At 66.8% G+C, this 42,614-nt stretch carries 26 protein-coding genes and 2 pseudogenes; 16 read left to right on the top strand and 12 right to left on the bottom strand.

The window, feature by feature from the left end:
* From LL972_RS16575 to LL972_RS16555, 5 genes and pseudogenes are all read right to left on the bottom strand, one after another.
* A pseudogene (locus LL972_RS16575) lies at positions 1-181 on the bottom strand (hypothetical protein); the annotation flags it as partial.
* A gap of 129 nt (positions 182-310) precedes the next feature.
* The gene (locus tag LL972_RS16570) at positions 311-589 is read right to left on the bottom strand and encodes a hypothetical protein (RefSeq protein ID WP_228328527.1); all 279 of its coding nucleotides are present in this window, start codon (positions 587-589) and stop codon (positions 311-313) included.
* Positions 579-2,927: an FdhF/YdeP family oxidoreductase gene (locus LL972_RS16565; protein WP_228328526.1), complete on the bottom strand. Its 2,349-nt coding sequence runs from the start codon at positions 2,925-2,927 to the stop codon at positions 579-581. Before LL972_RS16565 ends, LL972_RS16570 begins: the two co-directional genes overlap by 11 nt.
* Complete coding sequence (gene fdhD / locus LL972_RS16560; protein ID WP_228328525.1) at positions 2,924-3,769, bottom strand: formate dehydrogenase accessory sulfurtransferase FdhD; 846 nt, start codon at positions 3,767-3,769, stop codon at positions 2,924-2,926. Before fdhD ends, LL972_RS16565 begins: the two co-directional genes overlap by 4 nt.
* Positions 3,770-3,775: 6 nt before the next feature.
* Positions 3,776-5,455: an OFA family MFS transporter gene (locus tag LL972_RS16555; protein ID WP_228328524.1), complete on the bottom strand. Its 1,680-nt coding sequence runs from the start codon at positions 5,453-5,455 to the stop codon at positions 3,776-3,778.
* Between the two features lie 408 nt (positions 5,456-5,863).
* Here LL972_RS16555 and LL972_RS16550 point away from each other — a divergent pair.
* From LL972_RS16550 to LL972_RS16525, 6 genes and pseudogenes are all read left to right on the top strand, one after another.
* A pseudogene (locus LL972_RS16550) lies at positions 5,864-7,215 on the top strand (aspartate aminotransferase family protein).
* Positions 7,216-7,326: 111 nt separating this feature from the next.
* Positions 7,327-8,184, top strand: coding sequence for a plasmid replication/partition related protein (locus tag LL972_RS16545; RefSeq protein WP_228328523.1), 858 nt, complete (start codon positions 7,327-7,329; stop codon positions 8,182-8,184).
* Between the two features lie 381 nt (positions 8,185-8,565).
* On the top strand, positions 8,566-9,870 hold the full coding sequence (locus LL972_RS16540) for a DUF445 domain-containing protein (RefSeq protein ID WP_228328522.1): 1,305 nt from the start codon (positions 8,566-8,568) through the stop codon (positions 9,868-9,870).
* A gap of 152 nt (positions 9,871-10,022) precedes the next feature.
* Positions 10,023-14,117 (top strand): CHASE domain-containing hybrid sensor histidine kinase/response regulator, encoded by a 4,095-nt coding sequence (locus LL972_RS16535; protein ID WP_228328521.1) that lies wholly within the window; start codon positions 10,023-10,025, stop codon positions 14,115-14,117.
* Positions 14,118-14,149: 32 nt separating this feature from the next.
* The gene (locus LL972_RS16530; protein WP_228328520.1) at positions 14,150-15,142 is read left to right on the top strand and encodes an HD-GYP domain-containing protein; all 993 of its coding nucleotides are present in this window, start codon (positions 14,150-14,152) and stop codon (positions 15,140-15,142) included.
* 312 nt (positions 15,143-15,454) lie between these two features.
* The gene (locus LL972_RS16525; protein ID WP_228328519.1) at positions 15,455-16,894 is read left to right on the top strand and encodes a DHA2 family efflux MFS transporter permease subunit; all 1,440 of its coding nucleotides are present in this window, start codon (positions 15,455-15,457) and stop codon (positions 16,892-16,894) included.
* 194 nt (positions 16,895-17,088) lie between these two features.
* On the opposite strand, the gene LL972_RS16520 is transcribed toward LL972_RS16525, so the two are convergent.
* From LL972_RS16520 to LL972_RS16505, 4 genes are all read right to left on the bottom strand, one after another.
* On the bottom strand, positions 17,089-17,511 hold the full coding sequence (locus LL972_RS16520; protein ID WP_228328518.1) for a hypothetical protein: 423 nt from the start codon (positions 17,509-17,511) through the stop codon (positions 17,089-17,091).
* A complete protein-coding gene (locus LL972_RS16515) occupies positions 17,508-17,852 on the bottom strand; it encodes a hypothetical protein (protein WP_228328517.1) in 345 nt (114 codons plus the stop codon). Before LL972_RS16515 ends, LL972_RS16520 begins: the two co-directional genes overlap by 4 nt.
* A gap of 186 nt (positions 17,853-18,038) precedes the next feature.
* A complete protein-coding gene (locus LL972_RS16510; RefSeq protein ID WP_228328516.1) occupies positions 18,039-18,893 on the bottom strand; it encodes an oxidoreductase in 855 nt (284 codons plus the stop codon).
* Positions 18,894-19,051: 158 nt separating this feature from the next.
* Positions 19,052-19,609, bottom strand: a complete 558-nt coding sequence (locus LL972_RS16505; RefSeq protein WP_228328515.1) for a TetR/AcrR family transcriptional regulator — start codon at positions 19,607-19,609, stop codon at positions 19,052-19,054.
* A 131-nt stretch (positions 19,610-19,740) separates the two neighbouring features.
* Between LL972_RS16505 and LL972_RS16500 the strand changes: the two genes are divergently transcribed.
* From LL972_RS16500 to LL972_RS16490, 3 genes are all read left to right on the top strand, one after another.
* A complete protein-coding gene (locus tag LL972_RS16500; RefSeq protein WP_228328514.1) occupies positions 19,741-20,823 on the top strand; it encodes an alkene reductase in 1,083 nt (360 codons plus the stop codon).
* 48 nt (positions 20,824-20,871) lie between these two features.
* Positions 20,872-21,660: an SDR family NAD(P)-dependent oxidoreductase gene (locus LL972_RS16495; protein WP_228328513.1), complete on the top strand. Its 789-nt coding sequence runs from the start codon at positions 20,872-20,874 to the stop codon at positions 21,658-21,660.
* Between the two features lie 105 nt (positions 21,661-21,765).
* Positions 21,766-22,887 carry an NADP-dependent oxidoreductase gene (locus LL972_RS16490; protein ID WP_323134223.1) on the top strand — a complete coding sequence of 374 codons (1,122 nt, stop codon included), beginning with the start codon at positions 21,766-21,768 and terminating at the stop codon, positions 22,885-22,887.
* Positions 22,888-23,157: 270 nt separating this feature from the next.
* Here LL972_RS16490 and LL972_RS16485 read toward each other — a convergent pair whose 3' ends face one another.
* Positions 23,158-23,454 carry a hypothetical protein gene (locus LL972_RS16485; RefSeq protein WP_033481698.1) on the bottom strand — a complete coding sequence of 99 codons (297 nt, stop codon included), beginning with the start codon at positions 23,452-23,454 and terminating at the stop codon, positions 23,158-23,160.
* 516 nt (positions 23,455-23,970) lie between these two features.
* Positions 23,971-28,980, bottom strand: a complete 5,010-nt coding sequence (locus LL972_RS16480; protein WP_228328512.1) for an NAD-glutamate dehydrogenase — start codon at positions 28,978-28,980, stop codon at positions 23,971-23,973.
* A gap of 288 nt (positions 28,981-29,268) precedes the next feature.
* Between LL972_RS16480 and LL972_RS16475 the strand changes: the two genes are divergently transcribed.
* The 3 genes from LL972_RS16475 to LL972_RS16465 are packed head-to-tail and all read left to right on the top strand — an operon-like array spanning position 29,269 to position 34,433.
* A complete protein-coding gene (locus LL972_RS16475) occupies positions 29,269-29,928 on the top strand; it encodes a TetR/AcrR family transcriptional regulator (protein WP_228328511.1) in 660 nt (219 codons plus the stop codon).
* Positions 29,929-29,942: 14 nt separating this feature from the next.
* The gene (locus LL972_RS16470; protein ID WP_228328510.1) at positions 29,943-31,250 is read left to right on the top strand and encodes an efflux RND transporter periplasmic adaptor subunit; all 1,308 of its coding nucleotides are present in this window, start codon (positions 29,943-29,945) and stop codon (positions 31,248-31,250) included.
* Between the two features lie 12 nt (positions 31,251-31,262).
* Positions 31,263-34,433 (top strand): multidrug efflux RND transporter permease subunit, encoded by a 3,171-nt coding sequence (locus LL972_RS16465; protein ID WP_228328509.1) that lies wholly within the window; start codon positions 31,263-31,265, stop codon positions 34,431-34,433.
* A gap of 136 nt (positions 34,434-34,569) precedes the next feature.
* On the opposite strand, the gene LL972_RS16460 is transcribed toward LL972_RS16465, so the two are convergent.
* Positions 34,570-35,559, bottom strand: a complete 990-nt coding sequence (locus LL972_RS16460) for a LacI family DNA-binding transcriptional regulator (protein WP_228328508.1) — start codon at positions 35,557-35,559, stop codon at positions 34,570-34,572.
* 161 nt (positions 35,560-35,720) lie between these two features.
* Between LL972_RS16460 and ptsP the strand changes: the two genes are divergently transcribed.
* From ptsP to LL972_RS16440, 4 genes are all read left to right on the top strand, one after another.
* Positions 35,721-38,240, top strand: a complete 2,520-nt coding sequence (ptsP, locus tag LL972_RS16455; protein ID WP_228328507.1) for a phosphoenolpyruvate--protein phosphotransferase — start codon at positions 35,721-35,723, stop codon at positions 38,238-38,240.
* Positions 38,237-39,193, top strand: a complete 957-nt coding sequence (gene pfkB / locus LL972_RS16450; protein WP_228328506.1) for a 1-phosphofructokinase — start codon at positions 38,237-38,239, stop codon at positions 39,191-39,193. The genes ptsP and pfkB overlap by 4 nt, the downstream gene beginning before the upstream one ends.
* Before the next feature lie 113 nt (positions 39,194-39,306).
* Positions 39,307-41,043 (top strand): PTS fructose transporter subunit IIC, encoded by a 1,737-nt coding sequence (locus LL972_RS16445; protein WP_228328505.1) that lies wholly within the window; start codon positions 39,307-39,309, stop codon positions 41,041-41,043.
* Between the two features lie 185 nt (positions 41,044-41,228).
* Positions 41,229-42,506 carry a carbohydrate porin gene (locus LL972_RS16440; protein ID WP_228328504.1) on the top strand — a complete coding sequence of 426 codons (1,278 nt, stop codon included), beginning with the start codon at positions 41,229-41,231 and terminating at the stop codon, positions 42,504-42,506.
* The last annotated feature ends 108 nt before the right edge of the window (positions 42,507-42,614 follow it).

The raw sequence follows: 42,614 nt of genomic DNA, 5'->3' as shown, positions 1-42,614 counted from the left end.
GCCCAAACTGCCAGAATCCGAACAGATAAGGCTCTGGCGCGGCATCCATGCCGCTCAAGGTCCCGCGACGGTGGGCGAGCAAGGACCTGTCGAGAGGGTCGGTGTGCATGGTCTTTTGTAAAGCAACCAGCAAACTATCTGGTGCGGTGTCCTCGCCGGTTGCGGGACCGTGTGGCGGCATGGATGCCGCCACCGAGCCCCCAGGGACGGATTCACGGCGTGTCCCGCGAGCGGTGAGGACACCGCGCCCTCGACGCTGTCAGTTTGCTGCAGGACCCTTCATGGCCGGAAAGGAGAGTCCTGGCGATGCTCAGTCGCCGTGCGGCGCTTGCGCCATTGTGCGCTGCGCATGCGCTGCCAGCCCCACATCCGTCAGCACCGCGAATTGGCGCTCGCCGCGCGCTTCCACCTGGATCCAGCCCGGACCGGGGTGACCGTCCAGGCTGGCGCTGCCCAACCACGCCAGAGTGCGCAACAGGACGCTCATGCGCACGCCCAGCTGCTTGCACAACCGGGCCAGCGACACGCCCTCCGGCGTGTCGGCCAACGCAACAAGCAACTGCGCGGTGAGCTGTGGATCAGCGGACAAGCACCGCTCCGATGTCGCGCGGCGCCGCATCGGCGGTTTCGGCGCGGTGCGGCAGCACGATGACCGGAATCGACTTGGAGGTGGGCGTACGCGCTTCGTCGGCGAAGCTGGACAGCGGCACCAATGCGTTGGTTTCCGGGTAGTACGCCGCCAGACAGCCGCGCGGGATGTTGTAGTCCACCAGCAGGAAGCGGCGCGCCTCGCGATGCACACCGTCCTCGCACAGGCTCTCCAGATCCACCCAATCGCCGGCCTTCATGTTCAATGCCGCGATGTCCGCGCCATTGATGAAAAGCACGCGGCGCTCCCCGAACACGCCGCGGTAGCGGTCGTCCAGCCCATAGATGGTGGTGTTGTATTGATCGTGCGAGCGCGTGGTGGCCAGCGTAAACACCATCTGCCCGGTGTGGCTGCGGCGTGCGCGATGGATCGGGTTGTCGGTCGGCACCGCGTGCGGCTTGAACACCGCGCGCTTTTCGGGTGTCACCCACTGGCGATCGCGCGCGGTATTGGACAGGCGGAAGCCGCCCGGCACACGTACGCGCTGATTGAAGTCGGCAAAATCGGGGAACACCTGGGCAATCAGGTCGCGAATGCGGTCGTAGTCGCCCACCAGCCAACGCCAGCGGATCGCACTGCGCGCACCCAGTGTCGCCTCGGCCAGGCGCGCGACGATCGCCGGCTCGGACAACAGCTCTGGCGAGGCCGGCGGATTGATGCCGGCCGACAGGTGCACCATGCTCATCGAGTCTTCCACCGTCACGCCTTGCGAGCCGGCGTCCTGGATGTCGATTTCGGTACGGCCCAGGCACGGCAGGATCAGCGCATCGCGGCCATGCACCAGATGGCTGCGATTGAGCTTGGTGGTGACATGCACGGTGAGTTCGCAATTGCGCAGCGCGCGATGCGTGGCGTCGGTATCCGGCGTGGCAGCGGCAAAATTGCCGCCCATTGCGAAGAACACCTTGCCGCGCCCGTCCAGCATCGCCTCGATCGCACCGACGGTGTCGAAACCGTCTTCGCGCGGCGGCGCAAAACCGAACACCGTCTGCAACTTGTCGAGAAACGCGGCCGGCGGCTTTTCGTAGATCATCATCGTGCGGTCGCCCTGCACGTTGCTATGCCCGCGCACCGGGCACACGCCCGCGCCCGGCCGGCCCAGATGGCCGCGCAGCAACAGCAGGTTGGTGATCATGTGGATGGTGGCCACCGAATGCTTGTGCTGGGTGATGCCCATGCCCCAGCAGGCGATCACGCGCTCGGCGTTGAGATAGAGTTCGCCGGCCTTGCGCAACGCCGCTTCGTCCAGTCCGGACTCTTCGACGATGGTGTCCCAGGATTCGCCATGCACCTCGGCAGCGAAGGCCTCGAAGTTGGCGGTGTGGGCGTCGATGAATTCCAGATCCAGCAGGCGCGGCGTGCCGTCGCGCTGGGCCTGGGCGTCGCGCTCCAGCACGTGCTTGATGATGCCCTTGACCGCGGCCAGGTCGCCGCCGATCTTGAGCTGGAAATAATCCGAGGCGATGCGGGTGGAGCCGCTGTGCAGCATCTCCAGCTTGTCCTGCGGGTCGGCGAACTTTTCCAGCCCGCGCTCGCGCAATGGATTGAACGCCGCAATCGCCGCACCGCGCTTGGAGGCCTGACGCAACTCGCCGAGCATGCGCGGGTGATTGGTGCCCGGGTTCTGACCGAAGATGAAGATCGCATCGGCCAGTTCGAAGTCGTGCAGCGACACCGTGCCCTTGCCCACGCCGATCTGCGAACGCAGCGCAGTTCCGGACGGCTCGTGGCACATATTGGAGCAGTCGGGGAAGTTGTTGGTGCCGAATTCGCGCACGAACAACTGATACAGGAAGGCCGCTTCGTTGCTGGTGCGCCCGGAGGTGTAGAAGATCGCCTCGTCCGGCGATGCCAGCCCGTTGAGGTGCCCGGCGATCTGCGCAAACGCCTCGTCCCAGCTCACCGGTACGTAGTGATCGGTGGCCGCGTCGTAACGCATCGGCTGGGTCAGCCGGCCCTGCCCTTCCAGCCAGTAGTCGCTGTACTGCGACAACAGGCTGACGCTGTGCGAGGCAAACAGCTCCGGCCCGGCGCGGCGCGCAGTGGACTCGGCGGCGACGGCCTTGGCGCCGTTCTCGCAGAACTCGAAGGTGGAGGTGTGGTCGCGGTCGGGCCAGGCGCAGCCGGGGCAGTCGAAACCGTCCGGCTGGTTGGCATGCAGCAGCGTCTTGGCGCCCTGCACCGCGATATCCTGTTCCATCAAGTGCTTGGCCACCGAGCGCAGTGCGCCCCAGCCGCCAGCGGGATTGTCGTATTGCTGGATGGTCTTCTTGCTCATGCGGGCTCTCCCACGGCGACGCCCAATTCCAGGCGCTGCGGATGGCTGTAAACGACACAATCGTGATCGCGGGCAAACCCGATCAGGGTCAGTCCCGCACTGTCGGCCAGGCTGATCGCCAGCGCAGTCGGTGCAGAAATCGCTGCGAGCAGCGGGATCCGGGCCTGCGCGGCTTTCATGGCCATCTCGTAACTGGCGCGGCTGGTCACCACCGCAAACCCGTGCGATGCATCGACGCGCGCACGCGCCAAGGCACCGATCAACTTGTCGAGCGCGTTATGCCGGCCGACATCCTCGCGCACGTAACGCACCACACCCTGTGCATCGGCCCAGCCGGCGGCATGCACCGCGCCGGTCTGCGCCGCGATCGGCTGCTGCGCATGCAGCGCATCCAGTGCACGCGCCAGGGCATCCACATCGATCTGCAACGCCGACTGCAGCACCGGCGGCACGCGCAGTACCGCCTCGATCGATTCGTTGCCGCATACCCCGCAACCGCTGCGTCCATCCAGATTGCGCCGCCGCTGGTCCAGCGCGGCGGCACGCTCGGGCGGAATCTCGATCTGCAGCGAGGCGCCTTCCAGAAAGGTCTCCACCGCCACCACGCGCAGATCCTGCGGATGATCGACGATGCCCTCGCTCAACGAAAACCCGAGTGCAAAATCCTCCAGGTCCTCCGGCGTGGCCATCATCACCGCGAACGGCACACCGTTGTAGTGGAAGGCGACCGGCATCTCGGCCGCCACCATGTCCTGCACCGTGGCGTTGCGACCGCCGCGGTGACGGACAACCGTGCGCACCACACTGCCGGCGCGCACGGAACGGGAAGACGGAAGTGTCATCTCATCTCAATGAAACAGCACGAAGGCTTTCTGCAGCGTGACCCAGATGCCGAACAGCATTGGGATACCGACCGCCAGCCAGGCAAACGCCACCAGTGCAGGATTACCACCATGCCCAATGCGCGCCATTTGCTCGGGCGGCAACATGCCATGCCCGCTGCGGTCCACTTTCTCGTGCGCCAGCTGCTTCTCGCGCGCCAGTTCGTCGGGCGTCATGAAGTGACGCGCGGCCACCGGACGCACCAACAGGTTGCAGATCAGACCGAGCACCAACATGCCGGCGAGGATGTACATGGTGGTGTTGTAGACCTGTGACGGCGGGCTGCCGTGGGCCAGCTGGTACTCACGCATGTAGCCGACGACCACCGGGCCGAGAATGCCGGCGGTGGCCCAGGCGGTCAGCAGACGGCCGTGGATGGCGCCCACCATCTGGGTGCCGAACAGGTCGGCCAGATACGCCGGGATGGTGGCAAACCCGCCGCCGTACATCGACAGGATGATGCAGAAGATGCCCACGAACAGCGCGATGCCGCCCACGCTGCCGGCCGACGGCGCCGCCGCATACAGGCAGATGCCCAGCACGAAGAACAGCGTGTAGGTGTTCTTGCGGCCGAGCTTGTCGGACATGCTGGCCCAGAAAAAGCGACCGCCGATGTTGAACAGGCTGAGCAGGCCAGTGAAGCCGGCCGCGATGGCCGCGATGCTGGCCAGCTGCGCCGTATCCAGGCTGCCGAAGCCGGCATCCACCCCGATCAGGCGGCCGCCGAACACTTCCTGCAGCATCGGCGAGGACATGCCGATCACGCCGATACCGGCTGACACGTTCAGGCACAGCACGCCCCACAGCAACCAGAACTGCGGGATGCCCCAGACCTTGCTCACGTGCACGTGGTTGGCCGTGATCATGGCGTTGTTGCTGGCCACCGGCGCGGTCCATCCGGCGGGGGTCCAGCCACTCGGCGGCACGCGGTAGCCGAACGCGCCGGCCATCATGAAGACGAAGTACAGCGCCGCCATCACCAGGAAGGTCTCCATCACGCCCACCGAGGTCGGCGTGGCGAAGTGGCGCATCAGCGCATCGGCCAGGGGGCTGCCGATCATCGCGCCGCCACCGAAGCCCATGATCGCCATGCCGGTCGCCATGCCGCGACGGTCCGGGAACCACTTGATCAATGTCGACACCGGCGAGATGTAGCCCAGGCCCAGACCGATACCGCCGATCACGCCCGAACCCAGCCACAGCATCCAGATCTGGTGGAAGTGGATGCCGGCCGCCGATATCACCAGCCCGCCGCACCAGCACAGCGCCGAGACCACACCGGCCTTGCGCGGGCCGGCACGTTCCAGCCAGCCGCCCCAGACCGCCGCCGAGCAGCCCAGCAGCACGAAGAACAACGTGTACATCCACTGCAGTTCGCTGATCTTCCAGTCACAGGTGGTGGCGACCATGCGCGCGAACAGGCCCATGTCGGCCGGGCATGCGATCGCTTCGGTGATGCCCAGCGCCTTGGACAGCGGCAGCCAGAACACGCTGAAGCCGTAGGCCATGCCGATACACAGATGGATCGCCAATGCCGCCGGCGGTACCAACCAACGATTGAACCCCGGACGCGCGACGATGCGCTCCTTGGACAGCAGGCCGGCGTCTGCGCCGTTGGCGCTCGCCACGGTGGACCCTTGTGTCATTCCCGTTCCCCTAAAAAGTACGATGAAGTGTGTCCGGAGCGCCTGACAGGACGCCTGCGCGCAGGTGGTGTCAGTGGTCCCGAAAACGATTGATGGCTGCGATCGATTGACGTGTTGCGATAAGGGCAGCGACGACTACCAGGCCCAACTGGCACTCGTCTGGCGCATCATCGGCGATCGTTGAATCTTTGCAATGCTTCGCCGCGCCCCGCAGCCGGTCAAACACCCGTCATGGCCCACGCCACAAGGCGTTCCCAGAGCTTAGCGGCAGACGCTGCGACTAATTGACTAGTCCGTGCGGATCGGCCTGTGCAGCTCCGGGAATCGTGCTCGCCGTCGCGCTCCGCCGGGTGACGGCCGACGCGCGGTGGCCGTGGAGTCGGACGCTCCCCAGCGACGGAGTCCGCCATGCACGACCACCCTCCGCGCGATGGCGCGCACGCGCTGCAGGCACCGGCGCACCTGGACGCGTTCTGGATGCCGTTCACCGCCAACCGCCAGTTCAAGGCGCGCCCGCGCCTGCTGGCCTCCGCTGCCGGCATGTACTACCGCGATGTCGACGGCCGCCAGATCCTGGACGGCACCGCCGGGCTGTGGTGCTGCAATGCCGGCCACGCACGCGAACGCATCGTGGCGGCGATCCGTGAGCAGGCCGGCACGCTGGATTTCGCCCCGACCTTTCAGATGGGTTCACCGCTGCCGTTCGTGCTGGCGCAGCGGCTGGCCGCGATCGCACCGCCGGGCCTGGGCCATGTGTTCTTCACCAACTCCGGCTCGGAGGCGGTCGATAGCGCGATGAAGATCGTCCTGGCCTACCACCGCCTGCGCGGCGAGGGCCAGCGCACCCGCTTCATCGGGCGCGAGAAGGCCTATCACGGGGTCGGCTTCGGCGGCATGTCGATCGGCGGACTGCCCAACAACCGCAAATGGTTCGGCCCCCTGCTGGCCGGCACCGACCATCTTCGTCATACGCTGGATCTGCAACGCAATGCCTACACGCGCGGGCTGCCGGCGCACGGCGCCGAGCTGGCCGACGATCTGGAACGCCTGATCACCCTGCACGATGCCTCGACCATTGCGGCGGTCTTCGTCGAGCCGGTATCCGGCTCGGCCGGGGTGATCCTGCCGCCGGAAGGCTATCTGCAGCGGCTGCGCGCCATCTGCGACCGCCACGGCATCGTGCTGGTGTTCGACGAGGTCATCACCGGCTTCGGCCGGGTCGGCGAGGCGTTCGCAGCGCAACGCTTCGGCGTCACGCCGGACCTGATCACCGCCGCCAAGGGGCTGACCAGCGGCAGCGTGCCGATGGGCGCGGTACTGGTGGCCGATGCGATCTTTGATGCCTTCATGCACGGCCCGCAGAACGCGATCGAGCTCTTCCACGGCTACACCTATTCCGGTCATCCGCTGGCCTGCGCCGCGGCGATCGCCACGCTGGACACCTACGCCGAGGAGAACCTGTTCGAGCGCGCGATCACGCTGGGCCAGCAATGGGAAGACGCGCTGCACAGCCTGCGCGGCTGCCGCACGTCATCGACATCCGCAACATCGGCCTGATCGGCGCGATCGAGCTGGCCCCGCGCGACGGCGCGCCGGGCGCACGCGGCTACGAAGTCTTCGAGCGCTGCTTCCACGACGGTGGCCTGCTGGTGCGCGTCACCGGCGATGTCATCGCGCTGTCGCCGCCGCTGATCGTCACCCCCGAGCAGATCGGGCAGATGGTCGAAACGCTGGGGAAGATCCTGCGCAGCACTGCCTGACGGCGACGGCACAGGCGCCCGCGTGTACCGTCCGCGCGCAGCCCGGTCAAGCGCGCAAAGCCGGAGCAGGCTCACTACAATGCCGGCCCCGCACTTCCCCGCAGTTGCCGCATGAACATCGTTGTCAAAGAAGAACTCAAGGCCTACATCGACCCGCTGACGCCCGACGAGCACGAGGCGCTGGAACGCAGCCTGCTGGCCGAGGGCTGCCGCGATGCGCTGGTGCTGTGGGGCGATGTGCTGGTGGATGGCCACAACCGCTACGGCATCTGCCAGAAGCACGGCCTGCCGTTCCAGACCGTGCAGAACCCGCGCTTCCAGTCGATGCAGGACGTGCACCTGTGGATGATCGAGCAGCACCTGGGCCGGCGCAGCGTGTCGGACTTCCAGCGTGGCGTGCTGGCGCTGCGCAAGCGCGAGATCCTGGCCGCGCGCCAGCGCAGCCAGCGCGATGCCGACGCCGCTGCGGAAGCGCCGGCGGTGGCCGACCCTGAGCAGCCGGCCACCGGCATCGACCACGACGCCACGCCGGCGGCCGCGGACAGCGACAGCCCGCCGTGGGAAGAAACCTCCACCCCGGTCAGCCGCGCCGAGCTGGCGCGCGAGGCCCGCCTGAGCAACAACCAGGTGGTGATGATCGAGCGCATCCACAAGCAGGCCGCCCCGGAAGTGGTGCAGGCGGTCAAGGCCGGCGAGATTTCGATCAGCGCCGCCGCTGCCGTGGCCACCCTGTCCGAGGACGAGCAACGCGCCGCTGCGCAGGCCGGCAAGGCCGAGCTCAAGCAGGCTGCCAAGCGCGTACGCGACGCCAAGCGCAAACCCAAGCCCGACGAGGCCGAAGGCGGCGAAGCCGAACGCCGCGACATGAAAGCTCTGCAACGCCGCGTCACCGAACTGGAAAACGAAAACGCCGCGCTGCAGGCCAAGGTGACCGCGCTGCAAGCGCAGCTGGAGCGCCTGCGCGGTTGAGTACCGGACGGTGCATCACCGTAGGAGCGCACCCGAGCGCGACCTGGCGTTCCCGGTAACCCCATCGCGCTCAGGCGCGCTCCTACAGAACCGATCGGCCCCCACCTCGAACGGCAACCGCGATCGCTGCAACCACCCGTAGGAGCGCACCCGGGCGCGACGTGGCCGTCCCGGTAACGCCGTCGCGCTCGGGCGCGCTCCTACAGAACCGATCAGCCGCTGCGCGAATGGCGACCGCGATCGCTGCAACCACCCCGTAGGAGCGTACCCGGGCGCGACGCGGCTGTCCCGGTAACGCCATCACGCTCAGGCGCGCTCCAACGGGACCATCACGCCCGGCCGTGGACATGCCCTGCTCCGGCGACTGGGTACACTTCGGACATGGAACCCAGCCTCAGCACTCCCCGTCCCGTCGATCCCCGTCGTGCCCAGCTGCAGCGCATGAAGCTGTTGGCAGTGGCCCTGTTGCTGGCCATGTTCGCCGGCTTCGTCGTCAGCCACCTGATGGGCGAGCAAGGCGTCTGGGCCTGGGTCTCGGCCTTCTGCGAAGCGGCCACGGTCGGCGCATTGGCCGACTGGTTCGCGGTGGTGGCCTTGTTCCGCCGCCCGATGGGCCTGCCGATCCCGCATACCGCCATCCTGCCGCGCGGCAAGGACCGTCTGGCCGATGGCCTGGCGGTGTTCGTGCGCGACCAGTTCCTCGCCCCGGATGCGTTGATGGACAAACTGCGCGTGTTCGACCCGGCCAGCCGCCTCGGCGAATGGCTGGCCAAACCCGAGCAGGCGCGCATGCTCGCGCAGATGGCGCGCAGCTGGATGCTGCAGGCACTGGAGCTGCTGGACGAGGCTGCGGTGCGCCGCGCGATCCAGCGCTTTGTGGTCGACCGTCTGCGCAAGTGGAATGCCGCCGCCACCGTCGGCGATATCATGGCCCTGCTCACCACCGATGGCCGGCACCAGAAATTGCTGGACGAGGTGCTGCTGCGCCTGGGCGAGTGGCTGGACCAGGAGCAGGTCAAGACGCGCGCCTCGGCGTTGATCGTGCGCTACGCGCGGCGCGAGTGGCCCAAGCTGGTCGGCACGGTGAACTGGGTCAAGCCGATCGAAGAGATCGGCGACAGCCTGGCCGACCGCATGGCGCGTGCGGCGATCGAGGAGTTGCAGGACATCCTCAAGACGCCCGAGCATCCAATCAGGCTCGACTATGAAGCGTGGCTGCAACGCTACATCGCGCGCCTGCGCGACGAGCCGGCCATGGCCGAGCGCGTGGAAGAACTCAAGCAACGCGCGATCGAACATCCGGCCCTGCAGGACTACGTGCAAGGTCTGTGGGGCGAGATCCGCGATGCGCTGCGCACCGACCTGGCACGTGAGGAATCGTCGATGGCCGCGCACATGGAGCGTTCCATGCAATCGCTCGGCCAGGCGTTGGCGCAGGATCCCTCGCTGCGTGAAGCGCTCAACCAGCACATGTTGCAGGCCGCCGACAAACTCACCACGCGCCTGCGCGCATCGGTGACCGAGCATATTGCGTCGACGATGAAAAGTTGGGACGAACGTCACCTCGTCGAACAATTGGAATTGGGTGTGGGCCGCGATCTGCAATACATTCGGTTCAATGGAACGTTGGTGGGGGGACTGATCGGTCTTGCCCTTCACGCATTGTCGATCTGGCTGGCGTTCTGATGCATTGGCAATGACGTTGATCGCCCACCGGAAACACGTGCAGTCACCGGGGAGACTGCACGCATTCTGATGATCGTCAGGCGCCACCACGAGGCCGACCTTGCCGTCGGCCAGCACACTGGGCACGCAACAGGCAAGGCAAAGGGACACAAATGCCGAATGGCCGCTGGGATCTGCGCAGAAAATACGGGCGCCGTGCGTCGATCGGGGCCCTGCTGATTCTCGCCGCAGGTTTGGTTGCCGCCATTTTCGCCGGCCTGTCGCTGCAGCGGCATAACGAGCTCGAGCGCGAGCAGCGTTTCGACTATGTCGTGCGCACGCTGACCCGCAATATCAGCGAGCGCATGTATACCTTCGAACACGGGCTGCGCGGCGCGCGCGGCGCGGTGATCGGCGCCGGCAAGGAGATCATCAGTCGCGACCGCTTCACCCTGTACAGCCGCTCGCGCGATTACGCGCGCGAGTTTCCCGGCGTACTGGGCTATGGCTACATCCATCGCGTGGCCCCCGCCGACGAAGAGGCATTCCTGCAGGCCGCCCGTGCCGACGGCGCACCGGACATCAAGCGGCGGCCGCTGGAGCCCTGGGACGGTGAGCGTTACATCGTGCTGTATTTCGAACCGGAGTCCTCGGGCAACCGTCCGATCGGCCTGGACATCGCCTCCGAGCCGCGTCGCCGCGCAGCCGCACTGCAGGCCGCACGCAGCGGCGTGCCGATCATGACCTCGCCGATCTCGCTGTCCGGTTATCGCATTCCCAGCGAGAGCGGATTTCTGGTGTTGCTGGCGGTCTATCGCGAAGGCATGCCGCTGCAGACGCCGCAACAACGCATGGCCGCCACCAGCGGCTGGGTGTATGCGCCCTTCAGCGTCGAACAGATGGTGCAAAGCACCTTGGGCGAGCGCGACGACGTGGCGCTGGACCTGTCCGACAGGAACGAGCCGACCCACAACTTCTACCGCAGCGGCACGCCATCCAGCGACAGCGCGCGTCGCCCGCCGGTGGTGCAGCAGCTGCAGATCTACGGCCGCACCTGGATCATCACCGCCCATCCCACCGCCGGCTTCCTGGCCTCGCTCAACCAGACCTCGCCATGGCTGATGGGCGGCCTGGTGCTGGGCGTGTCGGTGCTGCTTGCGGCATTGCTGGTGCTGTATTTCAGCAACGGACTCCGGCGCGAGGAAGTGCTGCGCAAGCAGATGGAGCTGGCGGCGCTGGTCAGCCATTCCAGCGAAGCCATCGTCGCCGAAACCCCGGACGGAAACATCACCCACTGGAATCCCGCTGCCGAGGCGATGTTCGGCTACAGCGCGGACGAGGCGATCGGCCAGAACCTGACGATGCTGCTGTCGCCGCAGCCGTATGCGATTGCCGACATCGAGCACGCCGACGAACACCATTCGGTCGACACCTCTGCGGCGCAAAGCATGCGCCATCGCGACGGGCATCTGGTGCATGTGCTGGCCAGCAAGGCCCCGATCATCGAACGCGACGACACCCTGAGCGGGCATTCGCATTTCTTCCGCGACATCTCCGAGCGGGTGCGTTCGCACCAGCGCACCGTCGCGCTCAATGCATCGCTCGAACATCAGGTCGCCGAACGCACCAGCGAACTGATGAAGTTCTCCGCGCTGCATCGGGCGATCCTGGCGCATGCCGGCTTTGCCATCATCGCCACCGACTCCGCTGGATTCGTCACGCTGTTCAATCGCGCCGCGGAGAAACTGCTCGGCTACAACGCCGACGAGGTAATCGGCCGCCGCAAGGCCGGCCAGTTCATCGAGCCGGAGGAACTGCAGGAGCGCGCGCACCTGCTCTCCGAGCAGACCGGCTCACCGGTGGCGCACACCCTGGAGGCGATCGCCGCGCTGACCAGCCTGGGCCGCAGCGATACCAGCGAATGGACCTATGTCAGCCACGAAGGCCGCCGCCTGCCGGTGCTGCTGACCCTGAGCACCCTGCGCGACGATAACGACCAGGTGATCGGTTATCTGGGCATGGCGGTGGATCTGACCGAGCAGAAACTGCACGAGAAACAACTGCGCCTGGCGATGGACGCGGCCAAGAGCGCCAACCAGTCCAAGTCCGACTTCCTGGCCAACATGAGCCATGAGATCCGCACGCCGATGAACGCGATCCTGGGCATGCTGTACCTGCTTCAGCGCAGCGAACTGCCCGCTGCGGCGCAGGATATGGTGACCAAGATCGATCGCTCCGCGCGCTCGCTGCTGGAAATCATCAACGACATCCTGGACTTTTCCAAGATCGAGGCCGGGCGCATCGATCTGGAACGCGCACCGTTCGACCTCAATCAACTGTTCGACAACATCGCCGACCTGATGCGGTCCTCGCTCAGCACCAAACCGGTGGAAATGATCGTCGAACCGCTGCCACGCGACTGCCGCTGGTTGCTCGGCGATGCGCTGCGCATCAACCAGGTGCTGGTCAACCTGGTCGGCAACGCGATCAAGTTCACCGAGCAAGGCGAAGTGGTGCTGTCGGTACGGCGCTTCCCCAGCGGCGATCCGAACAAGCTCAAGCTGCTGTTCTCGGTGCGCGACACCGGCATCGGCATCTCCAAGGAAAAGCAGAGCCTGATCTTCTCGCCCTTCCTGCAGGCCGACACCTCCACCAGCCGGCGTTACGGCGGCAGCGGCCTGGGCCTGACCATCAGCCGGCGCCTGATCGAATTGATGGGGGGCGAGCTGGAAGTGGAAAGCGTACCCGGCCGCGGCAGCGAGTTCTATTTCGTGGTGACGCTGGAAAAATCCGCCCCGCCGCTGGCCCAGCGCGACCTGCCCGCGCTACCGCCCGAAGCGATGCCGCGGGTGTTGATCGCCGACGACCACGATGCGGCGCTCAACAACCTGGTGCGCATCGCCACCGAACTCGGCTGGCGCGTGGATGCGGTCGCCAGCGGCCAGGCTGCCCTGCAGGCGATCGAACAGGCCAGCGAGCCATACGACATCTTCCTGCTCGACTGGCGCATGCCCGACATCGACGGCGTGGCGATCGCGCGGCAGATCCGCGCGCGCGCCGTGCCCGGCCCGCACCCGGTAATCGTCATGGTCACCGCGTACGAGCGCCGGCTGCTTGAACAACATCCCGAGCAACAGGATCTGGATGCAGTCATGACCAAGCCGGTGACCACTGCGGCGCTGCACCGGCTGGTGGAGCAACTGGTCGACGCCCGCCCCGGCGCGCGGCCGGTGGCGCCCACCTTCGTGGCGCGTCGCCTCGAAGGCGCGCATCTGCTGCTGGTGGACGACAGCGAGATCAACTGCGAAGTGGCCCAACGCATTCTCGAAGGCGAAGGCGCCATGGTCACGGTCGCCCACGATGGCGAGCAGGCCATCAATACGCTCAAGCGCGCGCCGGAGCTGTTCCAGCTGGTGTTGATGGACGTGCAGATGCCGGTGGTCGATGGCTATGAAGCCACCCGGCGGCTGCGGCAGATCCCGGCGTTGGCCAGCCTGCCGGTGATCGCGCTGACCGCCGGTGCCTTTCGCCCGCAACAGGAGAAAGCGCTGGAAGCCGGCATGAACGGTTTCATCGCCAAGCCGTTCAATGTGGAGGAACTGGTCACTGCCATCCGCCACTTCCTGCAGCCCGGCGTGCGGCGCATCCCCTCGCTACCGCATGAGACCGAGGTCCATGGCGGCCCCGAGTGGGAACACGCCGACCCGGAGGTCCTGGATGCGGCGCGTGCACGCAGCCTGTGGCGCGAGCGCGAACCGTACCAGCGCTATCTGCTCAAACTGCTGCGCGACAATCCCGACCCGGCCGAGACCGCAGCCGAGCACCTGCGCCGCAACGAGCTGCCGGCGATCGGCGCGCTGGCGCACAAGCTGCGTGGCGCGGCCGGGTCGCTGGCCTTGCCGGCCCTGGCCGGTGCCGCCAGCGATCTGGAAACCCGCATCGAGGAAGGCCACGACATCACCTCGGCGCTGCTCGCACTCAAGGACACCATGCAACGCACCGCCACCGCGATCCACGCCTTCCTGCAACACAGCGACAGCGACGCGGCAGCAAGCGATGACGGTGTCGTGCTGGACGCGGACAGCGTGCAGATCCTGGAAGCGGCCCTGGACAGCGACGACGCAGACAGGATCGACCACGCGCTGCTGATCTGCGCCCCGCGTCTGCCGCGCACTCTGCAGGAGGAACTGCAGCGTGCGGTGGACGATTTCGACTTCCGTCGCGCCGAGGCCACGTTGCGCGACTGGCAAGCCACTCACCTGCACTGACCGGTCACCACGCTAGTTGGCAAGGAGCCTCCATGCCGCATCGTCCCCTGCTGTGTGTCGACGACGAATCCAGCAACCTGGCCACCCTGCGCCAGTTGCTGCGCGACGATTTCCCGCTGGTGTTCGCCAAATCCGGCAGCGAAGCGCTGGAGGCGGTGCTCCGCCACACGCCGGCCTTGATCCTACTGGATGTCCAGCTGCCTGACATGGACGGCTACGCGGTGGCGCGCACGCTCAAGCAGCAGCCGGCCAGCGCTGCCATCCCGATCCTGTTCGTGACCTCGCGCAGCAGCGAGCACGACGAACGCACGGGCCTGGAAGCGGGCGCGGCCGATTACGTCAGCAAGCCCTACTCGCCCGCCCTGCTCAAGGCCCGCATCGCCACCCAACTGAAGCTGGCCGAAAACGCGCGTCTGGCCCAGCAATACCGCGATGCGATCCATCTGCTCGGGACCGCCGGGCAAGGCCAGGACGCCGACACCGGTGCGCATATCTGGCGCATGGCGGCCTATGCGCGGGTGCTGGCCGAGACGGTCGGCTGGTCGGCGCAACAGGCGCAGCTGCTGCAGGATGCCGCGCCCCTGCACGACGCCGGCAAGATTGCGGTGCCCGGCAATCTCCTGCACCAGCCCGATGCGCTGGACGCACACGAACGCTCGGTGGTGCGGCAGCACCCGCAGGTCGGCCACGACCTGCTGCGGCACGGTCGTGGGCCGGTGTTTCAGCTGGCTGCGGAAATCGCGCTGCATCACCACGAATGCTGGGACGGCAGTGGCTATCCCAACGGCCTGGTCGGCGATGCCATTCCCGAATCGGCGCGCATCGTGGCGGTGGCCGACGTGTTCGATGCGCTATGCGGGCGGCGCGCCTACAAGGCGCCATGGACGGTGGACGATGCCATGCGCAAGCTCGACAGCATGGCCGGCAAGCAACTGGAACCACGCCTGGTGCAGCATTTCCGCGAGGCGTTGCCGCAGATCCTGCAGATCATGGATGCCTGGGATAGCGCGGCGCCGGGGCCCTGAAGAGCGGGGATTGGGGAGTCGGGAATCGGGAATCGAAGAGCGAGGAGCGGGGGACGGGCTGATCAGTTTGTGGGCCGATCGGGCGAGGTTGGCACGAGGCATTCGCGCCCGTCTTGCGGGGCGTACGGCTCTCTCAGGTGGGCTGGTGGTGTATCGGCCCTGTGATGCGTACGCAGTGTTGCCTGGCGCGTGCTTGAACACCGCTTCGCACGGGCGGACAATAGCCATGTTGCGCCGCACAACACCGTGCGACGCGGGCCGATCCGACCGCCATCTGCGCGCCACCGAGGCGGCCCCGCAACCGAGAGTCCGATGTCCTCCAGCGTGTCCGAGGCCGGCGTCACGCCGCCGCCGCGTTATCCCGATTACCGCATCATCTCGCTGATCCTGGCCTGCGCCATCTTCATGGAGCAGATGGATGCCACCGTGCTGGCGACCGCGCTGCCGACCCTGGCGCGCGACTTCGGCGTTGCCGCGCCGGCGATGAGCATCGCCATGACCAGCTACCTGCTGGCGCTGGCGGTACTGATCCCGGCCAGCGGCGCGATCGCCGACCGCTTCGGCCTGCGCCGCGTGTTCGGCGCGTCGATCTGGGTGTTCGTCGGCGGCTCGATCCTGTGTTCGCTGGCCGACAGCCTGCCCACCATGGTCGCCGCGCGCGTGCTGCAGGGCGCCGGCGGCGCGATGATGGCCCCGCTCGGCCGGCTGATCCTGCTGCGCACCGTCGAGCGCCGCCATCTGGTGTCGGCCATGGCCTGGACGCTGGTGCCCGCCTTCATCGGCCCGATGCTGGGCCCGCCGCTGGGCGGATTGTTCGTCTCGTACCTGGATTGGCGCTGGATCTTCTACATCAACGTGCCGATCGGCGTGGCCGGTTTCCTGCTGGTGCGCCGTTTCATCCCGGAAATCCCCACCGAGTCGGCCCCGGCCCGCTTCGACCTGCGCGGTTTCGTGCTGTGCGGCACCGCGTTGGGCTGCCTGCTGTTCGGCCTGGAAATGGTCAGCCAGCAGGACGGCATCGGCACGGCGAGCTGGCTGCTGGCCATCGGCGGCAGCGCTGCGCTGGGATATCTGTGGCATGCACGCCACCACCCCGCTCCGCTGCTGGACCTGAGCCTGCTGCGGATCGATTCGTTCCGCTTGTCGGTGATCGGCGGTGCGCTGATGCGCATCACCCAGGGCGCGCATCCGTTCCTGCTGCCGCTGCTGTTCCAGATCGGCTTCGGCATGAGCGCAGCGCACAGCGGGCGCCTGATCCTGGCCACCGCGCTCGGCGCACTGCTGATGCGCAGCATCACCCCGCAGTTGCTGCGCCGCTTCGGCTATCGCAACAGCCTGATCGGCAACGGCGTGCTCGCCAGCCTGGGCTACATGGTATGTGCGTTGTTCCGGCCCGACTGGCCACCGGCACTGATGTTTGGCCTGCTGCTGTGCTGCGGCGCCTTCATGTCGTTTCAGTTCGCTGCCTACAACACCATCGCCTACGAAAACGTGCCCGCATCGCGCATGAGCCGCGCCAGCAGCCTGTACACCACCTTGCAGCAACTGATGCTCTCGGTCGGCGTATGCGCCGGCGCAATGATCCTCAAGCTGGCGATGCTGGCCGGCGATCACGCCCAACCGGCGCAACGCGATTTTTCGCTGGCGTTCTGCGTGGTCAGCCTGATTTCGCTCAGCGCCACCTGTTGGCATGTGCGTTTCGACAAGGATGCCGGGCAGGAAATGAGCGGGCACCGGGCGTCGAGCGGCTGACAGCAGGGCTGCGTAGCCGCCGCAGCTACCCAGCCATTACTGGAATCGGCGTGCACCGCCACGGCAACTGCGGCTCCAACGCGATGCTCGCATCCAGTTGCCAAATGCGCGCAACGCTTGGTTGGCCAGTCTTGCAGCGTGTCATGTCCGCCAACTCGCATGACAGCGCCCCACAGGCGCCGCCATGCCTGCCATCATCGCGCCTTGTCGTTTTGCCGCGACGCGACCTCCGCACGCGTCACCAGCAGGAACGCCAGCGGAAAGCCGATCTCGATCGCGACTGCCGCGAAGATGCCGGCGTTGACGTGCCCGGCGGCCCACTCCGCCATGCCCAGTCCTGCCAGCAACAGGCAGGCGGTGGCAAAGCCCGCAATCACGGCACGGCGCCCGGGCGACGGCGGTGCCGTTCGCACCAGCAGCAGCATGACGCCAATGGCCGCATACAGCGGCGCGGCGCGTCGACCGACCACGCCTAGCGCGCCGCTGTCGAAGGCGACGCCCCAGTTGGCCAGCATGGTCGCAGGCGCCAGCAACCAGGCAGCGCCCAACGCGAAGAACAACAGCGCCGACAGCGTGGCCAGGTAGCGAAATGCACGCGATGCCGTGGGCGCGCTCATGCGTTCACGTCCGCGACGGTGCGCCCCGGCACCTTCTGCGCGTCGCCGCAATGGTGGGGCTGACGCAATCCCCAGCCATTGGCCAGCACGTTGTATCCAGCCGCAATCCCGGCATCGCTGGGCACTCCGACCGCACCCGCAACGTCGATGCAGGGAATCAGCGGCAACCGGCGAATGATCGGGCTACGTCCGCTCAGCGCCGTTGCGCCCTTGTCGTTGACGCTCGAGTATTCGACGACAACCGTCACCCCGCCCGGCATGAGGTCGTCTTCGTTGCCCTGGACCAGCCTGGTCGCAACCAGCCCGCTGGTGTGAGTGGCGAGCACTACATGGAAGGTCATTGCCTTCTCCTGTTCGGATGGAGGCCGCGCGTTACCGCGTCACGGCCGATGCGCCAGCAGCGGCGTGCGCGCTGCGATCGTTGCGATCGCTGCGGCCTGGTTGTGCAGCGGTGCAACCAGACGTAAGCAGCAAAAACTGTCGTGCTCACCGCCAGGCCGGCACTTGCGATGGTCTGTCAGCCACGCTTATCCGGCATGGGATGGCGTCTTGCCAGCGGAGGACGTCTTCGCATCCAGGCGCAGATTCTTGCGAATCAGCGCCTGGAACACGCCTGCCGGCGCAAACCGCCGCAACAACTGCAGCTGTCCGGCGACCTTGCCCGCGGTGTAGCGCACCTTGGGCTGCTGCGCGCGCGCCGCCTTCACCACCACCTCGGCCACGACGGAGGGCTCGTCTGCGCTTGCCATTGCCTGCGCAACCACCTCGCTGACCTGGGCGCGGACCTGCCGGTAATTTTCCAGCGGCGCATCCGGGGCGAGAGTGTTCGCCTCGAACTGGGTCCTGGTATAGGCCGGCTCGATCACCGTGACCCGGATCCCGTAGCTGCGCAGCTCGTGGTCCACGGCTTCGGAATAACCCTCCACCGCGTGCTTGCTGGCCGCGTACAGCGCCGCATACGGCGTGGGCACCAGCCCGATGATCGAGCCGATGTTGATGATGCGGCCACTGCCCTGGCGGCGCATCTGCGGCACCACTGCGCGCGTCATGCGCACGACACCGAGGAAGTTGGTGTCGAGGATGGCCTTGGCCTGCTCGATCGAGCTTTCCTCCGCAGCGGCGGGAGACACACCGAAACCGGCGTTATTGACCAGCAGGTCGATGCGCCCTTCCCTTCGCAGCAGCTCCTGGATCGCGGCGTCGACCGATTCGTCGCTGGTCACATCCAGCGCCAGCAGCGTGAAGGCGCGCTGCCCGGACTGCGCGCCGCGACGGCTGGTGCCGTACACCGTATAGCCGGCGGCGGCCAACGCGTTAGCGCTGGCTTCGCCGATGCCGGACGAGGCGCCAGTCACCAGCGCAACAGGGGGTTTGCTTGTCATCGGAATTCCTTCAATGCGGTGAGTGACAGGCGGCGGTGGGTTGAGGCTCACGCCGCGACTGGGGATGCGGTGGCTTCGCTAAAAACGCGGCACTACCGGTGAAACCTCGGCTACATATGCGGAGGATGCAGGTCTGGCGGTCAGTTGGATGGTTGCAACTACGACAGGATCTGGTCGCGACACACCGCGATGATTTCGTCGGCCAGGGGCGAATCGTTCGGGCACGACCGCGACAGCACGATGGCGCCGATGGCATGCGCCATCATGTCCAGGTTGCTGGCGCGCTCCGCTGCTGCCTCGGCAGTGCCGGGCGCAGCGCCGCTACGGTCGAGCGAGGCCAACAGGTTTTCGACCCCGGCGGCAAACGCCTCGCGCACTTCCTCCGGCTGGCGCGCGGCATCGGCGCCCAGCGCAGCCATCGTGCAACCGGTGGCAAGGCTGTCGCGATGTCCGCGCGACAGATAGAAGTTCACGAAATCCGCCTTGTCCACGTGCTCGGTCTGCGCGGCGATGTTGGCCAGGCCGCAGGCCGCCGATTCGGCCATCAGATCCGCCTTGGAGCGGAACTGCTTGTAGAAGCCGCCGTGGGTGAACCCTGCAGCGGCCATCAGATCGGCGATGCCGATCCCTTCGTAACCACGCTCGCGAAACAGCACCGAGGCCGTCTCGACGACGTGCGCCCGGTTTGCCTGCGCCTGTGCCTTGGTCACTTTCATCGTTGGGACACTCCGTGCTTGTGCGGGACTGGTGAGAGCGACAGCTTACTTTGATGTCATTCGTCATCAAAGTGTTGACACTTTAGATTTTGATCGTAATCTTTGTCAACCACTGATTCCGAGCACCGCCAATGACTCACCCTTCGCTGTTCGAACCCTATGCACTGGGCGCGCTGACCCTGGCCAACCGCATCGTGATGGCCCCGCTGACCCGCAACCGTGCGGGCGCCGGCCTGGTGCCGAGCGCACTGGCGGCCACCTACTACGCCCAGCGCGCCTCGGCCGGCCTGCTGATCACCGAGGCCACCCATATCTCGCCGCAGGCCCAGGGCTATCAGGACACCCCCGGCCTGTACACGCCCGAGCAGATCGCCGGCTGGCGTGCAGTCACCGACGCCGTGCATGCCAAGGGCGGGCGCATCTTCGTGCAGCTGTGGCATGTGGGCCGGGTGTCGCATGTCGACCTGCAGCCGGGCGGCGCCGCACCGGTTGCGCCGTCGGCGATCCGCGCGGCGACCAAGGTGTTCGTCAACAACGGCTTTGCCGATGTCTCCGAACCACGCGCGCTTGAGCTGCACGAACTGCCGGGCATCGTCGACGACTTCCGCCAGGCAGCGGCCAATGCGATTGCCGCCGGCTTCGATGGTGTCGAAATCCACGGCGCCAACGGCTACCTGCTGGAGCAGTTCATCAAGGACGGCGCCAACCAGCGTACCGATGCCTACGGCGGCTCGATCGAAAACCGCGCACGCCTGTTGCTGGAGGTGGTCGCTGCAGTGAGCAAGCAGATCGGCGCCGATCGCACCGGCGTGCGCATCTCGCCGGTGTCGCCGGCAAGCGGCATTTCCGGCAGCGATCCGCAGCCGCAATACGACTACATCGCCGAACAGCTCGATGCGCTGGGCATCGTCTACCTGCACGTGGTCGAAGGTGCGACCGGTGGCCCGCGCGACGCGGCCCCGTTCGACTATGCCGCGCTGCGCAGCAAGTTCACCCGTACCTATCTGGCCAACAACGGCTACGACCTGGAACTGGCCAACGCCCAGTTGCGCGCAGGCAACGTCGACCTGGTGGCCTTCGGCCGCCCGTTCATCAGCAACCCCGATCTGGTCCAGCGCCTGCGCACCGGCGCGGCGCTGGCCCCGTTGAATCCGGCCACGCTCTACGGCGGTGGCGCCGAAGGCTATATCGACTACCCGTCCCTCGCCGGCTGAGGCTGCCTCGCCTGCCGTCCTTCATCCACTCTCATCAAGGAATTCTGCATGTCCACACTTCCCGCTGTCCTCATCACTGGCGCCTCCACCGGCATCGGCGCCGTTTATGCCGAGCGCTTCGCGCAACGCGGCCATGACCTTGTGCTTGTCGCACGCGACAAGGCCCGCCTGGATGCACTGGCGACGCGTCTGCACGATGCACATGGCGTCAGCGTCGATGTGCTGCAGGCCGACCTGACCCAGCCCGCCGATCTGGGCGCGGTGGAAACCCGCCTGCGCGATGACGCGCAGATCGGCATCCTGATCAACAACGCCGGCATGGCGCAGTCCGGCGGCATCCTGCAGCAGAACGCCGAGGCGATCGACCGCCTGCTCGCGCTCAATGTCACTGCGTTGACGCGTCTGTCCGCCGCGGTTGCGCAGCGCTTTGCGCAGTCCGGCAGCGGGGCGATCATCAACCTCGGCTCGGTGGTGGGGCTGGCGCCCGAATTCGGCATGACCGTCTATGGCGCCACCAAGGCCTTCGTGCTGTTCCTGTCGCAGGGGCTGCACCTGGAGCTGGGCGCCAAGGGCGTGTATGTGCAGGCCGTGCTGCCAGCCGGCACGCGCACCGAGATCTGGGAACGCGCCGGTATCGACGTCAACACGCTCAGCGACTTGATGGACGTGGGCGAACTAGTCGACGCCGCGCTGGTCGGCTTCGATCGCCGCGAGCTGGTCACCATTCCGCCATTGCACGTGGCCGAACGTTGGGACGCATTGGATGGCGCGCGCCAGGGCTTGCTGTCCGACATCCGGCAGGCGAACGCCGCCGAGCGTTATCAGCCGGCAGCCTGACCGGCCGAGCGGCACTGCTGCACGCAACGCTTGCCCTGGTGAGCGCTGCGGATCTGCATGGAGACGGCACGCAGCCGCACGCGTGCACGGGTTCGATCGATTCCCATGGCGCACGTGGCGATCAAGCGGCTGGCATCGCTCTGCCAGCGCAGGGGTGAAGGCGGCCAGGGCCCGCGTCACGCCCGGCCACGCATCCCTACAACGACGGCATTGGACTGGAACCAGATGAAAGCACTCACCTTCAAACGCTATGGCAAATCTCCCGACATCGGCTTCAGCGAGCGCGCCCGCCCGACGCTGCAACCCGACGAACTGCTGGTCGAGGTGCATGCCGCCGGCGTGAATCCAATCGACAACATGATTCCCACCGGCATCTTCAAACCCGTGGTGAAGTTCGAGCTGCCCGCCACGCTGGGCAGCGACGTGGCCGGGATCGTCATCGACGTCGGCAGCCGCGTCACCCGCTTCAAGCGGGGCGATGCGATTTTTGCCAGTGTGTTCGATCTTGGCCGCGGCACCATCGCCGAGTATGTCGCGGTACCGGAAAGCGCCGCAGCGCTGAAGCCGGCCAATCTGGATTTTGTGCAGGCGGCATCGCTACCGATGGTCGCGCTCACGTCCTGGCAGGCCCTGAACGAACGTGCCGGCCTGCAGCCCGGCCAGAAGGTGTTCATTCCTGCCGGTTCCGGCGGCATCGGTACCATCGCGATCCAGTTGGCAAAGCACCTCGGCGCCACCGTCGGCACCACCACCAGCACCGGCAATGTCGCGCTGGTGAACAGCCTTGGCGCGGACGAGGTGGTCGACTACACGCAGCAGGACTTCCAAACCGTCCTGCATGGCTACGACATCGTGCTTGGCACGATGCGAGGCGATACGATCGAAAAATCGCTCGCCATCCTCAAGCCCGGCGGCAGGATCGTGTCGCTGGTCGGGCCGCTGGACGCGGCCTTCGCACGTGCACGCCGGTTGAATGTCGTGCTGCAATTCGTCTTTGCCATGATGAGCCGCAAGATCATCCGCCTGGCGAACAAGCGCAACGTCGCCTACGGCTTCCTGTTCGTACGCCCCGATGGCGCGCAACTGGCGAAGATCGGCGAACTGCTCCAAGCCGAACGCCTCCGCCCGGTCATCGACAAGGTGTTTGCGTTCGACCAGGCAAAGCAGGCGCTGGAGTATCTGGCGCAGGGCCGTGCCAAGGGCAAGGTGGTCGTCAAGATCAGATAAGGGAGTGAGCTGGTCACGGCAATCGGTGCAGACCCACCTCATGCGAAAGGTCGCCCCGATGGCGAATGCCACTCAGTCGCTGATGACTACACTATCGCGGCATTCGTGCGCAGGTCGCCATTGGTGAGCGCCACCTGCGCTGTATCACTCAATCGCTAAACCTTGAGAGCAATTCGGTCCAGCGCATCCGGGTCTCCCGCCAACAACGCTGCTCGCAGCCAGGATGCAGGAAGTCCGACGCCGTTCGATGACCGACGTTCGCACTGCACCTTACGATGCAGCTGCAAGACGTTCCTGCAACGCATGCAGCGAATCCTTTCCCGACGCAGCCAGCGCACGCGACGCGTAGAGCAGGCGATCGGTGAGCTCGCCACCCAGGCCAGGTTGACCTGCCTCGCGGGCCGCCTCACCGGCGTGCAGCATCTCCAACACGCCCTGCAGTCCAAGCAAGCAGTGATCGATATGCGCGCATTTGAGAGCCAGGCCAAATTGCATCGGCAGATCGGACCAATGGAGGCCGTTGGTGGCTTCCGCACCACGTGACTCGGACAGGCGACGGAAGAACACGTCCTCACGCGCATCAGCATGATCGGCCACGGTATGGGCGGTCGACTGCGAGGCGGTTGCGGTAGTGGCCGAATGGGCAGGATTGTTACGCGGCATGAGGGATCTCCTTGGATAGTGGAGAGCACCGCCATCGTTGACCGGCGCTCGTGCGCCTTGGATTTCGGGCTTCCACACCCGTCTGCAGGATCTACTGCAGCTAGGTGATACTCATCGGACTATTCGATAGTGTCAAGAAGCCTGGGATTGTTCACCTACTCGCGTGCGTTGCCTGACATGCCTCTGGCATGCAGACATGCTCACAGAAAGGCAGCGCGCGTGTCGTAGCTGACCGGATGTGGACCACGCGATTGGTCACACCCGGACGACGCATTGGGCTCGCGATCGTACGGAGCAATTCCGCACGTAAACAAGGCAACCCTTGGCCGCCTTGTGCATGGGCAGACAATCACGTAACTGCATCAGCTCAGCCAAGGTGATGGCGAATCACTCGCTCCGCCATCACCTCGCTGCACACAGTTACATCCCGTGCGCCGCCAACTGGCCCAACCGCTGCACCGCCACCGACACTGTCGGGTAGTCCAGCGTCTTCTGCTCGGCCACATCGGCCAGCATGGCCAGGGTGAAGCGCAGGCTGGAATCGTCGCGTGCCAGCCAGTTGGCCACCTTGTCCTCGGCACTGCTGCCGGGCATGGTCAGCACCTGGCTCACCAGCGCGCGCTGATGGGCGGCCAGTTCATCGCGCAGCACACCACGTGCCACTGCATGCCAGCGGCCGTTGACCTCCAGCGCATCGATCTGCTCGAACAACCACGGCAGGCGCAGCGCTTCGCCCAGGCGGAAATGCACCTTGGACACGTCCACCGGCTTGAGCTTGCGGGTGCGCGCGGTTTCGATGATGTCGAAGGCCGGTTCCAGGTAACGCAACTCGCACAGCTGTTGCGCCAGTTGCGGCGGCAGGCCCTTGTCCTGCCATTCCTGCACGCTGGCTTCGTACTGCGGGCGCTGCGCATCCGACAGCACGCCGGAAGCGATACGGATGTCGTTGAACGGGCCGTGGTAACGCTCCACCGCCGCGGTGATGCCCGGCATCTGGCCCGGACGCAACAACAGCCAACGCACGAACGAGCGTTGCAGACGCCAGATCACTTCCAGTGCATCGATCTGCACCGACTCGGGCACCTTGCCGTCCAGCGCATCGATCTGCGTCCACAGCGCGCGCGCATCCAGCGTTTCGCGGCTGATGGTATAGGCCTTGGCGACCTCGGCGATGCTGCGGCCGGTGTCTTCCTGCATGCGCATCAGGAAGGTGGCGCCCATGCGGTTGATGGTGGTGTTGGTCACCGCAGTGGCGATGATCTCGCGCTTGAGGCGGTGACGCTCCATCGCATCGGCGTATTTCTTCTGCAGCGGCTGCGGGAAGTAGCGCTGCAACTCCTTGGACAGATACGGGTCTTCGGGGATATCCGATTCCAGCAGCTGCTGGAACGCCACCAGCTTGGAGTACGACAACAGCACCGACAGCTCCGGGCGCGACAAACCCTGCCCGCGCGCCTTGCGTGCGGACAGTTCGGCATCGGAGGGCAGGAACTCGATCTGGCGATCGAGCAGGCCCTGCAGTTCCAGCGTGCGGATGAAGTGCTGCTTGGAGCCCAGGCGCTTGACGCTCATCCGCTCCATCAGGCTGATCGCCTGGTTCTGGCGGTAGTTGTCCCACAACACCAGGTCGGCCACTTCGTCGGTCATCGACGCGAGCAGCGTATTGCGTGCGTCGTAGGTGAGCTTCTTGGCCTGCACCATGTCGTTGAGCAGGATCTTGATGTTCACCTCGTGATCGGAGGTGTCCACGCCGGCCGAATTGTCGATGAAGTCGGTATTGAGCAGCACGCCGGTCTGCGCGGCCTCGATGCGACCGAGCTGGGTCAGGCCCAGGTTGCCGCCCTCGCCCACCACCTTGCAGCGCAGCTCGCCGCCATTGACGCGCAGGCCGTTATTGGCGCGGTCGCCCACGTCCGTGTGCGATTCGCTGGACGCCTTGACATAGGTGCCGATGCCGCCATTCCAGAACAGGTCCACCGGCGCCTTGAGAATGGCGTTCATCAGCTCGTTGGGCGAGAGCTGCTTGACGTTGGATTCCAGCCCCAGCACCTCGCGCACCGGCGCGCTGATGTCGATCGACTTGAGCGTGCGCGGATAGATGCCACCACCGGCGCTGATCAGCTTGGCCTCGTAATCGGCCCAGCTGGAACGCGGCAGCTTGAACAGGCGCTCGCGCTCGGCGAACGAGGCGGCGGCATCCGGATTGGGGTCCAGGAAGATATGTCGGTGATCGAACGCGGCCAGCAGGCGGATATGCCGCGACAACAGCATGCCGTTGCCGAACACGTCGCCGGACATGTCGCCGATGCCGACCACGCTGAATTCCTGGCTCTGGCAATCGCGCCCCATCGCGCGGAAGTGGCGCTTGACCGACTCCCATGCACCGCGCGCGGTGATGCCCATGCCCTTGTGGTCGTAGCCGACCGAACCGCCGGAAGCGAACGCATCGCCCAGCCAGAAGCCGTGGTCCAGCGCCAGCCCGTTGGCGATGTCGGAGAACGTGGCGGTGCCCTTGTCGGCCGCGACCACCAGGTACGGGTCGTCCTGGTCATGGCGCACGACCTGCGGCGGCGGCACGATCTTGCCGCCGACGATGTTGTCGGTGATGTCGAGCAGGCTCTGGATGAACAGCTTGTAGCAGGCGATGCCTTCGGCCTGGATCGCATCGCGGTCGCCGCCGACCGGCGAGCGCTTGACGTAGAAACCGCCCTTGGCACCGACCGGCACGATGACGGTGTTCTTGACCATCTGCGCCTTGACCAGGCCCAGCACCTCAGTGCGGAAATCCTCGCGCCGGTCCGACCAGCGCAGGCCGCCGCGCGCCACCGCGCCGAAGCGCAGGTGCACGCCTTCCACCCGCGGGCTGTAGACGAAGATCTCGCGGTACGGACGCGGCTTGGGCAGATCCGGCACGGTCGAAGAATCCAGCTTGAAGCTGATGCAATGGCCGTGCTTGCCGTGCTTGTCGGTCTGGTAATAGTTGGTGCGCAGCGTCGCGTCGATCACGCCGATGAAGCTGCGCAGGATGCGGTCCTCGTCCAGGCTGGAGACGCGATCCATCAGCTTCAGCAGCGTGGCGCGGGTGGCTTCCTGCTGCGCATCGCGGTCGCTGCCGCGCGCCTGCAACACCGGCTCCAGGGCCTTGAGTGTGGCCTCGTCGCCACCGGCCAGTGCCGACAATTCCTCGCGCAGGCGTTCCTGCCCGGCAAAGATCTGCGCCTTGGTCTCGTTGCCGGTGGACGGATCGAAGCGCGCTTCGAACAGTTCCACCAGCAGGCGCGCCAGCAGCGGGTAACGGGTGAACGTCGCCTCGACATAGGCCTGCGAGAACGGCACCGCGGTCTGCAGCAGATACTTGCAGTAGCCGCGCAGCAGCGCGACCTGGCGCCAGTGCAGGCCGGCGGCCAGAATCAGGCGGTTGAAGCCGTCGTTCTCGGCATCGCCGCTCCAGATCCGCTCGAAAGCTTCGCCGAAACCGGCGTCGGCGTTGGCCGCGTTGATCTTGCCGGAGGTCGATTCGACCTCGAAATCCTGGATGTAGACCGGCGTTTCGCCCACCTGCAGCCGATACGGCCGCTCGGAGATCACGCGCAGGCCCAGGTTCTCCATCATCGGCATCGCATCGGACAACGGGATGTCGTCGAGCTGGCGATACAGCTTCAGGCGCAGGCCTTCGCCGGCGTCCAGCCGCACGCCGTCGTCGCGACGGATTTCCTGCAGGCTCAGATGCAGGTCGTCCGGGCCTTCCAGTGCCGCCAGATGCTCGACGTCGGACACCGCCGATTCGATCGACGAGTCTTCGATATAGCCAGCCGGCAACGCACGCCCGAAGTTGGCGGCCATGCGCAGGCCATTGACCTCGCCATGCCGCGCCACCAGCGCCTCGCGCAGGGCATCGCGCCAGTTGCGCAGCAGATGCGCCAGCCGCGATTCGAGCTCGGTGGTGTTGAATTCCAGCGCCTCGCCACTCTTGGGCCGCACGATCAGGTGCAGCTGCGCCAGCGGCGATTCGCCCAGCACCACGCTGGAATCGATGTATTCGCCGTGCAGGGCATCCTTGAGCAAGGCTTCGATGCGCAGCCGCACATCGGTGTTGAAGCGTTCGCGCGGGATGTACACCAGCGCGGAGATGAAGCGGCTGTACTTGTCGCGGCGCAGGAACATGCGGCTGCGCACGCGCTCCTGCAGGCCGAGGATGCCGATCGCGGTGCGATACAGCTCTTCCTCGTTGGACTGGAACAGCTCCTCGCGCGGCAGCGTCTCCAGAATGTGCCGCAGTGCCTTGCCACTGTGGCTGCTCGGGGTCAGCCCGGACTTGCTCATCACGTATTCGTGGCGCTGCCGCACCAGCGGAATTTCCCACGGGCGGCGGTTGTAGGCGCTGGAGGTGAACAGGCCCAGGAAGCGCTGTTCGCCGACGATGCGGCCCTTGGCATCGAATTCCAGGATGCCGATGTAATCCATGTAGCCGACCCGATGCACGCGCGAGCGCGCATTGGTCTTGGTCAGGATCAGCGCGTCCTTGAGCTTGGCCGAGGTGTTCAGGCCGTGCGCCGCCAGCGTGGTCACCGGGCGCGCCGGGGAGGTGTCGTGGCCGCGCATCAGGCCCAGGCCGGTTTCTTCCACCGGCGCCAGCACATCCTGGCCGTCCTGCTTCTCCACGCGGTATTCGCGATAGCCGAAGAAGGTGAAGTGGTCGGCGGCCGCCCAGCGCAGGAATTCCTGCGCCTCGTGGCGGCTGATGTCGTCCATCGGCAGGCGGCGGGTGGCCAGGTCGTCGGCCAGCATCACCATCTTTTCGCGCATCGACGCCCAGTCGTGCACGATCGCGCGCACTTCGGCCAGCACCTTGCGCACCGCCGCTTCCACCTTGGGCATGTCGTCGGCGGGCTGGCGGTCGATCTCCAGCACCATCAGCGATTCGCTCTTGCCCTCGCCCACCGCGGTCAGCTTGCCGGCCTTGTCGCGCGCGATGCGCAGCACCGGGTGGCCGAGCACGTGCACGCCGATGCCCAGGTCCGACAACGTCATGCTCACCGAGTCCACCAGGAACGGCATGTCGTCGTTGACGATCTGCAGCAGCGTGTGCGGCGACTCGTAACCGTGGCTCTTCAGGGTCGGGTTGAACACCCGCACATTGACCGTGCCGGCCTTGCGCGTGCGCGCAAACTCCAGAATGTCGGCCGCCAGGGCCGCCCACTGCTCGGGTGGGTGGTTGGGGAACTCGTCCTCTTCCATGCGCCGGTAGAAGTCGGCTGCGAACAGCTGCACCTCGGACTGGCGGGCAGCCGGGTAGCGCTTGCGCAACGCGGCAAACACCGGCTCCAGGACGACCGCCTGCGGCGCGGTGGCAAGCACGGGGACGGCATGTTCGGCGACCGGTGTGACCGACGGCGTGGACGATTTCGAAGCAGCTTTCTTGGCTGTCATGAGAGCGCTGGGATGCTCGGTGGAAAACCTGAATTGTACCGGCGCTGGATGAAGACGCCTTGCTGCATAGCGCAAATTCCTGGCCCGGCGCCGGCCCGGGCGCAGCACCGGAGCACTACCCGACTGTAATTCTTCGAGCGGCGCCGGATTGGCGGCCGCGCATCCGCCCGCCGGACCGCCACAACCGGCAAAGTCCGGCCAGGCGCTTGACGCACAAGGCGTTGCGCAGACAGAACTGCGACCGTCAAGTCTGTTTAAAAACTAAACTGGACGGTATAGTCTACCGCCATGACCCCCCGTTCCCACCGTGCTGCCCGGCGCTCGGACTGCGATCGCCGCATCCATGCGGCTGTGCATACGCTGCTTGCCGAGCGCGGCATGCGGCTGAGCATGGATGCGGTGGCCGAGCGTGCCGGCTGTTCCAAGCAGACGCTCTATAGTTACTACGGTTGTAAAGAAAACCTGCTACGCGATGTCCTTCAGGACCATGTGCATCTGGCCACGGTGCCGTTGGGCACCGCCTCGGGCGAGTTGCGCGAGGATCTGCTGGCCTTCGCGCTGGCCCACCTTGACCGCCTGAACAGCCCGGATGTGTTACAGACCTGCCGGTTGGTGGAAGCCGAATCGCATCGGTTCCCCGATCAGTCGCAGCAGATTTTCCAGGATGGGGTCGTCGGCATGCAGCAACGCCTGGCGCATCGCTTCGAGCAGGCGATGCAGGCCGGCCAGCTGCGCCATGACGATCCGCACTGTATGGCCGAACTGCTGTTGAGCATGATCGTCGGTCTGGATTTCGACCGACAACGCTTTCAGGTGCCGCACCGCGCCGGCCTTCCCGCCAGGCAGCAGTGGGCGCAGTTCGCTGTCGACACCTTCCTGCGCGCATTTGCCGCGGTCGCTGCCACGCCTTCGCTGTCCCCGCTTTCCTTTCTCACTTCAAGACCCTAACGGAGTTCCTCCTGATGATCGCCCCGCTCCGCACATTCGGCCTGGCCTGTGCCATCACCCTGGCGCTGGCTGCCTGCAGCAAGCCCGAACAACAGCAGGCGCCGCCGCCGCCGGAAGTGTCGGTGCTGGAAATGAAGCCGCAGACCCTGCCGCTGGAACGCGACCTGGTCGGCCGGCTGTCGGCATTCCGTTCGGCCGACGTGCGCGCACGTGTCGACGGCGTGCTGCTCAAGCGGCTGTACACCGAGGGCACCGACGTCAAGGAAGGCCAGCCGCTGTTCGAGATCGACCCGGCGCCGCTGAAGGCGACGTTGCTGCAGGCGCAAGGCCAGCTGGCCGCCGCCGAAGCGACCTACGCCAATGCCCAGGTCGCCGCCAAGCGCGCGCGCAGCCTGGCGCCGCAGCAGTACGTGTCGCGTGCCGACATCGACAACGCCGAAGCCACCGAGCGCTCCTCCGGCGCCAACGTGCAGCAGGCACGCGGCCAGGTCCAGTCCGCCCGCATCCAGCTCGGCTTTGCCAGCGTGACCTCGCCGATCACCGGCCGCGCCGGCATCCAGCGCGTGACCGAGGGTGCGCTGGTGGGCTCGGGTGAAGCGACCCTGCTGACCACGGTCGACCAGATCGACCCGCTGTATGTGAACTTTGCGATGAGCAGCGAAGAACTCGCCGCCCTGCGCCAGGCCCAGAGCAGCGGCAACGTGCAGCTCAGCGGTGATGGCAAGTCCACCATCAACGTGGAACTGGGCAACGGCACGCAGTACCCGCACCCGGGTACGCTGGACGTGTCGGCAGTGACGGTGGACCCGAGCACCGGTGCGGTGTCGCTGCGCGCGACCCTGCCCAACCCGGAACAGGCACTGCTGCCGGGCGCGTTCGTGACCTTCAAGGCCAGCCTGGGCCAGCGCAACAACGCCTACCTGATGCCGCAACAGGCGGTGCAGCGCGATGCCACCGGCGCCTATGCGCTGGTGCTGGGCAAGGACGGCAAGGTGGTGCGCAAGAATCTCACCGTCGATGGCCAGCAGAAGGGTCAGTGGATCGTCACCGGTGGCGTGACCCCGGGCGATCAGGTGATCGTCGATGGCGTGCAGAAGGCCAAGGAAGGCCAGCAGGCAAAGGGCGTGCCGTGGGATCCGAACAAGCCGGCGCAGGGCGGCCAGCCGGGCGCAGCGGGCGCCGCTCCCGCCGCCGCCCAGGGTGGCGGCGCGCAGGCCGCACCGGCAGCCGACAAGGCCGATGCAGCGGCACCGGCCGCGCAGGAACAGTCCAAGCCAGACGCTGCGGCGCAGCCGGCCGACTCCCAGTCCAAGCAGCAGTAACGGAACCCGGACATGCCTAAGTTTTTTATCGAACACCCGATCTTTGCCTGGGTGGTGGCGATCCTGATCTCGCTTGCGGGCGTGATCTCGATCCTGAATCTGGGTATCGAGTCGTACCCCACGATCGCCCCGCCGCAGGTCACCGTCACCGCCAACTTCCCCGGCGCCAGCGCCGATACCGCCGAAAAAGCAGTGACCCAGGTCATCGAGCAGCAGCTCACCGGTATCGATCACCTGCTGTACTTCAACTCGTCCTCGGCCGCCAATGGCCGCGTGACCATTACGTTGACCTTCGAAACCGGCACCGACGCGGATATCGCGCAGGTGCAGGTGCAGAACAAGGTGTCGCTGGCCACGCCGCGCCTGCCCTCGGAAGTCACCCAGCAGGGTGTGGTGGTGGCCAAGGCCAACGCCGGCTTCCTGATGGTGGCCGCGTTGCGCTCGGACAACCCGTCGATCAACCGCGACGCGCTCAACGACATCGTCGGCTCGCGCGTGCTTGAGCAGATCTCGCGCGTGCCCGGCGTGGGCAGCACCAACCAGTTCGGCGCCGAGTACGCGATGAACATCTGGTTGAACCCGGAGAAGCTGCAGGGCTACAACCTGTCGGCGACCCAGGTGCTGACCGCGGTGCGTAACCAGAACGTGCAGTTCGCTGCCGGTTCGGTGGGCGCCGACCCGACCCCGGAGGGCATCAGCTTCACCGCCACGGTGTCGGCCGAGGGCCGCTTCAGCTCGCCGGACCAGTTCGAGAACATCATCCTGCGCACCGACAACAACGGTGCCACGGTGCGCTTGAAGGATGTCGCGCGGGTCACCGTGGGGCCGAGCAACTACGGCTTCGACACCCAGTACAACGGCAAGCCCACCGGCGCCTTCGGTATCCAGCTGTTGCCGGGCGCCAATGCCCTGAACGTGTCCGAGGCGGTCGGTGCCAAGCTCGACGAACTGCAGCCGACCTTCCCGCAGGGCGTGACCTGGTTTGCGCCGTACGAATCAACCACCTTCGTGCGCATCTCCATCGAGGAAGTGATCCACACGCTGGTGGAAGCCATCGTGCTGGTGTTCCTGGTGATGCTGCTGTTCCTGCAGAACTTCCGCGCCACCGTGATTCCCACGCTGGTGATTCCGGTCGCGCTGCTGGGCACGTTCTTCGGCATGTACATGATCGGCTTCACCATCAACCAGCTGACGCTGTTTGCGATGGTGCTGGCGATCGGCATCGTGGTCGACGACGCGATCGTGGTGATCGAGAACGTCGAACGCATCATGAGCGAGGAGCACCTGGAGCCGAAGGCGGCCACCCAGAAGGCGATGACCCAGATCACCGGCGCGGTGGTGGCCATCACCGTGGTGCTGGCGGCGGTGTTCATCCCCTCCTCGCTGCAGCCCGGCGCCTCGGGTGCGATCTACAAGCAGTTCGCATTGACCATCGCCATGTCGATGGGGTTCTCCGCGTTCCTGGCGTTGAGCTTCACCCCGGCGCTGTGCGGCGCGTTCCTCAAGTCGACCCATTCGACCAAGAAAAACTGGATCTACCGCACCTTCGACAAGTACTACGACAAGCTGGCGCATCGCTATGTCGGCGTGGTCGGCCACACCCTCAAGCGCTCGCCGCCGTGGATGATCGTGTTCGTGGTGCTGGTGGTGCTGTGCGGTTTCCTGTTCACCCGCATGCCGGGCAGCTTCCTGCCGGAAGAAGACCAGGGCTTTGCGGTGGCCATCGTGCAGCTGCCGCCGGGCGCGACCAAGATCCGTACCAACGAGGCATTCGCGCAGATGCGTGCGGTGCTGGAGAAGCAGCCGGCCGTGGAAGGCATGCTGCAGATCGCCGGCTTCAGCTTCCTGGGCTCGGGCGAAAACGTCGGCATGGGCTTCATCCGGCTCAAGCCGTGGGAAGAGCGTGACGTCACTGCCGAGCAGTTGATCCAGCAGCTCAACGGTGCCTTCTACGGCATCAAGGGCGCGCAGATCTTCGTGGTCAACCTGCCCACCGTGCAGGGCCTGGGCCAGTTCGGCGGCTTCGACATGTGGCTGCAGGACCGCTCCGGCGCAGGCCAGCAAGCCTTGACCCAGGCGCGCAACATCGTGCTGGGCAAGGCGGCGGAAAAGCAGGACACCATGGTGGGCGTGCGCCCGAACGGCCTGGAAGACGCGCCACAGCTGCAGCTGTCCGTGGACCGTGTGCAGGCGCAGTCGATGGGCCTGAACGTCAGCGACATCTACAGCTCGATCCAGCTGATGCTGGCGCCTGTCTACATCAACGATTACTTCTCCGAAGGCCGCATCAAGCGCGTCAACATCCGTGCCGACGACCAGTTCCGCACCGGCCCCGAGTCGCTGCGCAGCTTCTTCAGCCCCAGTGCGACAGCAGTCGGTGCCGATGGGCAGCCGGGAATGATTCCGCTGAGCAATGTGGTCAAGGCCAACTGGACCTACGCCTCGCCGGCACTGAACCGCTACAACGGCTATTCGGCGGTGAACATCGTCGGCAATCCGGCGCCGGGCGGCAGCTCCGGCCAGGCGATGACGGCGATGGAGGAGATCGTCAATAACGATCTGCCGCCGGGCTTCGGCTTCGACTGGAGCGGCATGTCGTACCAGGAAATCATCGCCGGTAATGCGGCCACGCTGTTGCTGGCGTTGTCGGTGGTGGTGGTGTTCCTGTGCCTGGCCGCACTCTACGAGAGCTGGTCGATTCCGGTGGCGGTGCTGATGGTGGTGCCGATCGGTGTGCTGGGTGCGATCACCTTCTCGATGCTGCGTGGGCTGCCCAACGATCTGTACTTCAAGATCGGCATGATCACGGTGATCGGTCTGGCGGCGAAGAACGCGATCCTGATCGTGGAGTTCGCGGTGGAACAGCGCGCGGCAGGCAAGACGCTGCGCGAGGCGACGCTGGAAGCGGCACACCTGCGCTTCCGCCCGATCCTGATGACCTCGTTCGCCTTCATCCTGGGTGTGTTGCCGCTGGCCATCTCCACCGGTGCCGGCGCCAACTCGCGTCACTCCATCGGTACCGGCGTGATCGGCGGCATGGTGTTCGCCACCGTGCTCGGCGTGATCTTCATCCCGCTGTTCTTCGTGGTGGTGCGCCGCATGCTGGGCGACAAACTGGACGAACAGTCCAAGCAATACCTGGCCAACCAGGGCGACGCCGGAAGTCATCGTCCGGATCGTTGATCCGGGACATGGCGTAGAACGAAAAGCCCCGGCAATGCCGGGGCTTTTTTTGGGCTGCGCAACAGTGATGTCTCGTAGGAGCGCACCCGGGCGCGACGGGCGTTACCGATACCCCCCGTCGCGCCCGGGTGCGCTCCTACGATGGCGTGCGTGCACCGGTGGAGCCACGCACCACGCAGCGGCCGGTCATCACCATGCGGCGGATCGGCAGCTGCGGATTGCGCAAGCGCTCCAGCAGCAGCGACATCGCTGCGCGGCCCATGTCCTCGACCGGCTGCTCGACCACGGTGATGCCGGGCTCCACCAGGTCGGTCCAGCGCTCGTTGTCGAAGCCGGCCAGGGCCAGGTCGTCGGGCAGGCGCAGACCCGCGGTGCGGGCAGCCTTGAGCGCGCCCATCAACAGCAGGCTGTTACTGGTGACAATGGCCTCGGGCCGGTCTGCACCGGCCAGCCATTGACCGACTTCGGCAATCGCCGCTTCGGCGGTGGGCGCCACTTCGCGGTAGGCCGGCGTCAGCCCGGGCGCGCCCATCGCGGCCAGATAGCCGTTGCGGCGCTCGGCCGCAGTGGTGCTGGTGCCGAACAGCCCGCCGATGCGTTCATAGCCCTCCGCCTGCAGATGCGCGACCAGTTCGCCCATCGCTGCGGCGTTATCCAGCACCACGCTGTCGTAGCGGCTGCCGGGGCCGGCGCGGTCCACCAGCACGGTCGGGTAGTCCAGCACCAACTCGTGCATACGCCCGACCGTGTTGCGGGTCGGCGCGAAGATCAACCCGGTGATGCGTTCTTCCTGCATCAATTGCAGGTACAGCGCTTCGCGCTCGGGGTCTTCGTCGGTATTGCACAGGGTCACGCGCATGCCGGCGCGATAGGCGACCTCCTCCACCGCGCGGATCAGCGCGGTGAAGTACGGGTTGCGGATGTCGGCGACGATCACCCCCAGGATGCCGGACTGCTGGGAGCGCAGGCGCCGCGCCATCAGGTTGGGCCGGTAGCCGGTCTGGCGCACCGCCGCCTCGACCTTGGCCCGTACTTCCTCGCTGACCGGGCCGGTGCCCAGCGCGCGCGAGACCGTCGATTTGGAAACCCCGGCCACCCGGGCCACGTCATTGATGCTGATACTCACTGGGACCGTTCCCGCTCCATTTGCGCACCTGGGGCCAGGCGCCGTGTCTGATTCGATGCTAACCCGAAAGCACTACAACGTTTTTGTGCAGCGCACATTGACCTGGAACGTGGGAACGTTCCCACTATACTGCCCAGCCCGTTCCTACCCCGGAGTCCGTCTTGTCCTCTCCGTCGCCAGCCGCCCCCGTCACCCCCGAACTCGTGCGCCTGCGTGCGCATGCCCGCGACAAGGACGACGCCATCGCGCAGGCCGCCCAGTTGCTGGTCGCCGCCGGCTGCGTGGCGCCGGGCTATGACGCCAGCATGCGACGCCGCGAAGGCCTGGCGAATACCTTCCTGGGCCACGGCCTGGCGATCCCGCACGGCGTCGGAGAAGACCGCCACCTGGTGCGCCGCGACGGCATCGCGGTGCTGCAGTTGCCCGAGGGCGTGGAGTGGAACCCGGGCCAGACCACCCGGCTGGTGGTCGGCATCGCCGCCCAGTCCGACACCCACATCACCCTGCTGCGCCGGCTGACCCGCCTGATCCAGGACCCGGCCCAGCTGGAAGCGCTGTTCACCACCGACGACCCCGGCGTGATCGTGGCCGCCCTGACCGGCGACCGTGCGCCCGACACCAGCGCCGCTCCGGCCACCGACCTGGCCGAAACCTTCGCGTGGACCATCGCCTACCCCAGCGGCCTGCACGCCCGCCCGGCCACCCGCTGGGCCGAGACCGCACGCGGTTTCTCGGCGCGCGCCCAGGTGCGCGCCGGCGACCAGGCCGCCGATGCCAAGAGCCTGGTCGGCCTGCTGCAGCTGGGCCTGCGTGCCGGCGACAGCATCACCGTTTCGGCCGAAGGCACTGATGCGGGCGCGCTGCTCAAGCGCCTGCGCGCGGTGATGGACAGCCTGACCGCGCAGGAAAAGGCCGATGCCGAACGCGCCGCGCAACGCCGCGCCGCGCCGGTGGTCGGCTGGACGCCGCCGCAGGCGCAGCCGGCCATCGTCGGCATCGGCGCCAGCCCGGGCGTGGCGATCGGCATCGTGCACCGGCTGCGTGCGGCGCAGACCGAAGTGGCCGATCAACCGGTCGGCCTGGGCGATGGCGGCGCGCTGCTGCACGACGCGCTGACCCGCACCCGCCAGCAGCTGGCGGCGATCCAGGACGACACCCAGCGCCGGCTCGGCGCCTCGGACGCGGCGATCTTCAAGGCCCAGGCCGAACTGCTCAACGACACCGACCTGATCACCCGCACCTGCCAGCTGATGGTCGAAGGCCACGGCGTGGCGTGGTCGTGGCATCAGGCGGTGGAACAGATCGCCTCCGGCCTGGCCGCACTCGGCAACCCGGTGCTGGCCGGCCGCGCCGCCGACCTGCGCGATGTCGGCCGCCGCGTGCTGGCCCAGCTCGACCCGGCCGCCGCCGGCGCCGGCCTGACCGACCTACCGGAGCAGCCCTGCATCCTGCTCGCCGGCGATCTGTCGCCGTCGGACACCGCCAACCTGGACACCGCGCGCGTGCTCGGCCTGGCCACCGCGCAAGGCGGGCCGACGTCGCATACCGCGATCCTGTCGCGAACGCTCGGCCTGCCGGCGCTGGTCGCGGCCGGCGGCCAGTTGCTGGATATCGAAGACGGCGTCACCGCCATCATCGACGGCAGTAGCGGGCGGCTGTACATCAACCCGTCCGAACTGGATCTGGACGCCGCCCGTACGCATATCGCCGAGCAACAGGCCATCCGCGAGCGCGAGGCCGCGCAGCGCGCGTTGCCGGCAGAAACCACCGACGGCCACCACATCGACATCGGCGCCAACGTCAACCTGCCTGACCAGGTCGCGATGGCGCTGGCCCAGGGCGCCGAAGGCGTCGGCCTGATGCGCACCGAATTCCTGTTCCTGGAAAGCGGCAGCACACCCAGCGAAGACGAGCAGTACCAGACCTACCTGGCGATGGCGCAGGCGCTGGATGGCCGCCCGCTGATCGTGCGTGCGCTGGACATCGGCGGCGACAAGCAGGTGGCGCATCTGGAGCTGCCGCACGAGGAAAACCCGTTCCTGGGCGTGCGCGGCGCGCGCCTGCTGCTGCGTCGCCCGGACCTGCTCGAACCGCAGCTGCGTGCGCTGTACCGCGCCGCCAAGGACGGGGCGCGGCTGTCGATCATGTTCCCGATGATCACCTCGGTGCCGGAGCTGATCACCCTGCGCGCCATCTGCACGCGCATCCGCGCCGAACTCGACGCGCCCGAGGTGCCGATCGGCATCATGATCGAGGTGCCAGCCGCCGCCGCGCAGGCAGACGTGTTGGCACGGCATGCGGATTTCTTCTCCATCGGCACCAATGACCTGACTCAATACGTGCTGGCGATCGACCGCCAGAACCCGGAGCTGGCCGCCGAGGCAGACAGCCTGCACCCGGCCGTGCTGCGCATGATCCGCAGCACCATCGAAGGTGCACGCAAACACGACCGCTGGGTGGGCGTATGCGGTGGTCTCGCCGGCGATCCGTTCGGCGCCAGCCTGCTGGCCGGTTTGGGCGTGCAGGAACTGTCGATGACGCCCAACGACATCCCGGCGGTCAAGGCACGCCTGCGCGGCACCGCGCTGAGCACCTTGCAGCAGCTGGCCGAGCAGGCGCTGGACTGCGAAACCGCAGAGCAGGTGCGCGCGCTCGAAGCAACGCGCGAGGGCCAGGCATGAACCTGCATGCCATCACGGTGACGCTGAACCCGGCGATCGACCAGACCATCCAGCTCGACAGCCTGCAGCCGGGCGCGGTGCATCGCGCCAGCAGCGTGCGCAACGATGCCGGCGGCAAGGGCATCAACGTGGCCGCCTGCCTGGCCGACTGGGGTAGCCAGGTCGCCGCACTCGGCGTGCTCGGGGTCGGCAATGCCTGCGTGTTCGAGGCGCTGTTCCGCGAGCGCGGCATCACCGATCACTGCCAGCGCGTGGCCGGCGAGACCCGTACCAACCTCAAGCTGGTCGAGGCGCGCAGCAACGACACCACCGACATCAACCTGCCCGGCCTGCGCCTGGGCCAGCCGCACCTGCAGGGCGTGGCCGACCACCTCGCCCCGCTGCTGCGGCCCGGCCTGCCGGTGGTGCTGTCGGGCAGCCTGCCGGCCGGCCTGCCGGACGACAGCTGGGCGCAGCTGCAGGCGCAAGCCAGCGCCGCCGGTGCGCGTGTGCTGCTGGACACCAGTGGCGCGCCGCTGGTGGCCGCGCTCGGTGCCGAACGCCAGGCGCTGCCGTACGCGGTCAAGCCGAACCGGCACGAACTGGAAGCCTGGACCGGCCGCCCGCTGGCCGACCGCGCCGCGCTCAGCGCCGCCGCGCATGAACTGATCGCCCGCGGCATCCAACTGGTGGTCATTTCGATGGGCACCGAGGGCGCCCTGTTCGTGCAGCGCGACCAGCGCCTGATCGCGCGTCCGCCGCGCCTGGCGCAGGGCAGCAGCGTGGGCGCCGGTGACGCGATGGTGGCCGGCCTGGCCGCCGCGCTACTCGACGACTCCACCGACCTGGAACAGTGCGCGCGGCTGGCGACGGCGTTCTCGGTCAGCCGGCTGGAAAGCGGCGATGCGCGCCGGCTGAACCCGCAGCAGGTACGCAAGCTCACCGGCGAGGTCGTCATCGACCAGCTCTCCTAGCAAGGCCGGCGGCGCGCCCGGTGGGAGCACCACCGCAACGCGCCCGGGTCTTGCGCAAGACACCACGTATCCCGCCGGCGCTCGCCGGCGACCGAACAACGCAGGAGATTTGCATGTCCTCTTCCATCGTGGTCATCGCCGCTGGCGACCGCAGCACCGAAGCCGTCCTGGCGGCCGAAGCGCTGCGCCGCGCGGCCACCGCCGCCGGGCGCAGCGTGACGATCGAAATCCGCAGCGACCAGGGTGTGCTCGGCGCACTGCCGGGCGACCTGGCCAGCGGCGCCACCCAGGTGCTGGTGATCGGCGACGCCGATGCCGACACCGCCCGCTTCGGCGATGCGCAGCTGCTGCGCCTGAGCCTGGGCGCGGTGCTGGACGACCCGGCCGCGGCAGTGAACAAGCTCGCCACACCGGCCGCCGCGAATGCATCGGCTGCCGCAGCAAGCGCAGGCGCCGGCAGCAAGCGCATCGTCGCAATCACCTCCTGCCCCACCGGGATCGCGCACACCTTCATGGCCGCCGAAGGCCTGCAGCAGGCCGCGAAGAAACTCGGCTACCAGATCCGCGTGGAAACCCAGGGGTCGGTAGGCGCGCAGGACGCCCTGACCGACGAGGAAATCCGCGATGCCGACCTGGTGCTGATCGCTGCCGATCGCGAAGTCGACCTGGCCCGCTTCGGCGGCAAGCGCCTGTTCAAGAGCGGCACCAAGCCGGCCATCAACGATGGCCCGGCCTTGATCCAGAAAGCGCTGGCCGAAGCCGGCGTGCACGGCGGCGCGGTGCCGGTCGCAGGCGCCGCCAAGGCCGAAAACGCGGGCAACGGCCGCACCGGCGCCTACAAGCACCTGATGACCGGCGTGTCGTTCATGCTGCCCTTCGTCACCGCCGGCGGCTTGTTGATCGCACTGGCATTCGCGCTCGGCGGCATCTATGCCGGCGACGATGCGCACCAGGGCACGCTGGCCTGGTCGCTGTTCCAGATCGGCGCCAAGGCCGGCTTCACCCTGATGGTGCCCGCGCTGGCCGGTTACATCGCCTACTCCATCGCCGACCGCCCGGGCATCGCGCCGGGCATGATCGGCGGGCTGGTCGCGGCCAACCTCAATGCCGGCTTCCTCGGCGGCATCATCGCCGGCTTCATCGCCGGCTACGGCGTGGCCGCGCTCAACCGCTACATCCGCCTGCCGCGCAACCTGGAAGGGCTCAAGCCGGTGCTGATCCTACCGGTGCTGGGCACGCTGCTGGTCGGGCTGGCGATGATGTATGTGTTCGGCCAACCGGTCGCCGACCTGCTGGCCTGGCTCACCGCCTGGTTGCGCGGCATGCAGGGCAGCAGCGCGCTGCTGCTGGGCCTGTTGCTTGGCGGCATGATGGCCTTCGACATGGGCGGGCCGGTCAACAAGGCTGCCTATGCCTTCTCCACCGGCCTGATCGCCAGCCAGGTCTACACCCCGATGGCCGCGGCCATGGTCGCCGGCATGACCCCGCCGCTGGGCATCGCACTGGCCACCTGGGTGTTCCGCAACCGCTTCACCGTGGAAGAGCGCGGCTCGGCCACGGCCGCCGGCGTGCTCGGGCTGGCCTTCGTCACCGAAGGCGCCATCCCGTACGCCGCGCGCGACCCGCTGCGCACCATCCCGGCGCTGGTGATCGGCTCGGCCGTGGCCGGCGCGATCTCGATGACCGCCGGTGCCGAGTTGAAGGCACCGCACGGCGGCATCTTCGTGCTGCTGATCCCCAACGCGGTGACCCACCTGCTCAATTACGTGCTGGCCCTGGTGGTCGGCGTGGTGGTCACCGCGGTGGCGCTGCGCCTGCTCAAGAAGCCGGTGGCCGACGTGGTCGCCTGACGGTCGGCCACCTCGCCATTGCCGCTTGCCATCCGCGCATGCGCTACGCCTGATCGCCGCCCCACTCCACCCCTGACTGGTTTCACCGCTGCGCTGCGCACCTTCGTGCGCGGCCGGCGGCTTGCCCATCCCCTAGCTGTCGCGTTCGCCACCCGGCCACGCCTTCCTTCGTTCGGAGTCCTGCCATGACCGCCCTCGCCCCCCGCCATGCCCGTCCCCGCCTGCTGTGCCTGTCGCTGGCACTGGCGCTGACCCCGCTCGCCCATGCGCAGGATGCCGCCGATGCCTTCAAGCTCAAGCTGGGTTACACCGGCGAAGCGGCGTCGATGATTGATGGCGGCCGCAAGAACGGCGATGCCTACGCCGGCCAGCTGATGGTCGGCACCGATGTCGACATGGACCGCCTGTTCGGCTGGGGCGGCGCCACGGTCAAGCTGTACGTCACCAACCGCCACGGCACCAACCTGTCCAACAGCAGCATCGGCAACAGCACCTCGGTACAGGAAATCTACGGCGGCCAGGGCACGCGGCTGGCCAACTTCACCCTGCTGCAAAGACTCTTCGACGACCGCCTGGAACTGGAAGCCGGCCGCAGCGTGGCCAACATCCACTTCCTCGGCTCGGACCTGTGCCAGTACTTCCAGGGCAACTCGGCCTGCGGCAACCCTACCTTCGTGTTCCGCACCAGCAACTTCACCTACTGGCCGGTCTCCAGCTGGGCCGCGCATGCCACCGCCTGGGTCACGCCCAAGGTCTACGTGCATGTGGGCGCCTACGAGGTGAACCCGGTGCAGGCCCAGGATGGCCAGCACGGCCTGAAGTGGAGCACCGACGACACCACCGGCGTGGTGGTGCCTTACGCGGTCGGCTACAAGAACAAGGGCGGCGACGGCAGCATGGCCGCGATGTACGAACTGGGCGGCTGGCAGGACAACTCCGACTACACCGACCCACTACGCGACCGCAACGGCAACCCGGCCGTGCTCAGCGGCCTTGGCTACGAAAACAAGCAGGGCCGCTCGGGCATGTTCGCCCGCTTCGAACAACAGGTCACCAATCCGGATCCGTCCGGCGCCCGCGGCCTGACCGTGTTCGGCGCCATCCTCAAGAGCACCGGCGGCCAGGCGATCGAGGACCACTTCGTACAACTGGGCCTGGTGCAGAAAGGCACCTTCGCCAGCCGCCCGCAGGACAACATCGCCTTCGTGATCACCCAGCAGAAATACAGCGACGAGGCGATCGAAAACCTGCGCCTGGCCCGCGCCTCGGCCGGCGGCACCGGCACCCCGGCCGACAACCAGATCATGATGGAGCTCAGCTACGGCATCCAGGTCACCAAGCGCCTGCGCATCGCGCCGAACCTGCATTACGTGATCAACCCGGACCAGTTCAACGAACCCACCCGCACCAGCGATCTGAAGAATGCATTGATTGCGGGCATGCGGATCGATTGGAATCTGTGACCCATAGAGAGGCTGCGCGCGTTGCTCGCATTGTCGACTCCCCGTAAAATTGGTCCATCCATAGTTAGAGGTCCCCGGGCACACTAGCCACCAAGGAGACCAACGATG

The organism is Xanthomonas campestris pv. asclepiadis, from assembly GCF_020784175.1.
Taxonomy (GTDB): domain Bacteria; phylum Pseudomonadota; class Gammaproteobacteria; order Xanthomonadales; family Xanthomonadaceae; genus Xanthomonas; species Xanthomonas campestris_D.
Note: the sequence above shows the minus strand (reverse complement) of the source record. Positions and strands in the feature narration are given on the sequence as shown.

What these genes read in the sequence shown, in the direction of transcription:
- LL972_RS16490 (WP_323134223.1), top strand. Translation starts at nt 21,766, where the DNA reads ATGGCGCACGTGGCGATCAAGCGGCTGGCATCGCTCTGCCAGCGCAGG.
- LL972_RS16510 (WP_228328516.1), bottom strand. Translation starts at nt 18,893, where the DNA reads ATGACAAGCAAACCCCCTGTTGCGCTGGTGACTGGCGCCTCGTCCGGC.
- LL972_RS16535 (WP_228328521.1), top strand. Translation starts at nt 10,023, where the DNA reads ATGCCGAATGGCCGCTGGGATCTGCGCAGAAAATACGGGCGCCGTGCG.
- LL972_RS16500 (WP_228328514.1), top strand. Translation starts at nt 19,741, where the DNA reads ATGACTCACCCTTCGCTGTTCGAACCCTATGCACTGGGCGCGCTGACC.
- LL972_RS16555 (WP_228328524.1), bottom strand. Translation starts at nt 5,455, where the DNA reads ATGACACAAGGGTCCACCGTGGCGAGCGCCAACGGCGCAGACGCCGGC.
- LL972_RS16545 (WP_228328523.1), top strand. Translation starts at nt 7,327, where the DNA reads ATGAACATCGTTGTCAAAGAAGAACTCAAGGCCTACATCGACCCGCTG.
- fdhD (WP_228328525.1), bottom strand. Translation starts at nt 3,769, where the DNA reads ATGACACTTCCGTCTTCCCGTTCCGTGCGCGCCGGCAGTGTGGTGCGC.
- LL972_RS16470 (WP_228328510.1), top strand. Translation starts at nt 29,943, where the DNA reads ATGATCGCCCCGCTCCGCACATTCGGCCTGGCCTGTGCCATCACCCTG.
- LL972_RS16475 (WP_228328511.1), top strand. Translation starts at nt 29,269, where the DNA reads ATGACCCCCCGTTCCCACCGTGCTGCCCGGCGCTCGGACTGCGATCGC.
- LL972_RS16565 (WP_228328526.1), bottom strand. Translation starts at nt 2,927, where the DNA reads ATGAGCAAGAAGACCATCCAGCAATACGACAATCCCGCTGGCGGCTGG.
- LL972_RS16540 (WP_228328522.1), top strand. Translation starts at nt 8,566, where the DNA reads ATGGAACCCAGCCTCAGCACTCCCCGTCCCGTCGATCCCCGTCGTGCC.
- LL972_RS16480 (WP_228328512.1), bottom strand. Translation starts at nt 28,980, where the DNA reads ATGACAGCCAAGAAAGCTGCTTCGAAATCGTCCACGCCGTCGGTCACA.
- LL972_RS16505 (WP_228328515.1), bottom strand. Translation starts at nt 19,609, where the DNA reads ATGAAAGTGACCAAGGCACAGGCGCAGGCAAACCGGGCGCACGTCGTC.
- LL972_RS16440 (WP_228328504.1), top strand. Translation starts at nt 41,229, where the DNA reads ATGACCGCCCTCGCCCCCCGCCATGCCCGTCCCCGCCTGCTGTGCCTG.
- LL972_RS16445 (WP_228328505.1), top strand. Translation starts at nt 39,307, where the DNA reads ATGTCCTCTTCCATCGTGGTCATCGCCGCTGGCGACCGCAGCACCGAA.
- LL972_RS16515 (WP_228328517.1), bottom strand. Translation starts at nt 17,852, where the DNA reads ATGACCTTCCATGTAGTGCTCGCCACTCACACCAGCGGGCTGGTTGCG.
- LL972_RS16465 (WP_228328509.1), top strand. Translation starts at nt 31,263, where the DNA reads ATGCCTAAGTTTTTTATCGAACACCCGATCTTTGCCTGGGTGGTGGCG.
- LL972_RS16525 (WP_228328519.1), top strand. Translation starts at nt 15,455, where the DNA reads ATGTCCTCCAGCGTGTCCGAGGCCGGCGTCACGCCGCCGCCGCGTTAT.
- LL972_RS16530 (WP_228328520.1), top strand. Translation starts at nt 14,150, where the DNA reads ATGCCGCATCGTCCCCTGCTGTGTGTCGACGACGAATCCAGCAACCTG.
- pfkB (WP_228328506.1), top strand. Translation starts at nt 38,237, where the DNA reads ATGAACCTGCATGCCATCACGGTGACGCTGAACCCGGCGATCGACCAG.
- LL972_RS16520 (WP_228328518.1), bottom strand. Translation starts at nt 17,511, where the DNA reads ATGAGCGCGCCCACGGCATCGCGTGCATTTCGCTACCTGGCCACGCTG.
- LL972_RS16495 (WP_228328513.1), top strand. Translation starts at nt 20,872, where the DNA reads ATGTCCACACTTCCCGCTGTCCTCATCACTGGCGCCTCCACCGGCATC.